Here is a 57,671-nt window from a genome sequence, read left to right as displayed (position 1 = left end):
CTGTAAGAACAATGGCGTTCATTAGATAATGCTATTTGCATTATTTGATGAGCGCCTTTTTTATTTGATTTTAACATCGGGTAAGGTCGGGGTTCTGGTTTATAAGGAGGGGAAAACCTATGGATTTGGCAATCGGCACCGTTTCTTATGGAAAACCTGTTATGGCTCCATGCCTCATTCCGGTGGAACATAAATCCACGCCGAATTGTATCAACGCTCCGTTTATGGTAAATGGTGAGTGCTATAAAGTAACGGCCATGTCGTTTTGTTCCCCTCACGGCGTTGTTTTCACAGGCAACGTCGATTCGGTGGACGTGCGGGAAACAGGTCAGCTTCTTGGCACACACAGCCTGTTTCCGAAAGGGGCAAGTATTGTTTTCGCCCAGGTTCTTGACGGTGAAACCATAAAAGTGCGTATCTGGCAGCAGAATAAAGGCGAAACCGGCTTCTCTGCGGAAGCTGTCTGTATTGCAGGCGTTACGGCTATGATGCTGCACAAGGTATTAACCGACAGGGTAAAAGTCTGCGCAGGTAATCAGGAATTTGGGGTTGAATGGAACAGGGAAACGAACAGCGTTTGCCTGATCAGGCACGAAGATTTTCCCGAAGCTTAAAAAACAGGAAAACCTGCCGTTTCCATGGCAACTACGAAATATTAATTTCATATTGTTTTTCATAATGGTCGGTTTATTCGTTTTGTTTAATATCGGTCGTTTTCCCTGTTCCTTTTTTATTTGCTAAAAATCTGTTATTGGCTACAGAAATTTTTTCAGCTGCTGAACATTATTCTCTTCGAATTTTAAAAGTCTCTCCATGAGATCCCTTATTTCCTTTTCCACACCCTGATACCTTTTCAGATTTTTAATTGCGTCTATAATACCCATATTGCTCCCTATTATCAGCATTTCCGCAATGTGGGAGGAGGATTTGTCGGTCAGTGTTTGCATATTGATCATCAGATATGTCCTTAATTTTTCGAAAGCGTTAATTCCCTTTTCATCATACCCGTGCCTGTTCAGAAGCCTGGCGGCTTCGTTGTGGATGGCCTGATATTCGTCATACTGGGATTTCAGATGTTTCTTAAATTCCTCGTCATCCGTAATTTCCATAAGCCGTTCAAGAGTACTGACGCCCATCTGCGAGTTCTGGTAAATAAAATTCAGCATTTCAGCCTCGGCATTCATTTAATTTTCACCTGTCCTTTCATTGAACCTTTTTCTGCATAATAATATTGTCCTACAGGAAGACTAAGATATGCATCGCAAAACCGTTAATGTTTTTAAATCCGGTTCGTTGGCCATGAGTGAGGTTTTTAACAAAGCCATTATTGCAATTTTTATCTTATGTTCGATTTTAATAACGGCCTATGTTCTTTTTCTCCCCCCCAGGCCGGGAGTTGCAGACCAGGGGGATTTCCAGCGTGTCATGGATGTGACAGGTCTCATTGAAAAAGGACCCCCAGAGGAAGAAACCGAATCTCTTTTCTTCAAATATGTAAAATCGGAATATATCATGGCACCGGTCAGCCTTATCAGACTTTTGGGTATTATTCCGACAACCAGCATGATTTACCCGATAACGGTTGCAAAAACCCTGTGCCGAATAGGCGGAAGCGGAATTTTTAATACCGAAGTTCTGGCTTTTGTATATTCCGTTATGTATATAACCGCTTTGACGCTATGTATAAAATGGGGCGGTACAGATGCGAAAATCCGTTCCTTCATCGCCGCTATCCTTTCGTTACTGATTTTAATGGACGGCAATTACCTGGTATGGTTCAACAGCCTCTACGGCGAACCGATGATGATAATAGGCCTTGTTCTGTTCTCAGCTTCAATACTGAATGTTTCCAATAAAATTGACTGTTTAACTTCAAAAGATCTTTTGTTTGTCTTCATATCGTCCATTCTCTTTCTTGGTTCAAAAGCCCAGTGCATAAGCGCACTGCCCCTTGTTGTACTTATGATTTTGCGGGTCTATTGGCTCAAAGACAAGGCCCGAAAGGCGGCATTGATGAAAAAAGCATTAATTCCGGTTATACTAATCGTTTTTTATACATTGGGATTTTATTTGCAGATTAACGCCACCTGCGGCGTGGATACCAAATACAATTCGGTGTTTTACGGTATACTGAAAGATTCCGAAAATCCCGAAAGGGACCTTCAGATACTCGGCCTTAGCCCCGACATGGCGGCTGAAGCGGGAAAACATGCATATCTTCCCGAAACCGAATACGAAAAATACGCTCCCTGGTCGGAAATCACTTTAAAGGAATTCAACGGGAAAATCAGTTATTTCAAAATAATAAAGTTCTATCTTCTGAATCCCGGAAGGCTTATTCAGGGCATGGAATACACCGCCTCGCAAAGTTTCAAAACCTCAAGCTTTCTGGGTAAATATAAGAAAACGGACATACAGCAGTACACTTACCAGTTCGGCAGGTTTACATTCTGGTCTGATATACGGGAGAAATTTCTGCCCAATAAACTTGCATTTATTGTATTCTTTTACGTCATTACCCTTACAGCCACTGTCATAAACTATCCAAAAGCACAAAAAAAAGACAAGGTCAGAATTGAGCTGGTCTGGTTTATTGCCGCGGTGGGGATTTTCCAGTTTCCGATGCCCTATCTTGGCAACGGCAGGGCGGACACGGCAAAACAGCTTTTCCTTTTCAATTATACTTTCGATATTTTAATAATAATTCTGGCAATTTGCATATTTCAATTCTTAGTAAACCTTGCAAAACACCGGAAATTCCCATGAAATAAAAAATCCCCGACGGGTTTACACCCATCGGGGATTTTCTCCAATGCATGTTATTCATTAATATACATCTTTCCATTCATCTATATTGTTTATGTCAAACCTGAAGGGATCACCCAGCATTATTTCGGTTCCGTCATCAACCTTAATAACTTCCTTTTCGCCAAGCCTTCCCGCTTCGAACTTCTCTCCTTCCTTGCCTGTTATTTTCCCTTCAACCAGCGCATGAGCGGTATATCCCGCCAAATAACCGACATCGATGGGATTCCAGAGATACATCCACTGACACACGCCGTTTTTTATATACTCCGCCATTTCACTCGGCAAACCAAGGCCGGTGAGCTGAACCTGCCCTTTAAGCCCCTTATCGGTAAGGACTTTCGCGGCAGCGGCAATACCTACGGTCGTCGGAGCTATTATTCCTTTCAGGTTGGGGAACGATTTCAGCAATGCTTCGGTTTCAGACACGCTTTTGTCCCTTAAATCATCGCCATATGCAATTTTGACGAGATTGATTTTGGAATATTTCGGATCCTTTAATTCTTCCTTCATCCATTCTATCCATGTGTTCTGGTTTGTAGCCTGTGATGTTGCACTTAAAATGGCGATATCACCTTCACCGCCAATCATCTCGTAAATTGCCTGTATCTGAATTCTCCCGATTCTCTCTGCATCAGCCTGGTTTACATGTACCATTCTACTTTGGGAGTTTACCGCAGAATCAAAGGACAGCACTTTAATCCCCTGTTTCATGGCTTTCTGAAGTGCCGGCTGCAGAGCGTCGGGATCATTGGCTGCGATTGCGATCGCATCAACCTTCTGCGCAATCAGTTCCTCAATCATCTGGATCTGCGCTTCCGCCGTGGGCTGATCGGGTGCCTTGGCAATTACTTCTCCGCCCAGTTCTTCAATAGCTTCCCTGAAGCCCTCAATCTGCTTTTCGTTAAACGGATTTCCTGTGCTTTTTACTATGATTGCATACTTCTTTTTGGCCCCACCTCCACCGGTCTGCCGCGTAGGCTGCGAACATGCTGCGAGCATTGATACGACCAGCAGGACTGACATGATTACCGCAATAATCTTGCGCATAATACTTTACCTCCTTTTCTATTTATCAAAAATTAAATTTGAATCACAGGCATGCTTCAGCATTCAGGGAACAGAAAAGCCTGACCGGCATAATTTTTTATATACCGGCTTGCGTTAACAAATCATCAAACCCGGTCATTAACGCCTCACTTTAATTTTTAACTTGCTGCGGACATTTGGGATTAATACCGCGAAAACAAGCAGCAGTCCGATAATGATTAACAAAACCTGAGACGATATGTTGATCAGTCCAAGCCCATATCTTAAAAAGCCTATTACGAACAAAGCCAATACGGCACCTATCATACGGCCTTTTCCGCCCTGCGAACTTACACCGCCCAATACAACGGCGGCAATAACCTCCATTTCGTATCCCGTAGCGACGTTGGGCCTTACACTTCCCATTCGGGAAGACAGAAACAAAGCCGCTACAGCGGACATGGTACCGGTCACGGTAAAAATTATCAGTTTGATTTTATCCACTTCGATCCCCGAATATCTGCTTGCGACGGCATTGTTCCCTATCGCATACACTCTTCTTCCGAAAGTGGTTTTATGCAGAACAAGCCCGAATATAACCGCCAGACCGGCAAAAACAATTAGGCTGAACGGTATCCCGGCTACATACCCCCATCCCAAAAATGTGTACCACGCCGGGAATTTCCCCGCAGCCCTGTCTTCAAGAATTATGTATGCAATGCCACGGTAAATTATCATTGTGGAAAGAGTTACAATCATCGCAGAAAGTTCTTTAAACTTTACAATCAGAATGCCGTTAATAAAGCCGCATAAAGTGCCTACGGCAATACAGACGGCCATTGCCACGGGCATCGGTACACCTGTGTTGTATAAAACCGCCATTATTACCGCCGACAACGCAACAATGGAACCAACCGAAATGTCAATCGCGCCCAAAATGATGACAAAGGTCATGGGGAGCAGGATAAAAGCCTTGTCCATAAATGTCATCGTAGCGTTGAGCAAATTACCGGCATTAAGGTAATATGGGGATATCAGTGAGTTAATTATATTTATCAATATAAATATCAAAACCAGCATCCATTCCCACTGGAAAAAGATTTTTCGGGTGTTAAGGGTCTTCTTCGAAAACACCGTTTGAGCGTGCATGACTAAATTTTCCTCCCCATAAGATTTTTACGGTCCACGCTGCGTTTAACAAGTACGTTGACAATAACCGCCACCAGTATGATCACGCCCTGGAGAGCCTTCTGCCAGAAAGGAGACACGTTAATCATCGGCAGGGCGTTTTCAAGCATTCCAAATAACAAAGAGCCTAAAACTACACCTGACACTTTCCCCGAACCGCCGTCAATACTGACCCCGCCCAGTACACACGCAGCAATTACATTCATTTCATAGCCCGAAGCCGTATCCCCCTGTGCCGAAGCAAACTTCGACACCCACATCACACCCGCGAGGCCGGCCAGTGCGCCCATAATTGTATATACCATGAATAATATCCGCTCGTTGTTAATGCCGCTCACCTTTGCGGATTCGGGATTGCTTCCCACGGCGTAAATTTTCCGGCCTGTTCTTGTGTAATTTATAAAATAGTAAAAAACAACGTATACGATGACGGCGATAAAAACCAAATTGTTGATTCCGAGTATTTTTCCCGTTGCAATGGCTTTGAAGCTTGCGGGCATCTGGTGCGCGCTTACCCATCTTCCGCCGCTTATTATATAGGTCAGTCCCCTGTAAGCATTCATCATTCCCAGTGTGGTAATAATGGGAAAAACTCCGCCCTTTGAAATGAGAAGGCCGTTAATAACTCCACATGCCAGCCCGACGGCAACTCCTATAAGAATCGCAACAAACGGACTCAAATTCTGATACTTACTTACGGCAAGCGCCGATATCATACCGGCCAACGCCAATGAAGAGCCTATAGATAAATCTATTCCCCTTGTTATGATAATCATCATCATACCCACTGAAAGTATGCTTAATATCGCAGTATTCGTCAGCATGTCGTTAATATTTTCAAGTGTAAGAAATTCGGGATTTCTCAGCTGTACCGAAACAGACAGTATGATAATAAAAATAAGCAGGCCAAGTTCCCTGAATTCGGTTATGCTTTTTCCGTTCAATATTCCCGACTTAACTTTCCGGGTCATACTGGTCCCCCTTTGAATAATGAAGTGGCTTACCCCGCTTTTGTGCTGACCGACGCTTCAAGTATTTTTTCAGACGTCGCCTCTTTTCGGTCGAAAACGTCGGTTATCCTTCCTTCCCTCATGACGACAATCTTGTCACACATTCCAAGTATTTCAGGCATTTCTGAGGATACCATGACAATACCGTATCCCTGTTCGGCAAGGGAATTAATGATCTCATATATTGCAACTTTTGCTCCGACATCCACGCCTTTAGTCGGCTCATCAAGTATAATGACTTTTAAATTTGTGGCAAGGAGTTTCGCAATTATCACTTTTTGCTGATTACCGCCCGATAGTGAGCTGACAGGAACCGTTACATCGTTTGCCTTGACTTTCAGTTTCCGCGCATACTCTTCGGCCACTTCTTTCTCCTGCTCGGGGTTCAGCCAGCCTTTATTTGCGTATTTGTCCAAAGTGGGCAGGGTTATGTTTTTTTCTATATCCCAGCCAAGGATTAATCCCTGTTTCTGCCTGTCTTCAGGAAGATAACCAATTCCCAGCTCCATTGCCTGAAGCGGGCTTGTAATTTTTACTTCCTTTCCTTCAATGTAGACTGAACCGCTGTCAAGGTGGGTTATTCCGAAAATTGCCTGACAGACTTCGGATCTTCCGGCACCCACCAAACCCGTCAGCCCGACAATTTCACCCTTGTGCACACTGAAGGAAATGTCCTTGAAATATCCGGTTTTGCTTAAATTTTCAACGCGGAACAATTCTTCACCGATAACGGTTTTTTTTGGTGGGAAAATCTGATTTATTTCTCTTCCCACCATCGCCACAATTATATCGTTGGTATTGATTTCGTCCCTATTCCATGTGCCGATATATTTTCCGTCACGGAGAACGGTAACCCTGTCGGCCAATCTGTACATATCTTCAAAACGATGGGAAATGAATATGATGGAAGTGCCTCGTTTCTTGAGTTGCTCAACAATTTTGTAGAGCTGCTCGCTTTCCCTTTTCGTAAGGGCGGCTGTCGGTTCATCCATAATAATTATTTTTGCATTGGTAGACAGCGCTTTGGCAATTTCAACTATCTGCTGCTGTGCAACGCTCAACGCGCCAAGCCGGACCCGGGGATCGAAATCAGCCCCAAGCATTTTCAGTAACTTTTCGGCTTCTTCGTGCATTTCATTCCATAATATGGTTTTTGTGTGTCTGCTTATCTTTTCATGACCTATAAAGATATTTTCGGTAACGCTTAAGTCGGGATACCCGGTACTGTGCTGATATATTGCCGCAATGCCCAAATCAAGGGAATCTCTCGGAGTTCTGATATTTACCTTATTTCCGTATAAATAGATTTCCCCTTCGTCCAGACTGTGCACACCGGTAATGATCTTTATAAACGTTGACTTACCTGCCCCGTTTTCACCCATTATGACGTGCGTCTCGCCGTACTTTAGCTGAAAATCCACGCCGTCCAGCGCTTTGACCCCCGGAAAGGATTTTGTTATTCCTTTCATGGCAAGAACATAATCAGACATATTTTATCATCCTGTCGGGATTATTTTCATGTTCTTTCGTTTTCGTTTATGTTCATTCATGATTAATTATAAACCGGCCAGCTGTTAATGTCAATATCATTTTCCGCCCGAAGCGTAATACAGTATTTTTTCCTGAGTGCACTCGTCCCGGGAAAGTATTTTCTGAATTCTGCCGTTATACATTACCGCAACCCGGTCGCACATGCCGATGATTTCAGAAAAATCCGAAGAGATCATTATTATTGAGGAACCCGACAGGACAAGCTCATTAATGATATTGTAGATGTCCACTTTGGAGCTTATGTCAATACCTGCGGTGGGCTCGTCAATTATTAATATTTTTGCATTCGCAAACAGCCATTTTGCAAAAATGACCTTTTTCTGCATTCCCCCGCTCAGATTGTCCACATTTTCCTTTTCAGACGCCTGTATTTCAAGCCTTTTTATATAATCCCTCGCAATGTTAAACTCCCTGCCGCTGTCTATCACGCCAAACCTTGAAACGCGCAGCAAATCGGTTATTGTTATATTCTTTGATATTTCCATGTTATTTATCAGGCCTTCCCCGGTCCCTATACCCGTTACAAAGCATAAGCCATTTTTTTTCGCAATCTTCGGCGTAATATTTTTTAGCTTTTTCCCGTTTATTTCAATTACCCCGCCGTACGGACCGTCTATTCCGAAAAGCACTCTTGCCAGGGTCCTTCTTCCTGAACCGCTTAAACCGGTAATTCCGAATATTTCGCCCTTCCTTACGTCAAAACTGACGTCAGATATCCTGCCTTCAAAATTAATATTCCGTGCGGAAAAAACAACCGGGCCGGGTTTTATATTAAGTTTAGGGTAACGGTCTTCAATCTCCCTGTCCGCCATGGTTTTAATAATGGTATTAATGTCAACTGATTTCACGTCACTGGTTTGTATAATCTTTCCGTCACGGATTATTGTAACCCTGTCAGCTATCATTTTGATTTCCTGTATTCTGTGGGATATATAAATTACCGTTTTTCCAATGCTTTTAAGAGTCCTGATCACATCAAACAAAACGTCAATCTCCTGTTCGGTCAGGGCACTGGTAGGCTCGTCCATGATTATTACGTTTGCATTCTGGGACAGGGCCTTTATAATCTCGACAAATTTCTGCTGGCCTGTGCTAAGGTTTTTAACCGGAGTGTGGGGATCTATGTCAAGAGAAAAGTGTTTCAGATAATCCGTGGTTTCTGAATAAACTTTGTTCCAGTCTATCAAACGAAGGAATTTCGGAGACTTCAGCGGTTGCCGATTTATAAAGATATTCTCGGCTATACTCAAATCCGAAAACAGTCTTACTTCCTGATATATCATTGCTATGCCAAGATCCTGGCTTTGTTTCGGTGTTGTAATATTTACCTTCTTCCCGTTAAGCAGAATTTCACCTTCGTCGGGAGTAAACAAACCGGCCAGTATCTTCATCAGAGTGGATTTTCCCGCTCCGTTCTCGCCTACCAACGCATGGACTTCACCCTGGTTTACCGATAAACTGCATTTATCCAGGACTTTGTTTCCGTTAAAATACTTTGTTATATTTCTCATTTCCAGAAAAGCGTACACTGTTATTACCTCTTTTCTTCTGACACGTTTAATCAAAACGGCTATTTAAACTCATAGGCGGTATAAAGTTTTATGTTGTTTTCAAAGAAAAATTTTTTGTACTCGTCGGGTATTTGTTTATTTGTAATTATCTTTCTGGCCATTGTAATATCGCCCAGCTTTGCAAAAGCAGTACGGTTAAACTTGGTATAGTCCGCAACCACAATTATTTCATTGGATATCCTTTTTATCTCCTGAAAAACCCTTACCTCCTCATGACTATTTACCGTAAAGCCCGATTCAAAATGAATCCCCTTAACACCTATAAAAGCTTTATTTATAAATATATTTTTAAGTGTATTCAAAGCAAATTCACCCACCAAAGTCCCGGTTGAGTGAATCAAATCCCCTCCGGTGATGATTACTTTTATACCGGCACAATCCTTTAACGCCGCTCCTATCATTATATCATTCGTAACCACGGTAAGTTTTTTATTTCTGATGTTTCTCGCAATTTCAAGACATGTATTACCCGGGCTTAAATATACAGCCTCATCGTTTTCTATCATCTGAGCAGCAATTTTGCCTATAAGCTTTTTTTCTTCCAAAGTTTCGTCTTCAGCATACGGTTCATTTCCCGGCGAGAAATCTTCCTTTAATACCGCTCCTCCGTATGTTTTAATTAAAAACCCCTCTTTTTCGAGCTTATCCAGATCCCTTCGAATGGTAACTTCGGTGACCGAAAACCTTTTGCTCAGCTCGTAAACATCCACCCTTTTTTCCTTAAAAAGTATCTCCTTGATTTTGTTCTGTCTTTCTATGGCGAACATATTACACTCCTTCAAATCTTTTCAGTACTTGGAAATGGTCTTTCATTACTTATTATATCATAATGTTTTTTTGTGTTCTTTGATGATTTATCTTGTTTTATCCTGACCACACGGCTTTTTAAATTATTCTATTGCTTTCAGGCCTTTTTTTAACTATTATTTTAAAATAAGCTTTCGTCGAACCTTTTAATATACTAAAATAAAAAATAAATATTTGTTACTTTGTGGAGGTCTTATGAAATACTTTAAGTTCGACACCCATGTCCACACCTCGGAGACAAGCCCCTGTGGGAAGGTGGACGCAAAAACCGTTGTGCAATTATATAAAAAAGCGGGTTACCACGGTATCGTCATTACAGATCATTATATACGGGAATATTTTGAAGGGCTGCCGCATCTGAGCTGGAACCAAAAAATAGATGAGTACCTGAAGGGCTATTTTACCGCTCTTGAAGAGGGCAGGAAAACAGGGCTTAGAGTCCTGCTCGGAATAGAACTCAGATTTGACGAAAACAGCAATGACTATCTTGTTTACGGTTTTGACCCGGATTTTCTCTACCGGAATCCAAAGCTGTACGAAATGGGCTTAAAAAATTTCAGAAAACTTATAGAAAATACACCCATACTTCTTTACCAGGCCCATCCGTTCAGGCCGATGATAACGCCTGCCGAGCCGCAATATTTACACGGTGTTGAAGTATATAACGGCAATCCAAGGCATAACTCATACAACGAAAAAGCCTACGAATATGCCGAGAAATACGGCCTTAAAATGCTTGCGGGCTCAGACTTCCATCAGATGCAGGACACTGCGCGCGGCGGCATTGCACTGGGTGAGGCGCCGGAAAACTCACGGGAGCTGGCCGAAATGCTCAGCGAAAATAAAATCATCGAATTCATAACAACGCCGTGAATTCAGCGTCCAGCCCTCTCATCCAGCCATTTAATGAACCTGCACCATGCAAAAATAGCTATTCCTTCAAGGATTATGAAGCAATAAAATTTCCACATACCGTCACCCGCTTTTTCCTGCCCTTTTTTTGAAAAAATCGTTGAACCACATCACACCGCCGAAAATCAGAAGATTATTCACGAAACTGGCGGTTAAGTTCCAGTGGGGTGTGATAAGAATTCCTGCGTATTTCACAATGGCCTCAAAAACAACAAATCCAACCGTAAAGGCCAGCAGATGCACAAGCTGCAGGCCCGGTTTTTCAGGGAGGAACTGCACGAACAAAATCCCCATTGTAAGTGTAATCCCAAAAGTGAAATAAGCCGACACATGCAGTATTTCCAGTCCTTTCTCGAGGAAAAAATACATTCCCATCGAATAGGCCAGTGCATCCTCCCATAATTCGAGGATACAGCTTATAATTCCGCCCCAAAAGTTTTTCGAAAGTGACCGCCAGTCCACAAGGGCAAAAAATACAATCCAACCTACAACAAAGGTAAAAAACCATTTATTTGAAAGAATATCGCGCACCATGTTTTTCTCCCCCTGGGCCGCCGGATCCGCCGATGAAAAAGTTGTTCCTTATCCATGCAATGAACAGAAAAAGCAAAAACTGACGCACAACAAAATACGGTTTAAACCTGATGTAGTTTATAAGCCCGAAAGCTTCTGCAGTGAGATTAAAAACAATTAAAAACAGCGCCCATATGAATGCATGTAAAAGCTGATATCCCGTTTTTCGCGGATGAAAACGCGCAATCAGGATCCCCATATTGAATGCGATCCCGGTAAGAAAAACATTTAACTCATTTGAAAACAAATATATATCAGGCATGTTCAGCGGGACAAAACTGTATTCAAGCAACTCAAGATCGGTCGAAATAATGTTCTCCGCCTGCATAAACAAAGCAGACAGTATTCCGCCGTATACGTTCGTTTTTAACCGTTGCAAGTCCATAAGCAGTATTACTAGGACAAGGCTTACAAGAAAGCTGAAAAGCCACGGATTCATCAAAAATTCCCCTTGTGCGATATTCATAGTGTATTATGCCTTAGGCGGGAATTAAAAATACGGTTTCAGACAAAAAAAATAAACAGAGAGGAAAATCAGGCGAGCATATAATTAATCCTGTCCGCAAGACTCATTTTTTCAGGCTCCCATTTCCTTTCCATAAGATTAATCTTCTCATACGGCATGTCAAGTATACCAACAAATTCCATAAACTCACCGTCAAACCACGGCGGTACCCACGCGCCTGATCTGCAAATATGTATTGCCGACACGTCTGACCAGCGTTTCAGGCTGTCCAGGCCGGTGTAGGTTATATTGAACCTCGAGTTCATGGCCTTAAAATATTCAGGATTTTCGACGGTATAAGGACTGTAAATGATAAAGGCTCTTTCAATTATACCCTCTTTCAGAAGCTTACCCAGCCAGTTGGCACAGTTCACTTCAAAATTCAGCGCCGACATACCGCCATATCCCAGGTCAGAATGGGCGTCGAAAAGGTAAACCGTATCGGCATGGTTTTTCGCCGCAATTTCGTAAGAAAGGGAATGGGAGTCGGATACATAAACCTTTGTACTGTCGGAAAACTTGAAATATTCCTTTATTTTTTTCCAGAAAGACCTGAATTCAGGGCTCAGACGGTATAAATCACGCAAATCTTTCCCCTTCTGGCGGGAAATTATGTAACGTTTATACCATTCGTCTATAAGGCTTCTTTTGTTTTCCAGGTAAGATCCCTGATATGTACTTTCGGTAAAAACAAAATAATCCCAATCCACAGACAATAAGCCTATCCCAATTTCCTCACCTCTTGTAACTGTTTCAAGCGGGTTCCGCAAAGTGAAGCACCGGGATGCGCTTAACCTGCCTGTCGGTATTAATTTAGTATTATTATACCAGAAAATTCCGGCCTGTGCCACTTAAAAATAAATCAGCCCGCGTAAAGAAAAAGGAATTGGATGACAGGCATTTTGCCTGATTCTCCAATTCCTTCGGGCATACAGCTCAGAAATAAACGTTGTTAGGATCGGGAAGGAAACGCTGGTTGCGGTTTAACGAGTTAATAAGTTCCATATCCTCGTCGGAAAGGCTGAAATCAAATATCTGCGAATTTTCAATAATTCTTTCCCTATGAACCGATTTAGGTATGACAATGATTCCCCTTTGCAGGTTCCAGCGCAGCACAATTTGCGCCGGGGTTTTCCGGTATTTGTTCGCAATATCGTTGAGCTCGGTAACTTCGCCAAGGCGCCCGCCCATCAGGGGGCTGTATGCCTCCACCTGAATTTTGTGCTTTTGGCAGAACTCCACCAGCTCGCTCTGATTAAGCCACGGGTGCAGTTCAACCTGGTTAACTGCGGGAACAACGCCTGTCTCACTGATTATATCTTCAAGATGGTGAATAAGGAAATTGGAAACGCCGATAGCTCGAACAAGCCCGTCATTGTACAGTTTTATCAGCGCCTTCCAGCTTTCAACATACTTATCCTTAACAGGCCAGTGGATCAGAAACAAATCTATATATTCAACGCCAAGCCTTTTCCTGCTTTCTTCAAATGCCCGCAAAGCCGCATCATAACCTTTTCGCTGTTCCGAATTGGCAAGCTTTGTGGTTATAAAAATCTCATCGCGGGGTATTCCCGATTCCCGGATGGCCTTGCCAACGCCCTCTTCGTTTCCGTATACTTCCGCCGTGTCAATACTTCTGTATCCCGCTTCAAGGGCTGTTTTCACCGCAAAGTCAATCTCCTCAGGTTTTGTAATTTTCCATACGCCCAGGCCGAGCCACGGCATTTTCACACCGTTATTCAGCGTTGCACAGTCTTTTATACTTGTAATCAATTCACTCACCCTTTTCGGACAGATTTAAAAAATCAAATTAAACTTAAAAAATCACTTAAATTTTTATATATCCAAATATTCAGGCCGATAAACATCACACCGTTTCCCACTCGCCTGACGCAAAGCCTTCGTAACGTTTCAGGGCGTCCTCGGCTATCCGTTTCATGGCAATCGTAACCGTATTATCCATGAAAGTTAACGACATGTTTACGTTTCCGGGCAGTTCGTCTATTATGTAAGAACGCAGGTGCAGCGTGTTTTCATCCACCCATGCCGCCGACGTTATGCTCAGAAGATTTATGTCGGGAAATATTTGCTGTTTCATATGCCCAATGCCAAAAGAAATTTGGTGGCTGCCTGTCTCATTGGTGTAGTAAAGTGTTCCTTCATCCTTGCCGAACTCAAGCCTGCATTCCGAAATTCCCATCTGGTTCGGCGCCAGTATATACCTTCTGCCGTTTATTTCACTGACCTTTGCAGATTTCTTAGAACCCTCCACGGGTTTGACTTCCAGTTTTGAAATCCTCTCGGCAAGCATTTCGGCGTTTTTTTTGTCCACGGATATCGAACCTTTATTTTCCTTCAGATGCGGAAGTATATTATTCCACAGTGCGGCATAAATTCCCTGTACACCGTTGGGTATTCCCTGATTGTCGGCTATTGTCGTCAGTATGAAATCGTAATCGGGAAGGCATATCGCCAGCTGTCCGCCCATCCCGTACATTGCAAACCCGTTATTCCTGCATCTCCAGAACTGGTAACCGTACCCCTGCCGCTCTTCAATATTGTACTGCAGGCATGTATCTATCTGCTTTGACGTCGCCTCGCGGATATAATCCCTCGGCACTATCTGCTGTCCGTTATACGCTCCGTCATTCATGCACATTAATGCAAACCTTGTCACATCCCTGAGAGTGCATATTAAGCCCGAACCGCCCATGCTCACACCCACCGGATCGGTCAGCCACCGGAATTCGCCGGTACATCCCAGTTTGTCAAGAACTTTGATTTTAAGATAATCCAAAAGAGACATTCCGCTGAGCCTTTCCACCAGTGCAGCCAGTACATGGGAGGCGGAAGTGTCATATACGAAACTGGTTCCGGGATATCTTACCGGCTCGACATGGAAAAAGGTCTTAACCCAGTCATCACACTGCATAAGCTTATATGTGGTGGATTTATGCGGCGAGGCCATCCTGAGCATGTCCCGAATTGTTGTCTTTGCGATATACGGATGCACACCGCCAGCCGGAAGCTTGTCCGGGAAATAATCACATATCCTGTCGTTTATTGATAATTTCCCTTCTTCCTGAAGAAGACCGATGGCAACAGATGTAAAACTTTTGGATATTGAAAACATTCTATGGGGAAAATCCGCATGAAACGGCGCATAGTATGCCTCGGCAAAAACCTTGCCGTACCGTACCATGACAAATCCGTGCATGCAGAGACCCGCATACTCCAGTTCATCAATGAAATTCAAAACCGCCTTAGAAGGAATCCCTACAGTTTCAGGCGGCACAACCACCCACTCCCCGAAACAACCGTTTTTGCTCACTCAAACCCCTCCTCGGTGAAATTAAAGATTTAAATACTCTTTTTTCAAAAAAATCAGGTCGGTAAATAAATTTTATTTCCAATCTTATTATACTTCATTCTGCCCCGGCGACAACTGAAATTCGGCGAAATAAAAAAACTTTGCCGTTAATACTTGACATGGAAAACGCAAAATCCTATATTATTAAGAATAAGAATTTAATTCCATTTTTGTAATTTTACAAGAAAGGAGATGATGCATTTGGCAAGAAAAGGAAGAAAACTCCTTGCGGCAGTTTGCATTGCTGTTTTTCTGTCAGGCACAATGTCATTTGCTTCAAACCGAAATTACCCTGCGGTAAAACAGAACGTCCAGCAGGCGGCACAAAATGAATTCTACGCCGCAAATGCCACGTCACACCACGTTGCGGACAGCCATTCAGTTGTGCCCGGAAAACTGGTGGTAAAGTTCAAAAGCGGTAATGCCGCCGCACAAAAAAAGGCATTGCAAAACCTTGGAACCGGAATTGTAAAGTCGTTTGAAACTGCCGCCGCAGGCAACGTAATGCTTGTCAGCATTTCAGACAACGCAAATCTTGATGAGGCAATCGAAGTAATCAGCAAGCAACCGAATGTTGAGTTTGTTGAACCGCTTTACATTGTCAAGGCTTTTGGCCCTGAAAACTCCATTACCGTAGCCGAAGCCGCATATGAAACGGTTACGGATGCAGTTTACGGCCCTGACGATCCATATTACATAAAAAAATGGCAATGGGGTCTTCAGGCAATCAACGTAACCGATATTTGGGAAAGGGTACCCGTGGAAAAAAGAAAAAATGTAACCATCGCCGTTGTTGACACCGGTGTTGATCTTGAGCATCCCGATTTGAAAGACAGCATTGTCGCAGGATATGACTTTATAAACCAAGACAACGTTCCAGACGATGATAACGGTCACGGAACCCATGTCGCAGGTATTGCCGCTGCAATTACAAACAACGGCATCGGTATTGCCGGTGTGGCAGGCGGGGCAAAGATAATGCCGGTAAAAGTTTTAAGTGCCGAAGGATACGGGTCCAGCCTTGATGTTTATCTGGGAATTATGTATGCCGCAGACCACGGCGCCGATGTCATTAACCTCAGTTTAGGATCGGATGCGCCGAGCCTGTTAATCAATGAAGCAGTGAAATATGCCCTGGCCCGCGACGTTGTTGTGGTTGCGGCGACAGGTAACGAATATTCGGATACCGTCAGCTATCCCGCAGGTTTTGACGGCGTTATCGGCGTCGGAGCCGTAGACTGGAATTATCCAAATGGATTTATTCGCGCGGATTTCTCAAACTATGGCGAAGGCACAGATATTGTCGCTCCGGGTGTTGATATTTTAAGCACGTATCCCGAAGAACTGGATATCGCTGACGGAAATCAGGACGGTTACACCATTCTGGACGGCACTTCAATGGCCACCCCGTTTGTTGCGGGCATGGCTGCGCTGTTGCGAGCCGAACATCCCGAATGGTCCTATGAAGAAATTCAGAAAGCCCTTCAGGAAAATGCTTATGACATATATCAGAAAGGACCGGACAAGTACACCGGCGCAGGTGTCGTCAACGGCAGTACCGGTAAAATCACCGTTCCCGAAATAATTGAATTTCCTAATGTTGCGCTTAGCGTATCCAGGACGTTAGACAATCCCTACAGTTTTAAAAATAATAAATTCAATATTAAAGTGGAAGTGCAGAAAGCAAAAGGATTTGTCGACGAAACCTTCAACGGCACCGTCAGTGTCATTCCCAATCTTTATCTCAGCAGTCCGGTAAGCGGTTATTTGTCAGATTACGAAAATACCGACAGTAATCAGTCCATACTGCTTAAATCCCCCAATGCACAGGGTACTTCCGACCAAACCATTGAAATTGAGATTACAAACGGTACCGGAACGGCTACTTACACCAGCAAATCAGGCACATATTACTTTACCGTCGCATCCGACATTTTTTTCAGCGGTTTTATAGGACTTAGAAATCCATATATATATCCGGTTTTAACCGAAGACGTAAACATCTCCGGAAACATCAGGTTGAATAAGCCTATAAATAAAGATTTGAAAGTATATATTTATGCATTGAATGAACTTTATTCACAATTGCTTCAGTTAAGATATGCAGAACCGGTGGAAATAACCATCCCGGCAAATACACAAAATGTTTCCTATACCGTACCTCTGCCACAGGATATTAACTACAAAATCTACTACGCAATTCAAACAGACAATGATGTTTTCCATAACTACGGTTTTTACAAAACGCCGGACACTACAACCACCGACGCGGATGACTATACGCCAATAGACCTGACTGCCGGAAGCAAAGCGGGTATTGACCTTAACATCGGTGTGGTGGAGGACCTGGATGACGATGTAAGCGACAACCGTGAAGGAGCAACGGAATTATCCCATGAAGAACTTCTTTCCGGCGTATTATTTAGGCTTGAGTACAAAGGCGACCGCGATTACTTCAAATTCAACATTGAAAAAGACGGAAAATACACTTTCTACACTTCCGGTTTTACTTCAAGCCTGAGTCCCAAAATAACGGTTTACGATTTATCGGGGAACATAATAACTTCCGGCGTTATATTCGCACATTCGGAATATCCCGCAGGAACGTACTACATCAAAGTTGAGGATAAAACCGGCCTTAATACCGGAGTCTACCGGCTGAAGTATGAAATTGCAGGCAGTAAAGATGATGATATTGAAGATTCTGAGCCTGTGGTAGTTGAATTTGAAGACGAAAAACTTGCTGACGCCATCCGCAGACTTTTGGGAAAAACAGTTTCGGAAGCTGTTTACGAAGATGAGGTGGAATCTGTTCAGTATCTCGATTTAAGCGGCCTGAACATCTCATCGGTTAAAGGGCTGGAACACTTCAAAATGCTTGAAACACTTGACATATCCAACAACAATGTAAAAGACCTGAGTCCCGTAGCCGGCCTCAGGTATCTGGCCGAGCTGGACGCCGGCAATAACAGGATTGCCGCGCTTCCGGAGGATTTAAGCGGGTTATACAGTCTGTATCATCTTAACCTCAGAAACAATGAAATTACCGACATCTCGCCGCTGGCCACACTGCCTTCCGAGATTGAGTCACTGTTCCTACAGAATAACAAAATTGCCGACATAAGTGCGTTGTCAGGCCTTGACACGCTTAAACTTCTTTACCTCAACGGAAATCCCGTAACAGATTACTCACCTGTCACACCATATTACCTTAAACTCAGGGACAAGGACTTTTTCCTGCCGTCCGCCGAGAATGTGACTATATCCGGCAATAAAAATGTCGGCAGTGTACTGACGGGCTCGTACAAATATGTTAATGTTAACGGTCACGAAGAAAAGGGCACTACATTCAGATGGCTGAGATCAAATACCAGGGACGGTGAATATGTAGCCATTCCGGGTGCTGTTTCAAATACATACAGGCTCACTCAAAGCGACGCAGGCAAATATATCAAGTTTGAAGTCACTCCCCGCGCGGACGGAGTTCCTTCGGTGGGCGTTGCGGTAACCAGTGAGGCATTCGGACCGATATCAGGCTCATCCGGCACAGGCGGCAGTGGTTCTGGCTCTGGCTCGGGTTCGGGTTCAGGTTCCCATTCCGGTTCCGGTTCAGTTAGGGTTACCCCCAAACCAACACAGGCGCCTGACAATGAAACCCCCGCCAAGGAAATAACCGCCGATCAAAACGGCCGGAAAGTCCTTACCGTGGACGCGACAGCGCTGCAACTGTCGTGGGATACCGCTCCGGCTATAGATGCCATGTCGGATTCCGACGTCAACGCGGTGGAAATCAAACTTTCAGCCGGCATATTCAGAGATTCGCTCAGGTATAATCAGCCTTTCAGCGTCGTACTGAACAACGGGACACTCAAATTCCCGCCCGGAACGGTAAACATTCCGGAAAAGGCTGAAAATGCTGTACTTAAAGTAAATTACTTTATAGAAGTGCCTGACGATTTAAAACCCGCCGGAACAGTAGCCGCTTCGCTGGTATACGATTTCCGGCTGGCAGTGGACGGTAATACCGTTTCTGCATTTGAAAAACCCGTGTCGGTCACATTACCCCTGGTACTTGTAAAAAATCCCGATAAAACCGGTGTTTACTGCATAAGCGAAGAAGACGCCAGCTGGGAATTCATGGGCGGAAAAGTAAACAATGACAGGACGATAACATTTTCAACACCTCATTTTTCCAAATTCCAGGCGATGGAATCCACAAAGACCTTCAGCGACATACAGAACCACTGGGCCAAAGAAGACATTGAAATCATGGCCGCAAGGCATGTAACTAATGGTACCGGCGACAATAAGTTCAGCCCTGACGTGAACATTACAAGGGCGGAATTTGCCGCATTGATTGTAAGGGCGCTGAATATTCCCAGGCAGGCTGTGGAAAATCGGTTCATCGACATAAAAGACCAGTGGTTTGCCGATGCGGTGCTGCGTGCCAACGCTGCCGGAATTGTCCGGGGCGACGCAAACGGCTATTACCTGCCGGACAGCATGATCACAAGGGAAGAAATGGCCGCGATCATAGTACGCGCCTACAGTTACTACAGTGGTAAGAGCGTGGACAAAATTATAACCACACAGGAAATAAGGTTCAAAGATATGGATACAGCTTCGGAATGGGCAAGAAAATCCGTTACTGTTGCCGATGCCCTCGGACTGATGAACGGAATGCCCGATAAAACTTTCAGGCCGAAAAGTTATGCAACGAGAGCAGAAGCTGTAGCGGTGGTAAAACGTCTTATGAAACTCCTTGACATTTTCTAAAAAGGGCGGGAAGAAATTCCCGCCCTTTTTTGTGTCCACTGCTTTTCAACCGTTTTATTTCTTTAACTCTCTCCTTCCGGTTCCAATTCCGTATTTTCACAGAAAAATTGCCTTCGATATTCCAGCGGTGTAATTCCAGTGCACTTTTTGAAGTTCCTTATAAAATTGTTTGGATTTTCAAATCCGACCATCCTCCCAATCTCTACAATTTTTTTATCGGTGTTCAGAAGTGCCTCTTTTGCGGCTTCTATCTTTCTGTGATTAAGATATTTTATCGGGGAGATGTGAAACCGTTTAATAAATTCCCTGCAGATGTGGTATCTGCTGATATGGTATTTCCGCTCGAGATATTCCAGTGTAATGTTTTCCGTATACCTGCAGTCAAAATCATGCTTTATTTTATATATACAGTCGGCTACGGCCGAATTTTCGTCATGCATACGGTTTTTTTCCAGAAGCATTTCAAAGAGAATGTCACTGATGAATTTGGAATGGATAATCGGCTCATCAGGCGAAGCAAACAAAAAATCATACAAACGCTCAATTTTATCGGGAATTGACGAGCCGGGAAGAAAACATTGCAGATTCCCGCCGTCATGCACAAGGCTGTTGTAAAAAAACCGGACAGGTGGTCCTGAAATGAAAAGTATTTTGTAATTCCACGGAGACTTCCTTATTTCCACCCTGTGCCTGAGACCGCAGTCTATAAAAGCTATTGTATTCTTTTTCATTATATATTCGCCGCAGCTGACTTTCAGCAGCCCCTCTCCGTCGTGGGTGCAGATTAAACAGAATGAGTCCAGTTGGGTTATTTCATAATAATACGGGTATGTGGCGGAGATATTTCCATAGGCCTGAACATAGGCAAGATTTTCAGCAATTTTCGCAGGAACGGTAACTGAAATGAGATTTTTTCTTCCGAAAATTGATTTCTTCAGCAGAGGGTTGGTATTCAGAGCATTGAACAAAGCTTTTTGAAAGCTCATTTCTGTACCTCCAAATACCAGCATTGAAAACAATTCTATTTTAATCTATTTTAGCATTAATATAGAAGTTATATCAAGTTAACATTTTGTATTTTTTAAGATTAATATATTGAAAATTTTAACTTTCGCCTGTATTTATATAAAATAATTCACAGTTCCTGTTCTGAATTTATTTTAATATTAATACATTATTAACAAAATAATCAATAATTGAATATAAACAGCAAGAAATAACGATGAATAATTTTACTGTTTAAATATAATTAAAATTAAGCTAATTTTAAAGTAAAAAACAAGGAGGTAAAAGAATGAAAACAAAATTGAGAAAACTGCTGGCCTTTATAACCGCAATTCTCATGACCTTTTCGTTAGCAGGCTGCAGCACGGGCGACACAAACACATCCCGGTCAGGAACAAATACAAATACAAAAAATAATACAACAGATTCCGAATCTCTCCGCGGAACAACCATAAGGGTTTTCACCCACATGGGGCAAAGAGTTCTCGGCGAAGAAAAAAAGGATGATCAGGGAAATACATATCGCGACGAGAGTACTGCCATTCTGAAGCATCTTGCCGAAAGATTTACAAAGGAAACGGGAATCAATGTGGAACTGAACGTGGTGACAAACGAAGAAGAACTAAGGCCGTATTTCCAGGTTCAGGACGACTATGTGGACGTATATACCTGTCCTAACTGGAGCCTGGAAGAATGGAAAGCTTACGCCGAACCTTACTGCACCCTTGAGGAAGGCATAGAGCTATACGGAGAATATGCCAAAGCCATGCCTAATGTGGACGGGTATATTTACAGCATCATGCCCGGAAGGGCATATAACCAGGCCGTTGTTTACAACGAAGAAGTGATAAAAGCGGCCGGCTACAATGAAATACCCGCCACGCTGGAAAAATTCAACGAGATGTGCGAAAAGATCAAGGCAATGGGCATAATCCCCATAGTACTGCACAGGGTTGAAAACTGGCCTCTTGCGACGGTTCAGGATTTTGCAATTTATGTTTCGGGTAACCCGACGGTGTTTGCAGAATGTCTGAAGACCGAAAACCCCTTCTCCGATACGTCCCCTTTTGGAAAGACAATTAAAATGTATACCGAATGGAAGGCAAAAGGTTTCTTTGAACCTGAAGTATTTCCCGACTTCGGTGCTGCGATGGACAGCGTGGCTTACGGCAGGGCTGCGATGATGCTGTTTGGCTCATGGGTTGTTCCTCAGATACAGGGCCGCGTTCCCAAAGGAAAGGATCCTTCAATAATCAAATTCGCCCCTGCCCCAGATTTCGGCGCGGGAAGGTATGTGCTTGCGGCTCCGGCCGATAACTGGGCAATAAGCAAATTCTCAAAGAATAAGGAAGCAGCCAGGATGTTTATTGAATACATTGCCAACGACTCCCAGTTTATTGCCGACAGCGGGTTCATTGCCAATAAAAAGGGTGTGAAACCAATAGTGCCCGAACTGTATGCAATAATCGACGAAATGGTTGAAAAAGGAGAATGCAAGGTTATACTTCAGCCCCCCAACGACGAAAACGCGTTAAACAACCAGAAAGTCCTTGAGGAAGCCGGGTTGTATGCAGACTACAAATACGTCGGATTACTGTTTGACGCCCTTGATATAACCAAGCCCGACGACTGGAGTGAATACTACAAACAGGCTGAAACGCTGAACCAGCTTTATGCAAGATACAAGAACGAACTGGGCGTTGAATGGAAAGACTGATGCCGGCATGTCAGTAAATGCCTCTTCCCGTGAAGAGGCATTTACGTTAAATTTTTGGAAACCGACAAATCAGGAGAGGAAGGAAAATGGTCAAAACAAAGGGTACCAGACTGTTTATCTTTACGTTTTTGGTAATTCCGGTTCTGCACCTGCTGATTTTTTCTTATATTCCGATTATCACCAACATTTATCTCAGTTTTACCAACTATAACGGCGTGAACCCTCCAAAATGGGTGGGCTTCAGAAATTACGAGAGAATATTCACCGATCCTCAGTACCTAAAATTATTCAGGAACTGTCTCTGGTATATGGTTGTTGCCATACCCCAGTTAGTGTTCGCCTTCATTCTCGCGGTGTTTGTAAACGGAAAATTCAGGGGTATCAATTTTTTCAAAGGAGTCTTAATTGTTCCGTATTTACTGAACGGCGTAATCATTTCCACAATATTTATCATTTATTTCAACAATAACGGAACGCTTAATTCGATATTAAGAGCAGTGGGGCTTGGAAAACTGGCTCAGCAATGGCTGCACAACCTGCGCCTTGTCAACCCGGCCATTGCGTCCATCAGCATCTGGAGATACTACGGGTTGAATTTTCTCATGTTCTTCGGCGGGCTTCAGGCCATTCCCCATGAATTATATGAAGCAGCGGCAATAGACGGCTGTACGAAACTGCAGGAAATACGTTATATTTCGGTACCTTCGGTTCTCCATATACTGTTTATAAACATTTTGCTGAGTATCTCCGGGTCAATTCAGGTATTTGAGATTCCTTACATTATGCTGAACGGTGCGAACGGAACCGCCACGCCGGTCATTCAGATTCAGCAGAGCGCCTTTGCCGAAAACAGGGTCGGTTTTGCCGCCGCGCTGTCAATCGTAGTATTTGTCGTTGTTGTCATAGCCGTAAGCCTTCAAAGGCTTTTAGCAAGGAGGGGAAGTATTTATTAATGATCAGGGAAAGCAAACTTTACAGGATATTTCGCTATGTTTTTCTTACAGCCGCCTGCATTTTTGTAATCGTGCCCATAATTCCGCTCATTTTTATGGCTTTCAAAACCGGTGTCGAGTATTCGTCCACAAGTGTCCTAACACCCCCGCAAAACTGGTTTAACTTTTATAATTTTGGTTATGCAATAAGGGTGGGGAAACTTGGCAGGGCCTTGTTTAATACCGCCGTTATCCTTGTCATTTCCCTGTCCGTTCAGCTTATTTTAACTACCATGGTATCATATGTGCTACACAGGTTTGAATTCAAGGGAAAAAAAATTATCTCCGTCCTCTTTACCATGACAATGTTTATACCCGTTGTAACAACCCAGACGGTGGTATTCCAGATTATTTACAGAATGGGTCTTGTAAATAAAATGCCCAGTGTAATACTCCTGTATTCGGGAGTAAACATCGTAGGAATTTATATTATGTTCAATCAGCTGGACGCGATACCGAAAGAGCTGGATGAATCGGCGTTAATAGACGGCGCAAGTTATTTCATGATTTACCGCAGCATCATCCTGCCCCTTATGAAACCCGCATGCACAACCCTTTTGATTATCAACGGGATTGGATATTATAACGACTTCTATATCCCTAATCTGTATTTGAGAAAAAACGTCCAGACATTCACCGTAGCATTGCACAAGTTTTACGGAAACACCGCAACGCCGTTCGAAATCGTTGCAGCGGCAATTCTGCTGGGAATTATTCCGATTATAGTTGTTTTCCTGTTCCTCCAGAAACAAATTTTCCACAGCCTGACAGGTGCCGTTAAGGCATAAGCCAAAAAACCTGTTAACTTTTTATGAAAGCTGCTGAAAGTGTTGAAAAATTAAAACACAATGGTTAAAATAAATTAAAATAATGTTAATTTTACTTAAAAAATATACAGGCTGAGGTTAACGCAATGGCAAAAAGGGTAACATTGTCGGATATCGCTAAGGTACTCAATGTAAGCAATGTAACTGTGTCAAAGGCCCTTTCGGGTCAAAAAGGCGTGAGCGAGGAGCTCAGGGAAAAAATCAGACGGCTTGCCGACCAGATGGGCTACAGACAGCCTTCGTCAAAAAGGAATAATTCCAGCAAAAACATTGGAGTAATAGTACCTGGCAGGTATTTTGAAATACGTAATTCCTTTTACTGGTATATGTATCAGGAACTGGCCACGGTCGCAGTGAAGGAAAAATGCTTTACAATGCTGGAGGTTATTGAACCCGAAGACGAAGAAAAACATGAACTTCCCAAACTCATCCAAGAAAATAAAGTGGACGGAATCATTCTGCTCGGACGTCCGAAAAACGGTTATATAAAAACAATACGTGAAGAAAGTTCGCTGCCCATGGTGTGCCTGGATTTTTTTGACGATTTCAGCAACTGTGACTCGGTAATTTCAGACGGTTTTTACGGAACCTATATGCTTACAAATTACCTGTTCCGCATGGGGCACACCGATATTGCTTATGTAGGCACGCTGCTTTATACAGGAAGCATAACCGATCGTTATCTCGGATACTGCAAATCAATGATGGAACATGGTCAGGAAATACGCAAGGAATGGATTCTGGACGATCGGGACTGGGCAACTGGCGACGTTTTGAGCTTTGAGTTTAAACTTCCCGAAAAAATGCCCACTGCATTTGTATGTAACTGCGATCTCACGGCAAGCTTACTTATCAAACATTTAAGGAAGCTTAATTACAGAGTGCCTGAAGACATTTCGGTTGTAGGTTTTGACAATTATTTGTATCCAGGTTTAAGCGATATAGGCATAACCACTTATGACGTGAATGTACGTGAAATGGTTAAAAAAAGCATCAGCATTCTTCTGGACAGGATAAACCACGTGAAAATAAAGCCCGGGGTGAGAATTGTTCAGGGAGAGATCGTATATAAAGAAAGTGTAATGCCGCCGAATAAAGACAAAACCTGACTAAACACTGTTTTCGTCCCCCTCCCTTCCGCCATTCCGGTAACCGTTCCCCCTGTGATTCCCTTATCAAAACAGACTTAATAAAAACATGACATTATTAATATATCAGACGGAGGAGGGGGTATTGTGCTCCCGTTCATAAAATGGCCCCATTATCACTTTTGGGCCTGTAAAAAAAGCACATTTTCAGGCTTTTGAAGTCATTTCCCTTAAAGCTTCCTCATAGGCCTTAAAGGCCTCATTGTCAAAACACACCATTAAAACTTTCTCAATACTTTTGTCTTCATTCAGGAATTTCAATATCTCCGAAATGGCAATTCGGGCGGCGCGTCTGACAGGAAAACGGTATGCTCCGGTGCTTATCGACGGAAAAGCGATGGTCTTTATACCATATTCCACCGCCAGGCGGAGTGAGTTTCTGTAGCAGGCCGCAAGCAAACCGTCTTCGCCATGGTCTCCGCCGCGCCATACCGGGCCTACCGTGTGAATCACATATTTCGCAGGAAGTCTGTAACCTTTTGTCAGTTTGGCCTCACCCGTTTCACAGCCGTTTAACCTGCGGCATTCCTCAAGAAGCTCAGGGCCTGCCGCCTTGTGGATTGCACCGTCCACCCCTCCGCCGCCGAGCAGCGTTTTGTTCGCCGCATTAACAATGGCGTCTGTTTCTACCTTCGTAATATCGCCGAGTATTATTTCCAAGCGCTTCATAATACTCCCACCCTTTAATTGACAGGTCTTTCCCGTTACGGGCTGCCCGTGATTTTGAGGCCGCACTCCTCCACATTCATGCATTAATTATATCCGCTTTTAAAATATAAAACAACAATCGGGGGTTTTCTTTTATCTTAGTCATAATCATTCTAATGAATTATTGTTTACTGTTACTGATAAATACATCTTCCATATCTTGAGGAACGTCTGACGAATCAGAAGCCGTACCGGGGTCTATTTCAATTAGAACTGCCGGTTTTGTTATTGCTTGATTACCTTTTGCGTGGATGAAAGGATTTTTCTTGTTTCGGCAAGCGTTTCGGCAAGAATTTTCTTACAGTCGTTTATTTTCGTATGGTAACCTGACGTTTTCGTCGTAGTCTGCCGTATAACAATAACCTCGGCATTACTATTTTCGTTATAATCTATTGTAATGCCCTTCGGGGCAACGATTTCCCTTGCATGACGATCCAGTCCGAAACCTGGTTTCGCCACAATTACACAATAAAAATACGGATAACCTGTCCCCTGCACCAGATTAATATTAACCTGTGCCTGGATGCCGTAAAAACCGTCGGGCATATTGTCAAACGTAACCGCGAATTTGCAGTCGGTCGGAATGCTTTTGCCGGTTTTGTCCTTTGCCAGCATAAGCAGCGGGACAAAATTTTCCCCGTCTTTTTTTACAAGCCGGAAATATGCTTCCATCTGCTTTATAATATCCACCTTAATCAGTAAGTTCCCCTGTTTCGGTATTCTGCGTATTCCGGTAAACCACATCGGAACAATCAGTATTATCGCATCGCTTACAAAAATAACCCCCGTTTCGCGGTAAAAGTAACTGTCTCTTGTTGATAAATACACAATCACCAGAACCGACAACGTAACCAAAAACGTGAAAAACCCGGCCAAATTGCTGATATCAAGAATGTCCCTGTCCCATTCTGCGGCTTTTCTGTCCAGTTCCTTAATCCGGTTTAATTTGTCCATACCCACATGAGTCCACCCGGCATCCGGATCAGACTTAACTTCTACACGGCTGTCATAGCCGCGGACAAGTACAATGGCAGACGCGAAAATCAAAAACAAAGCTCCGGGCCACACCCGTAATGTAAAAAACTGAACTGCGAAACCCGCCAGCAAAAATACAAGAAACAGTATTATTCTTGCAGGATAGGAAAGGCTTCTCAATACGTGAAACCGGACAATATTCTGTTTTTCAGGCGGAGGAAAGCCAGGCAGGCGCAGCATGCCGTTCATACCGGACATCCTTCCTTAATAATCCCCATTGTTTTCCACTGAGGAACAAGTTCATTATGGCCATGGGCTTTAAAATACAGCGGGCAGGCTCCCTGACAGGCCGTGAAATGCCTGCATTTTCTGCATTCCTGAGGTGCTGCTTCCTTTGCACGTATCCATTTGCAGCGCCTGTTATTCCATACCGTCTCAAATCCTTCGTCTAAAAGGTTGCCAACAGGTTCAGACCAGCTTGAACAAGGAAGAAGGTTTCCTTTCGGGTCAACCGAAAGCAGCCCCTCACAGGCACTGCATTCCCTGTTTCCGAAGCCTTCCGCCAATGGATTAAACAGGCATATCGGAGTGGGGGAATACCACATAAACTGAATTCCAAGCTTTAAAGCCCGGGCTTTAAGTTCTCTGACGATACCGCCGACTTCGCTGTATGTTACCGTCAGCTTCTCATTTACGCCGCGACCTGCAGGTATCACAAGGTTTGCCGAAAATCTTTCGGCCCCGATTTCTTTACAGAACTTGGGATAATCCACCAGCCTATCTTTATTAATTTTACAGATTGTCACATGGGGATGCACAAGGATCCCTGCTTCTTTCAAAGCTTTAAATCCCGCCACCGATGCGGCATGGGAACCGGGAACCCCTGTTATTGCATCGTGTTCATATGCATAGGCCGATTCTATGCTAACCTGCGCCGACGAAAGCCCCGCACGGGCAAATTCCTTTGCTTTTTTTGGAGTTATAAGAGTTGCGTTCGTAATTAGGTTAACCCTCATTCCGTTCCGTTTTGACGCGTATTTTATAAGTTCGGGCAAATCCCCATATGTTGTCGGCTCTCCGCCTGTAAACGAAACGCTTGGAACTTCGGCTTCATACCTTATTATGTCCAGTATTTTCTTAAATCCGGCCGTATCAAGCTGTTTCTGCCTTTCAGTCCGGGTGCAGTCCCCGTAACAGAACTCGCACTTAATGTTACATCTGTAGGTCAACGCCACTTCTGAAAGGACCGGAAGCTCAATATACCCGATTCTGAATTCAGTTTTCCTTATGGCATCGGTTTTATAATTCTCGCATACTTCGCCGTTCCATATACGCGAAAAGTCTATAAAAAACCTCTCCAGTTGTGATTCGGTTTCCGGAAAATCGGACCTGGCTCTGATAAAATCCTGAACTGAACCCCCGTCCAAAATATGTTTTACAATTCTCGCCCCTGAAGGGTTTAACTTAAATGCCTCGTTCGGCATGCGGATGAGTACATTGTCTTTAAGGCGCATGTATACATAGGGTTTTATACTGTTTATAAAGTCGTCAACCCATGACAGTTTATGCTTCATCTTGCACCTCCGCTCACGCATGCAGAGTGGCAAGCGGAATGGCATGCAGAATGGCATGCGGAGTGACAGGCTGAATGGCACGCCGAATGGCAAGCCGAATGACAGGCGTCATGGCAGGCCGAATGGCAGGCAAAGCGCCCGCCCGCTGAATTCAAAGATGAACTGAATGCCACACTGTCGTTATTTACAGGAATATATGTCTCATAACGTTTGCAACGTTTTCTGTAGTCGGAGTGATACATATGATTGTGGTAAAAATACCAGCAAATCCAGTTATCGGTATAATAATATTCCCTATCAAAATGGCCTTCTCGCTGAAACCGTCCCTCTTCTTCGCCGAAATCGGGAATATCTTCGAGAATACTGTCGGAAAGCTTTTTTTGATAATATTTTCTTGTGGCGTCAAGATCGCAGTCGTAAGTTTTTTCTTTAACATTGCTAACAAGCAGCTGCAGTATTTTATCAATCTCATGAGCGCTAAACTCTCCGTCTTCCGCGGCGTCATACACCATTCGCTCATACTTGTTCAGTTCCGACAGGGGTTTGCCTTCAATCCTTCGTACTTTAGGAGGATCGGCGGAAATTTCCTCAAGATACCCTTTCGCCACAAGTTTTGCCAGAATGGCCGCAAGAATGGTTTTATACGGTACACCCATAAAAAAGGCGGCCTCATATTCATCCAAATTGTCGGCAACATGCCCGTCTTTCCTGAAAGATGCTATTTCAATTTCAGGCGGCTCCCAGTCGGTCCTTGCCCATTGCACCTGGTCCATCGTCTCATGAGCTTTAACCATTGATCGATGCTTTTTGCCGATTGCCAACAGCGTAATAAAAAACAAAAGCCCCAAAACTGATATTAAAGCCGTTCTGTCCGTGTGTTCGCGGTACCGTGCATACCCGTCTTCACCCGGGAACCACGGAACTACAGGCAAATCCTTTTCTTTCTCGGTTATTTTCCCGTCAAAAGAAGCACTGCCGCCGGGAATTTCATTAAATACATTTTCCGATATATACTGCTGAATCCTGAAATGGTATCCCGCCTTTGGATTTTCTTTATGGAGCAGAACCTGGACCCTTCTTACAGAGTCCAACTCAACCACCCGGTAATCAATCAGATACTCTTCGTTCATCCACTTTTCGGTTGCAAAATCATTCTCCAGGAGAAAACTCTCTATTTCCTCCCTTGAAGCATCCTTGTTTTCATATTCCAGAGGATAGTTTACAGTGACCGTATAATGTTCCATCGGCTCATCCCACTGGAAAGGCGCCCAGTTAAAGACAACAAGCTTCTTCCCTTCTTCCGATGTTGTCCTTTCCAGATACCCTGCTTCGGCCATATCTGCGGCAAACCTGAATTTATACGTCAGGTATTCGCCGCCAAGGCGCTGATTACCGGAATTGACAATATCATATTTTCCGTCGCCAAGGTTAATGATGTCAATTTCATGAGATATGTTGTCATCAGTTATAACACAGGAATATTCTTCATCAAAGACAGGATTAAGCCTCCCGAATCCCTCCACTGTGAAAGCAAGCATCGTTTTGCCCGGGTTAAGATTATACCTCACTGTGTATGAAACGATGGCTTTACCGTCGGGGAACAGGATGACATCGGTTTCAACAAATCCAAGACTGGCAATTTCAGATGCATAAATATTGGTTGGTTGAATTAGTATGGCTACTAATATCAACCAACCAAAAATATATTTCATTTTATTCCGGTTCATATATCTCCTTTTAATTCACAGGAACCGCATATACTCGCAGATAACCGCTGAGTTACTCCAGAACCGCCATCCTCGTATCTGCTGGTATAAGTATAGAAGATTTTAATTTGTTTGTCAATCAATAACAGCTCAGATAGCCGTCAGTTTTTATTATTGAGTTTGTCCATTTTTGAAATTGCTTCCCATAAACCGTTCAGATATACGGCTCCCAGTGCCCGGTCGTACAAACCGTATCCAGGACGTCCTTCCTCGTCCCAAATCATTCTGCCGTGGTCCGGACGAATAGGCCCTTCAAACTTGACATCATAGAAAGCCTTCATAATTTCAAACATGTCCAGCGAACCGTATTCCGACTTATGGGCAACCTCGTCGAATTTGCGAGGCTCATGTATTTTTACATTTCTCACATGGGCAAAGTGGATTCTTCCCTTCGAGCCGAAATACCGGATAATCTCAGGTATATTGTTGTTGGGATCCACTCCGAGGGAACCGGTGCATATGGTTAACCCGTTGTACGGGCTGTCGACAAGATTAATGAACCTTTCCAGGTTTTCCTTTGAAGTAATAAGTCTTGGCAGACCGAATACAGACCACGGCGGATCGTCGGGATGAATAGCCATCTTGATGTCACATTCTTCAGCAACGGGTATTACTTCTTTCAGAAAATTCTCAAGATTCTTCCAGAGCTTTTCTTCGGTCATGTCGCTGTACAATTCAAGAAGTCTTTTGATTTCGCCCAAGCGCTCGGGTTCCCAGCCCGGCAGAACATAACCGTTGGAATTATTGTTTACTTCTTCAAACATTTTTGCAGGATCAATCTTCCTGATTACATCTTCGTCATATGACAGGGTATTTGACCCGTCTTCGAGAATTTTCGCGAGATCTGTGCGGGTCCAGTCGAAGACCGGCATAAAGTTGTAGCAAACCAGCTTTACGCCGCATTCTGCAAGGTTCCTGAGAGTCTGCTTATAGTTTTCAATGTACTTTTCGGCCTCAGGCGTCCCAAGCTTGATATCTTCATGAACATTTACACTTTCAATACCTTCAAGTGTGAGCCCTGCGCTTTCTATTTCATCCTTTAAAGCGCGAATTCTTTCCACAGGCCACACTTCCCCCGCAGGGATATCATACAGTGTTGAAATTACCCCTATAAGTCCGGGAATCTGTCTGATCTGTTTCAGCGTTACTTTGTCATGTTTACTGCCATACCATCTAAAGGTCATCTTCATATGTCTACGTCACCTTTCTAAAGTTAATAGATTTTGAATTCATGTCCCATATTCACACCAATGAAGGAAACAAAGCAAAAAATAACCTTGTATGTCTACTTAGCCATTCATAATTTAGCCTGAACTTGTCGTTTATATCCCCCCCCTATTTATTCTTTTGTGTATTCTGCAGTAAAAAACAGTATTCGACATGGTTCAATCATTTTAACACACTATCTACAAATTATATATATATTCGCCGCGTAAAACAATAGTATTATTAGATAGTTTTTATGCAAATTCATCAAAATAAAATTGACAAAGTGAATGAAATTCTCAAAATAATAAAAAAATTAATTGATAAAATTGGATTTATTGCTATAAATTCGGATCTGTTTTTGTTATTTCATCGGCGACCACAGCTTTTTATTATAGCACATTTGCCTGATTTGCCCTAAAAAGAATTATAATTTCCGTCAATTCCCTGACTTTATATTCAAAAATACTTTACATAAAATACCTTTTTATGTAATGATATAGATTGGAGGGACGCCTGATGCAGGCATCCTGCTCACTCAGACTGTTCTTTTAAAACGCGCTCAAATTAAGCGGGACCAGAATTAATAACAAACAATAACAAAGGAGGTTTTGTTCATGAAAAAGCCGGTATCAACAGCTTTAATCCTTTTTCTTTTTATTCTCTTTTCAACCGTCTCATTCCCGTCCATGGCCCGGCAGACCGGACAAACATACCATCAGGTCGAAGCTGAGGCGCTGAACAGGCTTGGTCTTCTATTAGGCGGTACCGACGGCTTTGAGCTGGACAGGGCTCCCACACGGGCTGAGGGAAGCGTAATGCTGGTCAGGCTGCTGGGGAAAGAAAAGGAGGCGAAAGAAGCAAATTACAATCACCCGTTTACCGATGTTCCTGAATGGCTGAATCCGTACGTTGGTTTTTTGTATCATAACAATCTGACTAAAGGAGTTGGCAACAACCTTTTTGATCCTTACAGCCAAATAGACGCAAACAGTTTTGCCACTTTTGTTTTAAGGGCACTGGGATACAGTGACAAAGACGGGGATTTTGTCTGGGACAAAGCTGTTGAAAAAGCCAAATTCCTGGACATAATAGATGAAGCGTATGAAAAACAGTTGTCAGAAAAAACATTTTTAAGAGACGATATGGTTGCAATATCATACAACGCCCTTACCGCGTGGATAAAAAACAGCAATATCACCCTTGCGGAAAAACTCATGCAGGAAAATGTAATCAGCTATGACACTGCCAAAGAAATAAAACTGCTTGACAAAATAGCCGCCAAGCCAAAACTTACAAAAGTAATTCTGTCGGATATGGAAGAAATCAAAAACGGCTTTAAAATATTCAGAATAACCGTCGACAGGAATACCCTTCCCGAAAAAATGAAAGATTTTAACATGGTGGAAACCGGAGGCGGGCCTTATTTTAACAATACAACGATGTTAATCGCGCAAAGGGCTGCGGAAAACGACACCACAGAATATTACAGGCCCAATGTGGAGGGGACTCCACAACTAACAAATGGGCAATTTACAACAGTGATCCCGCTACGGTCATTGTTATAAGCAAGGACAGGAAAATTTTAGGCTACGCAGTGATTACAGACAAAGTACATAATAACACCACTCTATACCTGGAATTTAAAGAAGTCACAGAACCTGAATATCTCGAACAGATTACATCAGGCATAAGTATCTACGAAAAAGGGCTTATACATTTTGACAGGGCAAAACTCCCCGAAAAAAGCAGGCAGTTTAAAAAGATATTTATAATCAATGCCTATGCAGACAGGTACCCGACCGTGGAGGAATTGGACATAATAAACGTAGGAGAAATGGCAAAGTATTTTTATTCTGAAAAAATTTACAACTGTGATGGCTCGTTTTTTGACCCCGGAATATATACCGGGCATTTTAACAAAAAAGATCTTATTGTATACCTACTGGACGAGAACAATAACCCTCTCGGATATTACAGAGTAAATGAAAACGAAGCGGAAAGCATGAACAAATCGGTTTCAAGTGCGGCAAAAGAATACATGAATGAATATAGAAAACAAAAATCAATACCTGTGATAGATCTCAAAGGAATATTCCATTTTGTATATGAAGGCGACCCGTATAAAATTGAGATAATCAACGAAATTGTAAGAATGCAGGCACTTGACAAAAACATAAGCCGTTTTGCGATTGTTGATGCGCCTGCGGACATGCCCGATGACTATTTCCTTTACAAATTCCTCAGTACGCCGAACTACCCAATTTATGACTTCAGTACAGTTATTTCTTACGGGTACGAACTGGGAGATACGATAGAAAAGCAGTCTTTGGCAATCATACTGCTTGACGGCAACAACAATATAGCGGGATATTACAGACCCACTCCTGATCAGTTCAGACCCGCAAGCGAATATTCAAAAACATTTGTAGTAGAGCCGGATGGCGATTTTATTTTCGACAGTAATGAGGAAGCCTTTGACTTTGTTATAAAGAATTTTTCAGAAATAAGAAAGGTTGACGGAAAAATAGACACAAGGTATACGCTCAAAAGCGGACTTGGAATAGAGTTCGGCTGGTCCCAAAAGGTAAAAACGGCTGTGGAACCGGGCAAAGTGAGGATAGGGCGGATTAAAAAACGAATGTTTATTTTTGACGACGGAATAACATATGAAATAATTTCAAATAATCAAGATATAAAATATAAGTTTTATACTGAATAAGTCCATGTATAAAAACATTGTAAACTCCTCCTGTTGCAATTACAGGAGGGGTTTAATTTATTTATGATACCAATGTTTATAACATAATTTTCTTGCCTGCTGCATACAACTTTTCTTATAATAGAAACCATAAACAGCAGCCTGCAAAGTTAACAGGGGTGAAATAAATGCCGGGCAACTGCCATACCCGTGAAGAAATCAAACGCAAATTAAGGAAGCTGAAAAAGGTTGAAATTAAAATAAGATTTGGCAATTCAGCCTTTGCAGATAAAGAGTTTTCAGAAAAGATGAAAAATGTGAAGCTTGTCTGGGACGATTTCTTCGATCTGAACGAAGCTTACAGAGGCCGTTCAAAATATTCCCTAAGCGAACTTGTCTCAATGAACAGGGATGAACTGAAAGAAGTCATCAGCGAATTCTTTTTTAACGTATATTACACTTACTACAAAGAAAACGGCATTATCAGCAACAGCATGTATGATCCCGAAATTCTCAGTCACTTCGGACTCCCCTATGACGCCGACATAAACGCCATTAAGAAAAGGTTCCGTGAGCTTGCGAAAAAATATCACCCCGATGCAGGCGGTGACAGCGCAAAGTTTATAGAACTCATGGAAAGTTACAAAAAGCTGATCAGGTGAAGATAATAGGTATTGTATATTGTGTATTTTGAAAAATAGATAGTTACTACCTTCCGGATTAAAGAAAGTTGAAGGGTTATTTGAAAATATTGTATTACCCAATTATGAGATTTTTGAAGAAAGATTCAAATTCATAAATCTGAAAATTGCTGCGAGTTTATTAAATTTGTAAAAGCTGATAAAAAGAAAATAAAGACATGGTATATGGCTTGTCAGTATTTGAAAATCAGTTAAATCTTCAGGGTATTATTATGTGGCATACAAGTATATAAAAAAAGCGGGTCTGGTTTGAGTGTGGAAAAGGCAATGATGGCAATCGACGAGAAATGACAAAAAAAGAGGCTATTATATATTAAATAGCCCCTTCAACCAATGCTATATGTTAATTTATTTGATTTAACTTTGTTCTACTTATTAAGATTGGCTTTGATAAAATCTTCGTACTGTCTCCTGAATTCGGCTTCGACCTTTTCGTATCCTGCCTTATTCAGTTTATCCTTCATCTCTTCAATGGTTTTCTCAATATCCTCAGCCATACCCAGATCAAATATTGTGGCATAGGTTTTAACCACGTTGGATACCGCCGCATACTCGCTCTTAACGTTGGTATCGTCGAAAATGAAATTGTCGGTTATCGGATATACAACATCGGGTATCCACGAATTGATATATTCCCTCAGCTGCTTGGGCTCTGTTTCGGAAACACGGCGGAATTTCTCGCTAATCCAGCCCCACATTGACGTACCGTAAATCGGGAAATTATTCGCATCAGGTCCTGGTCTGAATTTATTCGGGCCGATGTCAATCCAGTGCTTCCCTTCAATACCTACACAGGTCAAATCAAAATATCTCTGATCATTTTTGAATTTTTCAAGCAGCATCAGCGAACGTCCGAAATCGACGGTATTGATTGACACCGCAACACCGTTGTTTGTAAATTTTGATACCGTCTTAAATGACTCAGGCGTCAGGTCTATAATCTCCATTTCCCAGTCGGGATGCTCAAGCTGAGCCTTCTCTATGTCCTGGGCAACACCGCCGATATGCCATATATCCACGGCACTCTTCCCGGCAACAAACAAATCATTGATTTTGCCCTGGCCCGAAGCGGCGTTCTTGGACCAAAACCCTTTTTCGGCCCACCGTCTCATCATTTTTGCATATTCAGCAAACTCAGGAGTGAAGTATACGTTGAACAGATTATCGTAATCAAATTCTCCGTTAACATATTTAATACCGAAAAGGGTTGTGCCACCCCCCACCAGATGAATCTGATTAGGTTGTCTGTAGAAAACCGCAAAGTTGTCATTTCCGCCGCTGCCTTCATGAGCTATTGCAAACATTTCCTTCTCATTCTCGGCAATGGCCTCACAGAATCTTTCAAGGTCTTCAAATGTCTTAATTTCGGTAATGCCGTACTTTTTGGCAAGGTCCATCCTTACGCCTATAAGTCTGTAAACGTTGTACTCAAACTGGTAGTTGGGAATCATATAAAGCTTTCCGTCCACCATTGCCTGTTCAAAAGTTACCGGATCCTGTTCTTCGTAGGTAATCGGCATGTATTTCTTGATGTCGTCCATCGTAATTTCATGGAATGCTCCTTTTCTGGCATGATCAAAATACCCGAGCCACTCAGCCGCATAAACCAGGTCCAGTTGCTCGCCTGATGCCAGAACAAGCGGATATTGCTGCTGATAGTCCGCCCATGAGAGGTTTTTTACCGTAACCGTGCAGTTCAGATCTTCCTTGGCCAGTTTGTTAACCTCTTCATAGACCAAATCCTGATCCGCTACCTTGTCTCCTACAAACAGCATAACAAGGTTTACAGGCTTTGAGATGTCAATCCCGTTATATTCCTTTTTTGTCTCCGAAGCGTTTCCCGTTTCAGTCTTAGGCTGCGTCTGACCGCCAGAAGTCGAAGCATTTTTCTGCCCGCAGCCTGCAAAAAGCGTCGCAACCATTAAAAGCGCCAAAATAACAGATGAAACGGTTTTGAATTTTTTTCGCATTATTTCTTCCCCCTTTGATTTATTTTTACAATAGGCTACAAACAAGTAAAAAGGCCAAAACCAAATCAGCCTTTTACCGCCCCTATGGTTATACCTTTGACAAAATACTTCTGCACAAAGGGATAGAGGAATATAATCGGACCGATAACAATCAAAGTCATCGCCATTTTTGTGGACTGGATCGGAGGCCTGTCTATTACCACTCCGGCCTTGTCGGCGGCTATCAAAAGCCCCTGTGCGCTTCCAATCAGCTTATACAGGTAAAACTGCAGCATGTAAAGTTTCTCGTTGTTAATAAACAACATGCTGTTGTACCAGTCATTCCAGTAATTCAGCGCAGTAAACAGTGATATTGTGGCAATTACGGGAGTGGACAGCGGAAGTATAATCTGAATAAAAATTCTGAAATCATTCGCCCCGTCAATATAAGCCGATTCCGTCACAGCATCGGGGATACTGCCCAGAAAACCTTTGATAATCAGCATGTTCCATACAGAAACCAACCCAGGCAATATCAGCGCATAAAGCTTGTCTTTAAAATGCAGGTATTTAACGCACAAAATGTACCACGGCACCAACCCGCCCGAAAACAGTGTGGTGAAGAAGAAATAAAATGAAAAGAAATTTCTGAATTTGAAGTCTTTTCTGTGCAGGACGTAGGCTGCCATTGCATTTATGAAAACGCCGAAAAACGTTCCCACGACGGTAACTAACGTAGTAACCCCATAAGCCCTGAGTATTCCTTTGGCATCGTTCATAATATACCTGAAACTTTCGGTGGAAAATTCAACGGGTATAAGACTGTAACCATGGGCCGTTATATAGCGCTCGCTTGTGATGGAACCCACTATTATCATCCAGAACGGCAGTATGCAGACAACGGAAAACAAAGTCAGCATTACATATCCGATTATATTGAAAGATATAACATCCAGTGTCTTTTTTCTTCTGCTCAATTTTATCGCATCCCCATCCTTAAGTTTTTCAATTAAAACAGTGCATAGTCACTGTGAACCGATTTGACGATTTTATTCACTACAAGGATTGTTATAAAACACATTACCGACTGGTACAGCCCTGCCGCGGCAGCCATGCCTATGTCACTGGACGTCATAAGGCTGCGGAATACATACGTGTCGATTATGTCAGTGGCATCATAAACCAGCGGGTTTGTCCCCACAAGCTGATAGAAAAGTCCGAAATCCCCCCTGAAAATATTGCTTACCGCAAGCAGCAATAGCATCACCATCGTCGGAACCAGCGACGGCAGCATTATGTGCCTTATCCTCTGGTACAGGTTGGCCCCGTCGATTTCCGCCGCGTCAAACATTTCCTGTTCAATACCCATAATTGCCGACAGATAAATGATGGTACCATACCCGACGTTCTTCCATGCCGAGAAAAAGACCAGCAGCACCCTCCACCAGTTTGCGCTGTTATACACATCCACCGGCTCCAGTCCCAATGCGCGCCTGATTCCGTTGAAAACCCCGAACTCATAATTAAAGAAATTGTATACAATAACCCCGGCAATAACCCACGATATAAAATACGGCAAAAACATGACAGACTGGGTTATTTTCTTAAAAATCCTCCCTGACAGCTCACTCAATATAATGGCAAAGGATATTTCCAGAAAATTGTTCACTGTTATAAATATAAGATTGTACATCAATGTATTTACGGTCACTCGGAAAGCATCTCCCGAAATGAAGAAAAACCTGAAATTGCTGAAACCCGCCCATGGGCTTTTAAAAATACCCAAATTGTATTGAAAACGTTTGAACGCGAGAATCGCCCCCGCCATAGGAAGGTAACTGAAAATAAAAACATGTATGAATGCGGGCATCAGCATGAGAAACAATATTTTCTTCTTTTTAATTTCTTTTATAACAGCTTTCATAGCGTCCTCCCCGGATGTTAAACCAATTCGGTGCCATATTTCCGGTATTTTGGCAATATCTTCTTCAGTTTTATAATAACATAGTCACATCAGAAAAATATTAAGATTTATGGGTAGTATTTTAATGGATGGTTCTTATAAAACTGGGCGACTTGATATATTTTTTGGTTCTTTCCAGAGTTAGTTGAGCAATCGCATTTTTTCAAGCCGGAGAGTTTTGGTTCTTAATGTTTCAAAACTGCATCGCCCATACATAACTCGTTTTATTACCTTCAGTTTATTAATACTCCCTTCTACAAGCCCATTGCTATATTCATATTTTATCGCATTCCTCACGGCATCCAAATCCCGTTCAAGTCCACATATAAAACTGTCTATTTCCGGTATACCTAGCTTTTTTGCTTTCTCCATCCATTTATCGAGTGCGTCAACATTTTTACCAGTGAGAAGTCCTTTAAATTCCCATATTATACTATGTATCTTTTCAAAACAAGGATATTCATTGCATATCCTTTCAAATTGTTCCCGGCTGATTGACTTCACATTCTCTATTGGGTGGTATAATAGCTTAAAAATATTTTTTCTTTCAATTGTTTCCGTTTTTCTTCCACCTTCTCTACTTCTATCGTAATATAATTTTCTACACCTTTTCCAATCTGTTATGTACTGCCGCACAGTTGATGATGAACCATCATATCCCATCCCACGTATCTTTTTTTCAATCTCAGAACCCATAATCCCTTTCTCAAGACATTCATCAATTTCTTTTATGTATGGTGTTAGTTTCCCGTTTTTCTTTTTGCCATAGGAAGCATGGACTGGATTAAAGTTTTCATCAAGATATCTCCGAATTGTTGATCTATTAAGTCCAGTACGTCTGGATATCTCATGATTGCTACAACCTATTTTCTTTAACTCACGCACTTCATTCACACGTTCCATTTTTTGTTTCACTTTCTCTTCGTGCACGGTCATCATCTTTGTTTGAAATGAAGATTCTCTTTCTTCGGGCGTCATTGACATCAGCCTATCATAAGCCCGTATATCCATATTTATGCTTTGGCAGATTGCTGTTTTGCACTTTCCTGCTGCTAGAAGTTGTTCTATCCGCTCATATTTCTCTTTTAATGTAAGTTTTCTATTTTCATCTGCCTGTTTAATTGTTCCTGTTCCTTCATTGGAAGTTTCCTGACTAACCGCTTGTATTAAGATTTGTGGCTTTAGCTTCTTTTTTAGATACTCCTTCCCATATGAGGTCAGATTCTTCAGTAAGTGAAAACGATCACTTATTTGTAAAGCCCCCGGATGTGCATCTGCAATTGCATTATTATAGGTGACAGACCCGTCTCTCGATACCACATGAAGATTTGGGTATGTTTTTAGCCACTTGCAGACAGTTTCATAATCTCTTGAGTTAATCATATCAATTATTTGACGTTTGGAGATATCCACCATAATTGTTCCATAGCTTTCACGTTTCCTAATGGCGAAATCATCAATGCAGACAGCTATTACATTCTCCTTATCAACAACAGGTATTTCTTTTTTTTAAGAGGTTGCAGATAGTACTTTTACCAACATCCGCAACATTCTCCCTCAGAGTTTTAGACGCCGCAACAGAACTGCAATTTAATGACAGGCGTACAATTTCATCCTCAAGGCGTTGTGTTTTCTTCGCCTTATCGGAAATGAAATCAAATCTTTCTGCAAAAGTAGTATGATTACAGTCAGGATTATTACAAAACATCTTTCTATTACGCATAATAATAAATACCTTATTACCTTGTATTGGAAGATCCTGAAAGGTTCTGCTATATGTGGAATGTGTTTTGGATGATGGCCAACCGCAGAATGGACATATTACTTCTTTACGGTTGGAAGCTACTGTTATATAGCATCTGCCATTAATTATTTCATGACAAATGTAGTCTAGATTTTGATCTAACTGCTTAATAAACTCATCCATAAAATTACCTCTTTTCTTTTGTTTAATACTTTTTCATTATACCATACTTTTATATTAAATCAACTAACTCTGGAAAGAACCTTATTTTTTCGTGTAAAGTACAATATTTATAAACTCAGTCGGAATTTAATCGCTGGCGGGTGGAAGAATGATAAAATTACTCGTCGTTGATGACGAACCCTATACGAAGGAGGGCATTCTGGAGGATTACCCGTGGAAAGCCCTGGGAATAGATGAAGTAAAGGGAGCCGACGACGGCATTGAAGCTCTTGAGATTTCATCCACCTTCAATCCCGATATTATTATAACCGACGTCAGAATGCCGAGAATGGACGGCATCACGCTTGCCTACAAACTTCGTGAACTGAATCCCAAATGCAGGATTATATTTTTAAGCGGTTATTCCGACAAGGAATACTTAAAATCTGCCATTTATCTGAACGCAATCAGTTATGTCGAAAAACCCATAGTTTACGACGAGCTCCTGTCGTCAATAAAGAAGGCAGTAAGCCAGATAAAGGAAGAAGAGGAAAGAAACCGGTATTCCAATTCCATTAAAAACAAATATGAAAACAGCATTCCCATAATAAAAAACGAGCTGGCCCTTCAGCTCACAAGGCCAAATCTTAACATTGAAGCCGTGAAAAAGAATATGGATATACTACAGATGTACTTTTCGGACGAAACCCATTTCATAACCGTACTGATTGAATTTACATACCGGAGCGACAATCATCTGGATCAGAGTTTTGTCCATGCCTCGGCAATTAATATAATCAATAACATACTGCAGTCAAATAATGCACAGGCCATTATAGGGACAAAGGATTCCGGCCATATTCTGTTTCATCTGTACAGCAATGGTGAAATCCCGTACTCGAAATTACATAGTATTGTTAAAAGCCTTTCCGAACATTTTGAAGCCAATATCCCAAATGCCCGCGCAAGTATCTCCGCAGGATTACCGGTAATCGGGTTTAAAAACGTGTTCAAATCTTACAATATGTCGGTTCTTGCATTGCAGAAATTTTTCTTTCATGATGAATTGAAATATACCTTTTACACCGAAGGTAAAAAACCTGAGTATTCACTGGATGAAGAGCTTGTGGACAGGTTCCAGCAGCACCTTGCCCATAGGGACAGGGACGGCGCAATAGACACAATAAAACAACTGACCGCCGAAATAAGACAGCATGACCAGACTCTTATAAATAATGTGAAGAATATCTACCACCGCTTTCTGGTAATCCTCGAGACCTTTTCCCTTAAGGAACAGGTAAGTCTTGACAAAAATCAGGATTTTTATTGGTATATGATTTCAAACATAAAAACACTGACCGGACTGGAAAGTTTCCTTATAGACAAAATAAACCTGTACTTTCATCGCATTGCTGAACAAATGCAGAGCCATGACGCCGTGGCAAAAATAAAAAATTATATCAGGCTTAATTATGCAAATCCCCGTCTATCCCTGGCTCAGATAAGCGAGGCAAACTTCATGTCTGTCGGCTACCTGTGCGCCTTTTTTAAGGAAAAAACCGGGAAAACCGTAAACCGGTATATAACCGAAGTTCGTATGGAAAAAGCCAAAGAGCTGTTAATGGATCCCGGCGTCAAAATAGACAGTATAGCAAAATCAGTCGGATACAGCGACGGGAATTATTTTGCCAAAATTTTTAAAAAGTATACCGGATATAATCCGTCGGAATATAGGGAAAAGGTCAGGATGAAACTATGACTAAGCTCCATACGCCCGGTTTTCTGAATTTCTTTTTCAGCTTAAAACTCAAACAAAAGCTATTGTTGTCCTATATCCTGCTTATTCTTGTCCCGTTTGTAACTTTTTACTGGCTATTCAACATGGAAATATCGGGCATCATAATGTCCAATACCAATTATTCTGCAGAAAGAAGCTTTGATCAAACCTTTGACTTTCTTTCCAACAAGTTAAATCACATTATCAGAGTTGCCGATGTCATCTACAATGAACAATCGATTTCCGAGATTCTTAAGAAAAACATTAATGACTATCCTGTCTCTGATCAGATTGAAGACATGATGTTTTTGACCAAATACCTCAAATCCTTTGAGGATAAGGAGGATATTGAAAAGGTACGGTTATACGTCCCGTCAGGGCTTGTTTATTCCACTGAAAACGTTAACCTTTTCAGTTTTGACGAAATCATTGACACCGAATGGTATAACCGGATGCATGATTATACCTTTACACTGGCGTATATTCCCTCGCAGCTGCTTCAGGATGAAAACAACGATCCTGAGGTGCTGTCAATTGCGCGTTTTATCCTTAATACCGTAAATTACAAGGAAAAACTCGGCGTTCTTAGAATTGATTTTAATAAAAAAGACTTTGAGCAGGTTATTGACAATGCCAATACCATAGAAGGCGGGCTGACCTATCTGGAAAACTCCCTTGGTGAAATTGTCGCCGCCTCGGACAATGAGCTTGTGTTAAGATACCATATTCCCCATGATATAATAGCTTCAGCCGATGATAACGATTCCGGGTTTGAGTGGGTGATTTTAAACAATGAAAAAATCAGGTTCAGGGCAAAACTTATTCACAATACTGACTGGAAAATGATTACCGTAATTCCCGAAAAACTTGTTACCGACAAAATCAAAAACACAATGAACCAGCTTTTACTCATGATGCTGATCATAAGCCTGATTGCTTACCTGCTTGCCTTTTCCATCGCCCACTTTATGACAAAGCGTATTCAAACGCTGAAAAACCAGATGCACAAAGTACAGCAGGGCGTTCTGGAACCTTTGATGAACACCGGAGGTAATGATGAAATCGGCGAACTCATTCTTGACTATAATTACATGATCTCAAAAATAAAACTTCTCATGGAAGAACAGTATCAGTCGGGACAAAGGCTTAAAGCTGCGGAACTAAAGGTATTGCAGGCCCAGATAAATCCGCATTTCCTTTACAATACCCTTGAGCTTATCAATCGCCTGTCAAAAAAGAACAAGGTATGTGAAATCGACGAAGTCATTCATTCCCTTACAAAATTTTACAGGACAAATTTAAGCAAAGGTGAAGATTTCATTACGCTGCGTGAAGAACTGGAACACGTTTCGGCCTATGTTTCCATTCAGAACATGAGGTTCAGGAATAAAATCAAATTTGAAATAAACGTGCCTGATGAATTTATGGATATACTCTTACCTAAAATAATCCTGCAACCCATTGTGGAAAATTCCATAATACACGGAATTATGGAAAAAGACGAAGGCACGGGAATAATAAGAATTTCGGGCAGTATCGAGGGGGACAACATTATACTGTCTGTACAGGACAACGGAAAAGGCATACCCGAAAATATCATTGAAAAAATAAATTACGGGCAGATACTGGACAGCAAAAGCGGCTATGGAATTAAAAACGTTGTGGAAAGAATTAAGCTTATCTATGGTGACGCGTACGGCCTGGAATACATAAGCAAGTACAACGAAGGCACAACAGTAAGGATAAAACTTCCGTTGAATAAAACCGGAAATATGCCTGAAAAAACAGAACACTTTCAAAATAAAAGCGTCATATACTAAGAGCATTGTTGGCAGTTCAGACGTTTTCCCGCTCCGGTTCCAGTACCGGCCTGTTCTGCCATTTCCCGTGAAAGAACCGGATATAAAAGCAGATGCTTCTGCAAAGCCAGTCAACCCCCATCGCCATCCAAACGCCCAGAATCCCGATATCCATGTGAATGGCGAACACATACGCCAGTAAAATCCGCCAAATCCACATAGACGCAATTGAAACAACCATTGTATACTTTACTTCCTTAACGGCGCGCAGGGCGCTGGGGATTATAAAACTGGGCGACCAAAGCAACAGGCAAACAATACTGAAAAATTTTATGATTTCCAATGCCAAATCCTTCGTAACTTCTTCCAGGTTATACAATGAAACAATATAAGGGCACAAAGCAAACAGCAGCATACAGGTAATACCCATACACAGATAGCTCCATAAAAGCAATGTACGCGCCTTCTTCACCGCCAGTTTGTTGTCGCCTGCACCCGCAATCTGCCCGACCACTGTCGTAATTGCAAGGCTCACCGCGGTTCCCGGTATTATTGCAAAATTCGTAATGGTACCGGCCACCGCGTTGGCTGCGACTGCCGTAGTGCCGAGCATGGCAGTTATACCCGACACCAGTACCTTGCCAATCTGAAACAGGCTGCTTTCAATACCGTTAGGAATGCCTATGCTCATTATTTGCTTTATCATACCCCAGCTCGGCCGGAATATTTTTTTCAAATCCAAATAAACTATTCTGTCCTGTTTGGTCAAAACAGAAACCATAAACATTGCCGAAGAAGCTTTTGCTATAAGCGTTGCCAGTGCAATTCCCACCACACCCCAGTTAAATACAAACAAAAACAGCGCGTTTCCACAAATATTAATGATATTTGCCATAACCGAAGCCAGGAGTGACACCCTGGTTATGCCCATAACCCTGAACAAAGACGAGCAGGAATTGTACAGCGCGATAAAAACATACGCAAAGGCCGAAAAAAAGAAATAAATACGCGCGTAATGCATTACGTTTTGTTCAATACTGCCGTAAAACAATGAAATAAAAAACTTATTGCCAGCAAGAGCCACAATACCTAATATAAAAGCCACAACTCCCGAAGAAAAAATAAGGTTTGCAGCCGAATTTCTCGCGTCTTCCTCCCTGTGGCTTCCTATAAAATGCGCCGTGATAATCGCTCCTCCGTTACAAAGCGCTGAGAACAGTGTATACAGAAGTGTGTTGATATTATCCACCAGTGAAACTCCGGATATCGCACTTTCACCAACCGCAGACACCATAAGCGTATCAGCCATTCCCACAGTCGCGTTCAGTATCTGTTCGAGAACTAACGGTATCATAAGTTTTATCATTTCTTTTTTTGAAAACATATCAGTCAACCTTATTCCGTCTTGAGTTTTCATAAGCCGGTTATGCAACCATCATTATTATCGGCGGTTATGTTTACATAAATAAGCCATAGTTTAAGCAATTAAAATGTCATTTCTGAGATAATAACAAATACAACTGGAAAAGCCGGAGTAGGGTAATATGATCCCGGCTTTTAGTCGTAAAAGTAAAATGTGTCTTTCCGTCTATTTTTCATCTACTTTTAACCGATTACCTTGATTGCGTTTTCTTTTATTTTTTTAACTGTCTCTATAATTTTTTTCTGCCTTGTGCTGTCAAATAACTTAACAAAACTGTGGGGTTTATCAAACGGCGGTTTCATCAAATCCGATATATCCTCAATGTAGCCGTTCTTGACAATATAATCGATAACTTTCCTGACAAACACAATTTGTTCCTGACTCAGGGACTGATCATTTATAAATTCACTAAAGGCACTGAATGCCGCCTGACGATCCAGTTTTGCTATTTTCCTGACAAGCAAGCCAAAGGGGGTATCGTTGAATTTCCTTCTGTAATCCTCCTCCGTTCCAAGCTCACCTATCAGAATTTTCTCCAGTTCTTCATAATCACTTTTGGTAAGAGGAATATTATTTCTAAGTTTATATATGGCTATATGATTTTTATTTTCTTCAATATAACGGTTCACTTTAAGCTTATAATCCTCAAAATCAAATCCCGGTCCAATGTCTTCCCCCTCTTTTACCGATATAACTTCATCCTGAAGATTGGTGTATATCACTCTTCTGCCGTTCTCATCGTCAGCGATAAATTTTATCAAATCACGAAGCTCAAGACGTATTTTTTCAAGCTGCAATATATCCGGCGACTTCCAAAAATCCTCAGAAATAATGGTATTAATAAACTCAATTTTATTCTTTACCTGAGGAATGGTCGATCTTTTCAGGAGGCTTTGGCAAATCGACACGAGCTGCTGTCTACCCCTTTTTAATTTTCCCTTGCTTTCGGTTATGGAAAGCATAAGACCGTACATCAGGTTATCAAACCGTTTGGCAAATTCATCGGCGTCATCCATATAAACAAGAGGCGCCAAATAATTAATCAGATTATATTTGTCCGTATCCGACAGATATACAAAGGCCTCCGGTGTTTTATATTTCTCCACATACTGCAGCTGCAATTTTACCGACACCAATTCGGTATTTAAGGCGTTTATCTGGGCTACCACCGTCTCTATGAGCGAATTTCTAAGTTTATGATACTCCTCACCCATGAAAGCCGACTCCTGAAGCTTATAAATCAAGCGTACCCTTTTGGCGAAAATTGCTTCGGTAATGCTTGGAGTTTCGCCGCTTTCAATACCGTCCTTATGAGTCCTGAAAAACTCAAAATTACTGAGATAATCAAATATTAAAAAGTATTGCTTGTCCTGGCCCGGTCCGAACAAATCCTTGCACAACCTTGTTCCGCGTCCAATCATCTGCCAGAATTTTACCTTGGAACGGACACGTTTGAAGAACACCAAATTAACAACTTCCGGTACATCAATACCTGTATCCAGCATATCAACCGAAACGGCTATGTGTGGTTCTTTATCAGGATCTTTGAAATCCCTGATAATAGTTTCAGCATAATAATCATCACAGACAACGCGTTTTGCAAAGTTGCCTTTATACTGCGGATACAGCGCATTAAATCTGTCAACGATAAACTGAGCATGGTCTTTGTTTTGCGCAAATATAATGGTTTTCCCCAGCCTGTCTCCGCCTGCCACTTTAATTCCCTTTGTCATAAGATCTTCAAGAACCGTATCCACAGTCGATTGGTTGAATATGATATCGTTCAGTTCCGACGGAGGAATAAAATCAGGCATTCCACCGTCTTCATCGGTGAAATCCTCTTCATACCGTTCTTTATCTTCATCGGACAGTTCATCATACACAATACCTTTCTCAAGAAATTTAAGTTTAGTCTCTATATTGCGATACGGAACCAGAACATGATCAACATTTACCGCCGTTTCATACTCGTACGCATAAGTAGGAACACCTCTTTCCAGTTCAAAAAAATCATAAGTGTTACGGTCAATTTCGTTTCTTGGCGTTGCCGTTAAACCAACCAGTAAAGCATCAAAATACTCAAATATAACGCGATATTTTCTAAATATGCTTCTGTGAGCCTCATCGATAATAATTAAGTCAAAATGGGCAGGAGAGAACAAACACTGCCCTGCCTCGTTTTTTCCCGTATCAATGGCATTAAGCATGGTAGGATAAGTTGAAAACACAATACGTGCGTTCCTGTCATCCTTGTTATCGAGAAAATTACACAAGGACATATCCGGAAGATGGTTTTTAAAGGCATCTATAGCTTGGTTAACCAGAGCGACCCTGTCTGCGAGGAACAAAACATTCGTCACATATCCTCCTCGAGACAAAACATCGGTCAAACTGGCTGCTGTTCTGGTTTTTCCGGTTCCTGTAGCCATTACCAGCAAAAATTTTCTCTGTCCTTTCTCGATATTGTCGCAAACCGCACGGATAGCCTCTTTTTGATAATAACGGTCCGTTATTTTATCGTCTATGGGAATTTCCCTCAGAGGTTTTCTTTCTTTACGGCGATTTATTAGCTTTTCAAGGTCAGCCTTTGAAAATATGCCGCTTACCTTGCGCTGGGGAGAGGTTACATCGTCCCAGATATATGTTTCAAAGCCGTTCGTAGTGAAAATAATTGGTCTTCTGCCTGTCATCCTTTCCAGACAGTCAGCATAGAGTTTCGCTTGCTGAGTTCCCAGCTTCGGATCTTTCGATGTTCGCTTTGCTTCGATAACAGCAAGAGGCAACCCGTCCTTTCCGTAAAGGACATAATCGGCATAACCTATACCCCGGGGATTCGGCATACCGGTGAGCTCTACTTCTTCCTGGACATCGTCGCCGAAAACCCAGCCAAGGTTTTTAAGTTCCACGTCGATATACTTCTTGCGGGTAAGAAATTCTGTAATTTCAACGGGTTTAAAATGCCTTTCTTCTTTGTTTATGGTTCTCTGGGCTGTAAGCTTTGCGCTCATTTCAGCCACTTTGGCGCGCAAAGCCTCAATTTCGGACTCTTTTTGTTCAATCAGGCTGTTCATTTCCCTGATCTTGGCTTCGTTAAGGCTAACTTTTTCATCAGGTACATTTCTTTCATTAAAGCTGCGCTCTTTATAATCGGTACCATAGCAATAATCTATCCATTGAACAAACTCAAAAAGAGCAGACAATGCCAAAACAGCTTCGTCCCTGCTGACAGATTTTTCAGTATGAACGGCAAGGTTGCCCAGTTTAATTATGTAGCGGAGTTTTTCCCAAGTCTGTGTGGCTACGGCAGATCTAAAAGTAGGCTCATGAATTAATGCCTGCAAATTGTCTTTATATGGCATTTTCATGGTATTATCAGCAGAATATACCCATTTTACCGCAAGCTCCAAAGCCTTACGGCAACCGATGGCGGCCATCGCCGGAGACGTGGCAAGCACCCGTTCAGCTTCAATACAGGCCTGGGAAAATAATTTATATTCTGCCTTATCCTTTAAAAATTCAAAATTTGCAGGCATATTCTTCACCCCGTTTCTACTCGCTAAAATATTGGTTCATCAGGCTGTCGAAAAGCAGCTGTGTTTCTTCGATTGCTTTTCTGACAAGCAACTTTTGTTCGTTGATTGGTTTAATAATGTCAGCAAACTTATTCTGTAATTCAATCGGTGGAAGCGGTACTAAAAACTTGTCAAAAAATGAAGCCGGAACTCTTTTTTGACCTGCACTTCCTTTCATGTTTTTCTCAGCAGTTTTTCTAAATATGGGTAATATTGTCAAATGATATAACCATTCACTATTTGAAATTCCTTCTTTAGGTCTCAACACGTGAAATTCCGTAGAACCAAAACCAATGTTATTTTTTAAACCTCTGGCTATAGCTCCTTTGCCATTTTCCATGCAAGGAGTAATTTTTGCAAATAACACGTCGTTTTCATAAAAATATGTAAAGCCCTTTTTGACGTCTTTATATTTTCTTATATCGCTTGTGTCAATTTCTCCGTTTACTGAAACATCAGCCATAGAAATAAATGATACTTCTAAATCATCTGTAAAATAATCAATCTCTGATTTTTTGGGGTTAACATGACAGCAATCAGATAATTGCACCATTTTCCAACCTTTATTATTTTTAACTGGATCACCAAACATATCATAAAAAACGGCCTTTGTCAGATTATCCAATTCCGTTAGTTGTTTTTTACGCAAACTGAGCACATCAGACACAATATCTAACTTTTTAGCTATCTGTCTTTGAATTTCTATGGGAGGCAAAGGAATTTGTAATTGATCTAAATGTTCATTTCTTATATTGTTGATATTTGCTCCTGCGGATAAATCAGAAATTTTTCTACGGTAATACTGGCTTTTAAAAAAATATCCTAAATATGGAGTATACAATTTATCAGTTCTCACTACTTTACAAAAAGCTCCAAATGACATGTTCAGATCTTTCTTTGCCTGCGCAGCTTTTCCCACGAGATGTTTACTTCCGCTTGAAGCACAGATTAAAATGTCTCCAGCTTTAATAAATTGCTGATTAGTTACCTTGCTTTTTTCAACGTAAATTAAGTCACTCAAATTCAATCCATCGTCTTGAATATTATTAGCTCGTAAAATGGCAACATAACCTTCCTTTTCGGTATTACTAACATCTTTGGCTTTATAAGAAACCCCTCGTACTTGCATTATATAATCTCCAAGATTAACTTTTTTCCATTTATTCACCAATAATCCCCCTTAGCTCTTCCATTTTCTTAGTTATATCCTGGTTTAATTTTTCCAATCGATCCAAGATTACTATTGGGGGATCATACACAACCTTTTCGTATACAGTCTCTTTATAACGGTTTATTGACAAATCATAATCGTTCAAAACAATTTCAGCTTTGTCAACAAAAAAACTTTGATCGGTGGGCTTGCGATCAACTTCTCCCTCAAGATTATGAAAACGTGAAATTATGTCCGGTATATCATTATCCTCAACGGGTAAACGCCTGTCATCAAGGGAATAGCCGTCAGCTTTCATGTCATAGAACCAGACTTTATCTGTGCCACCCGCGCCGGTCTTTGTGAACACCAATACGGCGGTACTCACGCCCGAATAAGGCTTGAAAACGCCGCTGGGCATGGATATAACGGCGCGTAAATGGTGATTTTCCACCAGTTCTTTACGTAAGGCTTTATGCGCTCTTGTGGTACCGAACAGAACACCCTCAGGGACAATGCACGCGCATCGTCCACCCTTGCGTAGCATACGTAAAAAAAGCGCAACAAACAAAAGCTCGGTTTTCTTAGTATCGCACACAGCTTTTAAGTCATCATTTATACTTTCGGCATCGATTGTACCGGTAAAAGGCGGATTCGCGAGTATTACGTCATATTGCGCCGAAATCGTATTTTGTTTTGAAACACTGTCAACATAATTAATATTAGGTTGCGTGATCGAATGGAGCATTAAGTTCATTGCAGAAATCCGCAACATGGTTCTGTCTATGTCAAAACCAGTAAACATATCTCCGGAAAATCTTTCCCATTGTTCACCCGTCATTTCAGCCCCGTATTTATCCCTTATATACTCGGCCGCTGAAACAAGAAAGCCAGCCGTACCGCAGGCAGGGTCACATATTTTCTCATCCGGCTTAGGATCAACGAGTTGTACCATCATGTCCCTTATATGTTTCGGAGTCCTGAACTGGCCATTTTGACCTGCTGTAGATAATTTGCTCAACATATATTCATAAACATCGCCTTGCATATCGCGATCTTTTAAATCATGTTCATAAAGCTCATCCAAACCTGTTACAATTTTTTGCAGTAATTGCGGCGTTGGAATAAGAAACATGGCATCCTGCATGTATCTGGAAAAAGCTGATTCACTGTCGCCGTTAAGGTTTTTAATAAACGGAAATACTTTATTACTGACTATATCATACATCTTGCGGGAATCCATGGTTTTAAACCTGCTCCAGCGCATGGATTGCCCTTCTTCATCCTGCGGAAAAATCTTTCTCATCTTTTCCCCGCTAACAGCTTCAAACTGTTCTATTTCCAGTTCTTTTTCATCAAGGGATCGGATAAACATCAAATAAGTCAATTGTTCTATGACCGTTAACGGATTGGTAATACCACCTGCCCAAATGTCAGTCCAAATTTTGTCGATTTTATTCTTGATTTCCCCGGTTATCATAGAAGCACTCCTTCAAAGCAGCGGATATAATCCGTTGGTTTACTTAAATTATAACAAATTTGAAGTTAATCTCAATCGCTATATTCTCCGGCAAAGTTCTCCGGAATTTGAAAAATATGGGATAAAAGAAGAGTTTTGATTTTACGGAATGGGAATAAAACAAACAATCAGTAAACTGCATAAAATACTGTAATTAGAGCTTAAGGATTTAACCGTTTGGCTCAATTATTTTACAAAGTTCCTGAGTATTATTCCCTTTTGCAGGTATCCTTCCATATGATTTGCTGCCTATGGTTTTACTGATAATGATGTTAACCGCCAATGCGGCCATTTCTGTTTGGATGAGCAAGATTAGATTTTCAGATCTCACACTTTAGGTTCAATGTATATCCGCGGAAGAGGAAGCATGCTTCCTCTTCCGCGGACGCGTTATCCTGTTTCTTTTCTACTTTTCTTTCACCAGATGTATGAGTTTGCCTTTAAAATCCCCATGCAGCCCTGTAATGTTCAAACCAGCGTACATCAGTGCGCTGCCGCTGTATAAGCGGTTTGTTTCTGTATCCCTGTAAAGCGCATTTTCGTCAAGACCTTTAAGCTTAATTCTTCTGCTCCGTGAATTTGGCCTTTGTAATACCTGTATATATGTAACCAATACTTCGGACTTATCTTTCGCCACAACCGACCAGCAGTCATACAGATGGTTGTCTCCGTAATTGGCTATACGGTAATAGTCTCCTGTTCTGATAAGATCATTATACTTATGATACATTTCTATCTGCTCTGGTATAAGCTTTCTATCATCTTCCGAAATCCTTGTCACGTCCAGCTCGTATCCAAACGTTCCTGCAAGAGCCACATATCCTCTTGTTTCGAAAGGCGTGGTCCTTCCAACGATATGGTTCGGGCAATCGCTCACATGGGCGCCTATTGTTGAAAGCGGATACACCATTGCCGTACCGTGCTGTATTGCAAGGCGTTCAATGGCATCCGTATTGTCGGAACACCAAATTTGCGGACAGTAGTACAGTATTCCGGGATCAAACCTTCCTCCACCGCCCGCGCAGCCTTCGATGAGTATATGCGGGAATTCGGTTGTAAGCCTGTCCAATAATTTATATACCGCCAGCACATATCTGTGCATTATTTCTCCCTGTTTTTCCTTTGGCATAAAACTGCTTCCCACGTCACTCAACTGTCGGTTCATATCCCATTTGACATAGGTAATGTTTGCTGAGGAAAGAATATCCCTCAGCCTTGAATATACATATTCCACCACTTCGTCGTTTGTAAGATCCAAAACGTACTGGTTTCTGCAAAGTACAGGTGTACGGTTTGGAACATGAATGCACCAGTCGGGATGCGCCCGGTAAAGATCTGAATCAGGGGATATCATTTCGGGCTCAAACCATATGCCAAACTCAAGCCCGAGTTTGTTCACTTCGTCAACCAAATATTTTAAGCCGCCTTTGATTTTTTTCTCGTTAACATACCAGTCGCCCAAAGAACTGTTGTCGTCGTTCCGGTTGCCAAACCAACCGTCATCCATAACCAGCATTTCAATTCCAAGCTTTGCGGCTTCTCTGGCTATCGATAACAGTTTTTCTGTGTCAAAGTCAAAATATGTGGCTTCCCAGCTATTGATAAGCACAGGCCTTTTTCTGTCCCTGTATTTTCCGCGTATAAGATGGTTTCTGTACAAGTCATGGAAGGTTCTTGTCATTTTTCCTATTCCCGAATCGGAATATACCATAACCACTTCCGGAGCTATGAACTCTTCCCCCGGTGCCAGTGTCCATTCAAAATTGGCAGGGTGAATACCCATTACGACGCGGGTTGTCTCAAACTGGCAACCTTCCACAACGGCTATGAAATTTCCCGAATACACAAAGTTAAAGCCGTATACATTGCCGTAATCCTCATTTGCGTTTTTATCCACGAGTGCAATAAAGGGGTTGCTTTGATGGCTTGATATTCCCCTGATTGATTCCACAGACCTTTTGCCGAAACTTACAGGAACCCTCTGAATTCTTCTCTCTCTGGCCCATGATCCGTTCAGGGAGATTATGTCATAGTCAATTCCGTCGAAATCCACGCATGCAGACAATGCTTTTTCCAGTGTGACATCATTGTCGGAATTATTTTTTATTCTCACACTTCTTGTTATAACATCCAAATTCTCGAAAACGGTATAAATCAGCGTTACTTCAAGGTTCAGTACCTTATCACTGCATATGATTTCAAGGGTGGTGCATGAATTTTCGTCCCCAAATGTCGCAGGCAACCCCTTTAATGTCGGTTTCCCTTTGTAAATTTTATAAGAACAGTATGTTATACCGCATACCGAATTTCCGTTACTGTCCTTTACAACAAGACAGGATTCTCTGAAATCGCCCAGCCCGTGAGTGGAATATTCGGTCGGAAAGGAATCATGGAAAGACATTCTTTCCCTGTTGTTTTTAGACGGGACATAAGGGTATTCATTAATGCGTAAAAGTGATTCAATATCCAAAGGTTCATCGGGAATTCTTTTCCCGAAATATACATGCCCTAAAAATTTTTCGTCGTCCACAATGGCTATTATGTAAGAAGTGTCCCGGGCATCCAGCTTGAAATATTTCCGATCCTCAAAAAATTTAATTCCCATAAAGATCCCCTTTTCCTAACACATATTTGTAAAGAGAATTGAGCCGTAAATATTCAGAGACAGGTTACTTTACCGATAAAATAACAATTAAATTATAACTTTCCCATATTTGACAGTCAACAAAAACAGAGCCAATTGGCGTTTTCGTCCAAAACGGCATTTCTTATCTGACTCTCAAATTTTCATCATTCCCGTTTTTCCCCACCGGAATATAATTGACCTGTATTCAGAAAATTGAACATGCCGGACCAAACGGTCACCGTAAAACGCAGAAGCGCTTTTGCGGAGAATCTCCGTTAATTGCGCCCGCGCCATTACCGTTAATATCCGCATTCAATCATTAACAGTTCTTCTTTATTGACTAAGGCGGTACCTTCAAAATCGACCCGTATAATATATGGCATCCAGTGCCAAATTCTTTTAAAATCATTGAAATTGAAATCCGGATTGTAAAAGTTCAGAATCGCACTTAACGCCGTTCCATGTGTTCCTATTACAATAGTCTTATCCCTATGTTTCATCAATAGCTCGTTCAGAGCCTCGATATTGCGTTTTTGCACGCTTCTTAGCGACTCCCCGCCCTTTTCGCAGAAGTCAAAATTTGCCCATCTTTTTTTAACCATATCTATATGATAACCGTTTTCTCCCGCCTGCCGTTCACGAAATCTTTCATCGGTATAAACGGGCATATTAAGAGTGTCTGCACATTCCTTAATTGTATCCACGCTTCTTTTGTATGGACTGGAATAAAAATAATCAATTGGTATTTTGATAAGAAGCTCGGTAACTTTCTTGCAATCCTCCATTCCGGTACGGGTTAACGGTCTTGTCCTGTCATCTTTCCATGATTCATCAGGTTGTGCGTGCCGCACGAAATATATTCTTGTCATATTTGTTCATACCTCCGGCCTTTGTTGTTTCCAATGTGATTGCAAAATCGCTGAATAAACTTTTACTTATCTTTCTGTTTCACCTTAAAAAATTACCATTCCCCCAACTCTTATCAGTAAAAACATGTTATTTCCATCCATACTTTCCTTTAAGTTCTACAAACCTGACAAACTCCACCGTTGTAATGCGGATATCACCGTTTCCGGTTTTCGTAATCAGCTTAAGTTCCTGCAAATCCGGCGGGCCTATTGGAATAACCATCCTGCCACCGTTTGCCAATTGTTCCACCAATTCGTCCGGCAATGCGCACGCCGCAGCTGTCACCATAATTCTGTCATAAGGAGCGTATTCCGGCCACCCAAGGCTTCCGTCCCCGACTTTATAACGGACATTCGTAAAATTTAATGTTTCCAGTCGCTCTCTTGCTTTTTCCATTAATTCAGGAATTCTTTCAACGGTAAAAACTTCGGCTGACATTTTTGCAAGAATAGCCGTCTGAAACCCCGAACCCGTCCCGATCTCCAAAACTTTTCCGTCCTTTTCCGGCGACAGGAGCCTCGTCATTTCCAGCACAAGACTGGGCTGAGATATTGTCTGGCCAAAGCCAATAGGCAGAGGTTCGTCCAGATGGGCATATTTTTTCATGTCATCATCGACGAAAAATGAGGTTCTTTCCAGAGTTAGTTGAGCAATCGCATTTTTTCAAGCCGGAGAGTTTTGGTTCTTAATGTTTCAAAACTGCATCGCCCATACATAACTCGTTTTATTACCTTCAGTTTATTAATACTCCCTTCTACAAGCCCATTGCTATATTCATATTTTATCGCATTCCTCACGGCATCCAAATCCCGTTCAAGTCCACATATAAAACTGTCTATTTCCGGTATACCTAGCTTTTTTGCTTTCTCCATCCATTTATCGAGTGCGTCAACATTTTTACCAGTGAGAAGTCCTTTAAATTCCCATATTATACTATGTATCTTTTCAAAACAAGGATATTCATTGCATATCCTTTCAAATTGTTCCCGGCTGATTGACTTCACATTCTCTATTGGGTGGTATAATAGCTTAAAAATATTTTTTCTTTCAATTGTTTCCGTTTTTCTTCCACCTTCTCTACTTCTATCGTAATATAATTTTCTACACCTTTTCCAATCTGTTATGTACTGCCGCACAGTTGATGATGAACCATCATATCCCATCCCACGTATCTTTTTTTCAATCTCAGAACCCATAATCCCTTTCTCAAGACATTCATCAATTTCTTTTATGTATGGTGTTAGTTTCCCGTTTTTCTTTTTGCCATAGGAAGCATGGACTGGATTAAAGTTTTCATCAAGATATCTCCGAATTGTTGATCTATTAAGTCCAGTACGTCTGGATATCTCATGATTGCTACAACCTATTTTCTTTAACTCACGCACTTCATTCACACGTTCCATTTTTTGTTTCACTTTCTCTTCGTGCACGGTCATCATCTTTGTTTGAAATGAAGATTCTCTTTCTTCGGGCGTCATTGACATCAGCCTATCATAAGCCCGTATATCCATATTTATGCTTTGGCAGATTGCTGTTTTGCACTTTCCTGCTGCTAGAAGTTGTTCTATCCGCTCATATTTCTCTTTTAATGTAAGTTTTCTATTTTCATCTGCCTGTTTAATTGTTCCTGTTCCTTCATTGGAAGTTTCCTGACTAACCGC

The 57,671-nt window shown here is 41.9% G+C and carries 44 protein-coding genes (1 of these 44 running past the window's edge); 13 read left to right on the top strand and 31 right to left on the bottom strand.

Annotated elements, in window-relative coordinates:
• Window positions 1-119 precede the first annotated feature (119 nt).
• Window positions 120-614 carry a diaminopimelate epimerase gene (locus CST_RS02270; RefSeq protein WP_015358200.1) on the top strand — a complete coding sequence of 165 codons (495 nt, stop codon included), beginning with the start codon at window positions 120-122 and terminating at the stop codon, window positions 612-614.
• Between the two features lie 141 nt (window positions 615-755).
• On the opposite strand, the gene CST_RS02265 is transcribed toward CST_RS02270, so the two are convergent.
• Entirely contained in the window at window positions 756-1,184 is a 429-nt protein-coding gene (locus tag CST_RS02265) for a hypothetical protein (protein WP_015358199.1), read from the bottom strand.
• Window positions 1,185-1,299: 115 nt separating this feature from the next.
• Between CST_RS02265 and wsfD the strand changes: the two genes are divergently transcribed.
• Entirely contained in the window at window positions 1,300-2,766 is a 1,467-nt protein-coding gene (gene wsfD / locus CST_RS02260; protein ID WP_045750376.1) for a glycan biosynthesis hexose transferase WsfD, read from the top strand.
• 60 nt (window positions 2,767-2,826) lie between these two features.
• On the opposite strand, the gene rhaS is transcribed toward wsfD, so the two are convergent.
• The 6 genes from rhaS to CST_RS02230 all read right to left on the bottom strand — a co-directional run bounded on the left by rhaS (window position 2,827) and on the right by CST_RS02230 (window position 9,921).
• Entirely contained in the window at window positions 2,827-3,855 is a 1,029-nt protein-coding gene (rhaS, locus tag CST_RS02255; RefSeq protein WP_015358197.1) for a rhamnose ABC transporter substrate-binding protein, read from the bottom strand.
• 138 nt (window positions 3,856-3,993) lie between these two features.
• Entirely contained in the window at window positions 3,994-4,968 is a 975-nt protein-coding gene (locus CST_RS02250) for an ABC transporter permease (RefSeq protein WP_242823579.1), read from the bottom strand.
• 17 nt (window positions 4,969-4,985) lie between these two features.
• On the bottom strand, window positions 4,986-5,993 hold the full coding sequence (locus tag CST_RS02245) for an ABC transporter permease (protein ID WP_015358195.1): 1,008 nt from the start codon (window positions 5,991-5,993) through the stop codon (window positions 4,986-4,988).
• Window positions 5,994-6,022: 29 nt separating this feature from the next.
• The gene (locus CST_RS02240) at window positions 6,023-7,522 is read right to left on the bottom strand and encodes a sugar ABC transporter ATP-binding protein (RefSeq protein ID WP_015358194.1); all 1,500 of its coding nucleotides are present in this window, start codon (window positions 7,520-7,522) and stop codon (window positions 6,023-6,025) included.
• 96 nt (window positions 7,523-7,618) lie between these two features.
• Window positions 7,619-9,094, bottom strand: coding sequence for a sugar ABC transporter ATP-binding protein (locus CST_RS02235; RefSeq protein ID WP_242823578.1), 1,476 nt, complete (start codon window positions 9,092-9,094; stop codon window positions 7,619-7,621).
• Between the two features lie 59 nt (window positions 9,095-9,153).
• Window positions 9,154-9,921: a DeoR/GlpR family DNA-binding transcription regulator gene (locus CST_RS02230; protein WP_015358192.1), complete on the bottom strand. Its 768-nt coding sequence runs from the start codon at window positions 9,919-9,921 to the stop codon at window positions 9,154-9,156.
• A gap of 235 nt (window positions 9,922-10,156) precedes the next feature.
• Here CST_RS02230 and CST_RS02225 point away from each other — a divergent pair, with 235 nt between their 5' ends.
• The gene (locus tag CST_RS02225; protein WP_015358191.1) at window positions 10,157-10,834 is read left to right on the top strand and encodes a PHP domain-containing protein; all 678 of its coding nucleotides are present in this window, start codon (window positions 10,157-10,159) and stop codon (window positions 10,832-10,834) included.
• Window positions 10,835-10,936: 102 nt separating this feature from the next.
• Here CST_RS02225 and CST_RS02220 read toward each other — a convergent pair whose 3' ends face one another.
• From CST_RS02220 to CST_RS02200, 5 genes are all read right to left on the bottom strand, one after another.
• On the bottom strand, window positions 10,937-11,407 hold the full coding sequence (locus CST_RS02220; RefSeq protein ID WP_015358190.1) for a hypothetical protein: 471 nt from the start codon (window positions 11,405-11,407) through the stop codon (window positions 10,937-10,939).
• Window positions 11,382-11,885 (bottom strand): hypothetical protein, encoded by a 504-nt coding sequence (locus CST_RS02215; protein WP_015358189.1) that lies wholly within the window; start codon window positions 11,883-11,885, stop codon window positions 11,382-11,384. Before CST_RS02215 ends, CST_RS02220 begins: the two co-directional genes overlap by 26 nt.
• A gap of 95 nt (window positions 11,886-11,980) precedes the next feature.
• Window positions 11,981-12,661, bottom strand: a complete 681-nt coding sequence (locus CST_RS02210; RefSeq protein ID WP_015484871.1) for a hypothetical protein — start codon at window positions 12,659-12,661, stop codon at window positions 11,981-11,983.
• A 226-nt stretch (window positions 12,662-12,887) separates the two neighbouring features.
• Window positions 12,888-13,721 carry an aldo/keto reductase gene (locus CST_RS02205; RefSeq protein WP_410177097.1) on the bottom strand — a complete coding sequence of 278 codons (834 nt, stop codon included), beginning with the start codon at window positions 13,719-13,721 and terminating at the stop codon, window positions 12,888-12,890.
• Between the two features lie 97 nt (window positions 13,722-13,818).
• Entirely contained in the window at window positions 13,819-15,282 is a 1,464-nt protein-coding gene (locus CST_RS02200) for a serine hydrolase domain-containing protein (RefSeq protein WP_015358186.1), read from the bottom strand.
• 240 nt (window positions 15,283-15,522) lie between these two features.
• On the opposite strand from CST_RS02200, the gene CST_RS02195 reads away from it, so the two are divergent.
• Complete coding sequence (locus tag CST_RS02195; RefSeq protein WP_015358185.1) at window positions 15,523-20,097, top strand: S8 family serine peptidase; 4,575 nt, start codon at window positions 15,523-15,525, stop codon at window positions 20,095-20,097.
• A gap of 62 nt (window positions 20,098-20,159) precedes the next feature.
• On the opposite strand, the gene CST_RS02190 is transcribed toward CST_RS02195, so the two are convergent.
• Window positions 20,160-21,083, bottom strand: a complete 924-nt coding sequence (locus CST_RS02190) for a helix-turn-helix domain-containing protein (protein ID WP_015358184.1) — start codon at window positions 21,081-21,083, stop codon at window positions 20,160-20,162.
• A gap of 308 nt (window positions 21,084-21,391) precedes the next feature.
• On the opposite strand from CST_RS02190, the gene CST_RS02185 reads away from it, so the two are divergent.
• From CST_RS02185 to CST_RS02170, 4 genes are all read left to right on the top strand, one after another.
• Window positions 21,392-22,819: an ABC transporter substrate-binding protein gene (locus CST_RS02185; RefSeq protein ID WP_015358183.1), complete on the top strand. Its 1,428-nt coding sequence runs from the start codon at window positions 21,392-21,394 to the stop codon at window positions 22,817-22,819.
• 86 nt (window positions 22,820-22,905) lie between these two features.
• Complete coding sequence (locus CST_RS02180) at window positions 22,906-23,772, top strand: carbohydrate ABC transporter permease (RefSeq protein ID WP_015358182.1); 867 nt, start codon at window positions 22,906-22,908, stop codon at window positions 23,770-23,772.
• Window positions 23,773-23,867: 95 nt separating this feature from the next.
• Complete coding sequence (locus CST_RS13705) at window positions 23,868-24,599, top strand: carbohydrate ABC transporter permease (RefSeq protein WP_338064569.1); 732 nt, start codon at window positions 23,868-23,870, stop codon at window positions 24,597-24,599.
• Between the two features lie 125 nt (window positions 24,600-24,724).
• Window positions 24,725-25,747, top strand: a complete 1,023-nt coding sequence (locus tag CST_RS02170; RefSeq protein ID WP_015358180.1) for a substrate-binding domain-containing protein — start codon at window positions 24,725-24,727, stop codon at window positions 25,745-25,747.
• A 186-nt stretch (window positions 25,748-25,933) separates the two neighbouring features.
• On the opposite strand, the gene CST_RS02165 is transcribed toward CST_RS02170, so the two are convergent.
• From CST_RS02165 to uxuA, 5 genes are all read right to left on the bottom strand, one after another.
• A complete protein-coding gene (locus CST_RS02165) occupies window positions 25,934-26,455 on the bottom strand; it encodes an O-acetyl-ADP-ribose deacetylase (protein ID WP_015358179.1) in 522 nt (173 codons plus the stop codon).
• Between the two features lie 264 nt (window positions 26,456-26,719).
• Entirely contained in the window at window positions 26,720-27,718 is a 999-nt protein-coding gene (locus tag CST_RS02160; protein WP_015358178.1) for a hypothetical protein, read from the bottom strand.
• A complete protein-coding gene (locus CST_RS02155; RefSeq protein WP_015358177.1) occupies window positions 27,715-29,043 on the bottom strand; it encodes a radical SAM/SPASM domain-containing protein in 1,329 nt (442 codons plus the stop codon). Before CST_RS02155 ends, CST_RS02160 begins: the two co-directional genes overlap by 4 nt.
• Window positions 29,040-30,734 carry a DUF2207 domain-containing protein gene (locus CST_RS02150; RefSeq protein ID WP_242823576.1) on the bottom strand — a complete coding sequence of 565 codons (1,695 nt, stop codon included), beginning with the start codon at window positions 30,732-30,734 and terminating at the stop codon, window positions 29,040-29,042. The genes CST_RS02155 and CST_RS02150 overlap by 4 nt, the downstream gene beginning before the upstream one ends.
• A gap of 176 nt (window positions 30,735-30,910) precedes the next feature.
• Entirely contained in the window at window positions 30,911-31,999 is a 1,089-nt protein-coding gene (uxuA, locus tag CST_RS02145) for a mannonate dehydratase (RefSeq protein WP_015358175.1), read from the bottom strand.
• A 633-nt stretch (window positions 32,000-32,632) separates the two neighbouring features.
• Between uxuA and CST_RS02140 the strand changes: the two genes are divergently transcribed.
• The 3 genes from CST_RS02140 (at window position 32,633) to CST_RS13795 (ending at window position 35,378) form a co-directional block, all read left to right on the top strand.
• On the top strand, window positions 32,633-33,583 hold the full coding sequence (locus tag CST_RS02140; RefSeq protein WP_015358173.1) for a hypothetical protein: 951 nt from the start codon (window positions 32,633-32,635) through the stop codon (window positions 33,581-33,583).
• 29 nt (window positions 33,584-33,612) lie between these two features.
• Entirely contained in the window at window positions 33,613-34,737 is a 1,125-nt protein-coding gene (locus CST_RS02135; RefSeq protein ID WP_015358172.1) for a hypothetical protein, read from the top strand.
• 167 nt (window positions 34,738-34,904) lie between these two features.
• The gene (locus CST_RS13795; RefSeq protein WP_015358171.1) at window positions 34,905-35,378 is read left to right on the top strand and encodes a J domain-containing protein; all 474 of its coding nucleotides are present in this window, start codon (window positions 34,905-34,907) and stop codon (window positions 35,376-35,378) included.
• Window positions 35,379-35,785: 407 nt separating this feature from the next.
• Here the strand turns inward: CST_RS13795 and CST_RS02125 are convergent, their stop codons facing one another.
• From CST_RS02125 to CST_RS02105, 5 genes are all read right to left on the bottom strand, one after another.
• Window positions 35,786-37,387, bottom strand: coding sequence for an ABC transporter substrate-binding protein (locus CST_RS02125; RefSeq protein WP_015358170.1), 1,602 nt, complete (start codon window positions 37,385-37,387; stop codon window positions 35,786-35,788).
• A 65-nt stretch (window positions 37,388-37,452) separates the two neighbouring features.
• Complete coding sequence (locus CST_RS02120; protein WP_015358169.1) at window positions 37,453-38,343, bottom strand: carbohydrate ABC transporter permease; 891 nt, start codon at window positions 38,341-38,343, stop codon at window positions 37,453-37,455.
• Between the two features lie 32 nt (window positions 38,344-38,375).
• Complete coding sequence (locus CST_RS02115) at window positions 38,376-39,290, bottom strand: ABC transporter permease (protein ID WP_015358168.1); 915 nt, start codon at window positions 39,288-39,290, stop codon at window positions 38,376-38,378.
• 180 nt (window positions 39,291-39,470) lie between these two features.
• Entirely contained in the window at window positions 39,471-40,829 is a 1,359-nt protein-coding gene (locus tag CST_RS02110) for an ISL3 family transposase (RefSeq protein ID WP_257745869.1), read from the bottom strand.
• Window positions 40,816-41,256: an ISL3 family transposase gene (locus tag CST_RS02105; protein ID WP_015358154.1), complete on the bottom strand. Its 441-nt coding sequence runs from the start codon at window positions 41,254-41,256 to the stop codon at window positions 40,816-40,818. Before CST_RS02105 ends, CST_RS02110 begins: the two co-directional genes overlap by 14 nt.
• 148 nt (window positions 41,257-41,404) lie before the next feature.
• Here CST_RS02105 and CST_RS02100 point away from each other — a divergent pair, with 148 nt between their 5' ends.
• Window positions 41,405-42,994: a response regulator gene (locus CST_RS02100; RefSeq protein ID WP_015358167.1), complete on the top strand. Its 1,590-nt coding sequence runs from the start codon at window positions 41,405-41,407 to the stop codon at window positions 42,992-42,994.
• Window positions 42,991-44,832, top strand: coding sequence for a sensor histidine kinase (locus tag CST_RS02095; protein WP_015358166.1), 1,842 nt, complete (start codon window positions 42,991-42,993; stop codon window positions 44,830-44,832). The genes CST_RS02100 and CST_RS02095 overlap by 4 nt, the downstream gene beginning before the upstream one ends.
• A gap of 16 nt (window positions 44,833-44,848) precedes the next feature.
• On the opposite strand, the gene CST_RS02090 is transcribed toward CST_RS02095, so the two are convergent.
• The 8 genes from CST_RS02090 to CST_RS02055 form a co-directional block, all read right to left on the bottom strand.
• A complete protein-coding gene (locus CST_RS02090; RefSeq protein ID WP_242823575.1) occupies window positions 44,849-46,177 on the bottom strand; it encodes an MATE family efflux transporter in 1,329 nt (442 codons plus the stop codon).
• 239 nt (window positions 46,178-46,416) lie between these two features.
• Window positions 46,417-49,767 (bottom strand): DEAD/DEAH box helicase family protein, encoded by a 3,351-nt coding sequence (locus CST_RS02085; protein WP_015358164.1) that lies wholly within the window; start codon window positions 49,765-49,767, stop codon window positions 46,417-46,419.
• Between the two features lie 16 nt (window positions 49,768-49,783).
• A complete protein-coding gene (locus CST_RS02080; protein WP_015484869.1) occupies window positions 49,784-50,974 on the bottom strand; it encodes a restriction endonuclease subunit S in 1,191 nt (396 codons plus the stop codon).
• Complete coding sequence (locus tag CST_RS02075; RefSeq protein ID WP_015358162.1) at window positions 50,967-52,436, bottom strand: type I restriction-modification system subunit M; 1,470 nt, start codon at window positions 52,434-52,436, stop codon at window positions 50,967-50,969. Before CST_RS02075 ends, CST_RS02080 begins: the two co-directional genes overlap by 8 nt.
• A gap of 445 nt (window positions 52,437-52,881) precedes the next feature.
• On the bottom strand, window positions 52,882-55,080 hold the full coding sequence (locus CST_RS02070) for an alpha-galactosidase (protein WP_015358159.1): 2,199 nt from the start codon (window positions 55,078-55,080) through the stop codon (window positions 52,882-52,884).
• Window positions 55,081-55,400: 320 nt separating this feature from the next.
• On the bottom strand, window positions 55,401-55,970 hold the full coding sequence (locus CST_RS02065) for a histidine phosphatase family protein (RefSeq protein ID WP_015358157.1): 570 nt from the start codon (window positions 55,968-55,970) through the stop codon (window positions 55,401-55,403).
• A 127-nt stretch (window positions 55,971-56,097) separates the two neighbouring features.
• A complete protein-coding gene (locus CST_RS02060) occupies window positions 56,098-56,649 on the bottom strand; it encodes a protein-L-isoaspartate(D-aspartate) O-methyltransferase (RefSeq protein ID WP_275450133.1) in 552 nt (183 codons plus the stop codon).
• 2 nt (window positions 56,650-56,651) lie between these two features.
• Window positions 56,652-57,671, bottom strand: the 3' portion of a protein-coding gene (locus tag CST_RS02055) for an ISL3 family transposase (protein WP_257745869.1). It continues 339 nt past the right edge of the window; the window shows 1,020 of its 1,359 coding nt (coding positions 340-1,359); its start codon lies off the right edge, out of view; it ends in the stop codon at window positions 56,652-56,654.

This window comes from Thermoclostridium stercorarium subsp. stercorarium DSM 8532, assembly GCF_000331995.1.
GTDB classification, from domain to species: Bacteria; Bacillota; Clostridia; order DSM-8532; family DSM-8532; genus Thermoclostridium; species Thermoclostridium stercorarium.
This window is presented reverse-complemented; position numbering and strand designations above follow the sequence as displayed.

What these genes read in the sequence shown, in the direction of transcription:
- CST_RS02270 (WP_015358200.1), top strand. Translation starts at nt 120, where the DNA reads ATGGATTTGGCAATCGGCACCGTTTCTTATGGAAAACCTGTTATGGCT.
- CST_RS02265 (WP_015358199.1), bottom strand. Translation starts at nt 1,184, where the DNA reads ATGAATGCCGAGGCTGAAATGCTGAATTTTATTTACCAGAACTCGCAG.
- wsfD (WP_045750376.1), top strand. Translation starts at nt 1,300, where the DNA reads ATGAGTGAGGTTTTTAACAAAGCCATTATTGCAATTTTTATCTTATGT.
- rhaS (WP_015358197.1), bottom strand. Translation starts at nt 3,855, where the DNA reads ATGCGCAAGATTATTGCGGTAATCATGTCAGTCCTGCTGGTCGTATCA.
- CST_RS02245 (WP_015358195.1), bottom strand. Translation starts at nt 5,993, where the DNA reads ATGACCCGGAAAGTTAAGTCGGGAATATTGAACGGAAAAAGCATAACC.
- CST_RS02240 (WP_015358194.1), bottom strand. Translation starts at nt 7,522, where the DNA reads ATGTCTGATTATGTTCTTGCCATGAAAGGAATAACAAAATCCTTTCCG.
- CST_RS02235 (WP_242823578.1), bottom strand. Translation starts at nt 9,094, where the DNA reads ATGAGAAATATAACAAAGTATTTTAACGGAAACAAAGTCCTGGATAAA.
- CST_RS02230 (WP_015358192.1), bottom strand. Translation starts at nt 9,921, where the DNA reads ATGTTCGCCATAGAAAGACAGAACAAAATCAAGGAGATACTTTTTAAG.
- CST_RS02225 (WP_015358191.1), top strand. Translation starts at nt 10,157, where the DNA reads ATGAAATACTTTAAGTTCGACACCCATGTCCACACCTCGGAGACAAGC.
- CST_RS02220 (WP_015358190.1), bottom strand. Translation starts at nt 11,407, where the DNA reads ATGGTGCGCGATATTCTTTCAAATAAATGGTTTTTTACCTTTGTTGTA.
- CST_RS02215 (WP_015358189.1), bottom strand. Translation starts at nt 11,885, where the DNA reads ATGAATCCGTGGCTTTTCAGCTTTCTTGTAAGCCTTGTCCTAGTAATA.
- CST_RS02190 (WP_015358184.1), bottom strand. Translation starts at nt 21,083, where the DNA reads ATGAGCTTTCAAAAAGCTTTGTTCAATGCTCTGAATACCAACCCTCTG.
- CST_RS02185 (WP_015358183.1), top strand. Translation starts at nt 21,392, where the DNA reads ATGAAAACAAAATTGAGAAAACTGCTGGCCTTTATAACCGCAATTCTC.
- CST_RS02180 (WP_015358182.1), top strand. Translation starts at nt 22,906, where the DNA reads ATGGTCAAAACAAAGGGTACCAGACTGTTTATCTTTACGTTTTTGGTA.
- CST_RS13705 (WP_338064569.1), top strand. Translation starts at nt 23,868, where the DNA reads ATGGCTTTCAAAACCGGTGTCGAGTATTCGTCCACAAGTGTCCTAACA.
- CST_RS02170 (WP_015358180.1), top strand. Translation starts at nt 24,725, where the DNA reads ATGGCAAAAAGGGTAACATTGTCGGATATCGCTAAGGTACTCAATGTA.
- CST_RS02165 (WP_015358179.1), bottom strand. Translation starts at nt 26,455, where the DNA reads ATGAAGCGCTTGGAAATAATACTCGGCGATATTACGAAGGTAGAAACA.
- CST_RS02160 (WP_015358178.1), bottom strand. Translation starts at nt 27,718, where the DNA reads ATGAACGGCATGCTGCGCCTGCCTGGCTTTCCTCCGCCTGAAAAACAG.
- CST_RS02155 (WP_015358177.1), bottom strand. Translation starts at nt 29,043, where the DNA reads ATGAAGCATAAACTGTCATGGGTTGACGACTTTATAAACAGTATAAAA.
- uxuA (WP_015358175.1), bottom strand. Translation starts at nt 31,999, where the DNA reads ATGAAGATGACCTTTAGATGGTATGGCAGTAAACATGACAAAGTAACG.
- CST_RS02140 (WP_015358173.1), top strand. Translation starts at nt 32,633, where the DNA reads ATGAAAAAGCCGGTATCAACAGCTTTAATCCTTTTTCTTTTTATTCTC.
- CST_RS13795 (WP_015358171.1), top strand. Translation starts at nt 34,905, where the DNA reads ATGCCGGGCAACTGCCATACCCGTGAAGAAATCAAACGCAAATTAAGG.
- CST_RS02125 (WP_015358170.1), bottom strand. Translation starts at nt 37,387, where the DNA reads ATGCGAAAAAAATTCAAAACCGTTTCATCTGTTATTTTGGCGCTTTTA.
- CST_RS02115 (WP_015358168.1), bottom strand. Translation starts at nt 39,290, where the DNA reads ATGAAAGCTGTTATAAAAGAAATTAAAAAGAAGAAAATATTGTTTCTC.
- CST_RS02105 (WP_015358154.1), bottom strand. Translation starts at nt 41,256, where the DNA reads ATGGATGAGTTTATTAAGCAGTTAGATCAAAATCTAGACTACATTTGT.
- CST_RS02100 (WP_015358167.1), top strand. Translation starts at nt 41,405, where the DNA reads ATGATAAAATTACTCGTCGTTGATGACGAACCCTATACGAAGGAGGGC.
- CST_RS02095 (WP_015358166.1), top strand. Translation starts at nt 42,991, where the DNA reads ATGACTAAGCTCCATACGCCCGGTTTTCTGAATTTCTTTTTCAGCTTA.
- CST_RS02090 (WP_242823575.1), bottom strand. Translation starts at nt 46,177, where the DNA reads ATGATAAAACTTATGATACCGTTAGTTCTCGAACAGATACTGAACGCG.
- CST_RS02085 (WP_015358164.1), bottom strand. Translation starts at nt 49,767, where the DNA reads ATGCCTGCAAATTTTGAATTTTTAAAGGATAAGGCAGAATATAAATTA.
- CST_RS02075 (WP_015358162.1), bottom strand. Translation starts at nt 52,436, where the DNA reads ATGATAACCGGGGAAATCAAGAATAAAATCGACAAAATTTGGACTGAC.
- CST_RS02070 (WP_015358159.1), bottom strand. Translation starts at nt 55,080, where the DNA reads ATGGGAATTAAATTTTTTGAGGATCGGAAATATTTCAAGCTGGATGCC.
- CST_RS02065 (WP_015358157.1), bottom strand. Translation starts at nt 55,970, where the DNA reads ATGACAAGAATATATTTCGTGCGGCACGCACAACCTGATGAATCATGG.